At 67.5% G+C, this 54,383-nt stretch carries 54 protein-coding genes, 1 pseudogene and 2 riboswitches (2 of these 57 cut by a window edge); of the genes and pseudogenes, 25 read left to right on the forward strand and 30 right to left on the reverse strand.

The window, feature by feature from the left end; genetic code table 11:
• Positions 1-282: the start of an HDOD domain-containing protein gene (locus tag AC1VNX_RS13790; RefSeq protein WP_483157192.1), read on the reverse strand. Its footprint begins 549 nt before the window's first position; the window shows 282 of its 831 coding nt (coding positions 1-282); it begins with the start codon at positions 280-282; its stop codon lies off the left edge, out of view.
• A 253-nt stretch (positions 283-535) separates the two neighbouring features.
• Here AC1VNX_RS13790 and AC1VNX_RS13795 point away from each other — a divergent pair, with 253 nt between their 5' ends.
• From AC1VNX_RS13795 to AC1VNX_RS13815, 5 genes are all read left to right on the forward strand, one after another.
• On the forward strand, positions 536-1,033 hold the full coding sequence (locus AC1VNX_RS13795) for a DUF4188 domain-containing protein (protein ID WP_483157193.1): 498 nt from the start codon (positions 536-538) through the stop codon (positions 1,031-1,033).
• Positions 1,034-1,162: 129 nt separating this feature from the next.
• Positions 1,163-1,681: a hypothetical protein gene (locus AC1VNX_RS13800; RefSeq protein ID WP_483157194.1), complete on the forward strand. Its 519-nt coding sequence runs from the start codon at positions 1,163-1,165 to the stop codon at positions 1,679-1,681.
• Complete coding sequence (locus AC1VNX_RS13805) at positions 1,681-2,307, forward strand: hypothetical protein (protein WP_483157195.1); 627 nt, start codon at positions 1,681-1,683, stop codon at positions 2,305-2,307. Before AC1VNX_RS13800 ends, AC1VNX_RS13805 begins: the two co-directional genes overlap by 1 nt.
• Before the next feature lie 31 nt (positions 2,308-2,338).
• Entirely contained in the window at positions 2,339-2,743 is a 405-nt protein-coding gene (locus AC1VNX_RS13810; protein ID WP_483161951.1) for a RidA family protein, read from the forward strand.
• Positions 2,744-3,025: 282 nt separating this feature from the next.
• The gene (locus AC1VNX_RS13815; protein WP_483157196.1) at positions 3,026-4,042 is read left to right on the forward strand and encodes a patatin-like phospholipase family protein; all 1,017 of its coding nucleotides are present in this window, start codon (positions 3,026-3,028) and stop codon (positions 4,040-4,042) included.
• Positions 4,043-4,198: 156 nt separating this feature from the next.
• Here the strand turns inward: AC1VNX_RS13815 and AC1VNX_RS13820 are convergent, their stop codons facing one another.
• Positions 4,199-5,092, reverse strand: coding sequence for a LysR family transcriptional regulator (locus AC1VNX_RS13820; protein ID WP_483157197.1), 894 nt, complete (start codon positions 5,090-5,092; stop codon positions 4,199-4,201).
• 82 nt (positions 5,093-5,174) lie between these two features.
• Here AC1VNX_RS13820 and argC point away from each other — a divergent pair, with 82 nt between their 5' ends.
• Positions 5,175-6,101, forward strand: coding sequence for an N-acetyl-gamma-glutamyl-phosphate reductase (gene argC / locus AC1VNX_RS13825; protein WP_483157198.1), 927 nt, complete (start codon positions 5,175-5,177; stop codon positions 6,099-6,101).
• Between the two features lie 46 nt (positions 6,102-6,147).
• On the opposite strand, the gene AC1VNX_RS13830 is transcribed toward argC, so the two are convergent.
• Positions 6,148-6,726 carry a dihydrofolate reductase family protein gene (locus tag AC1VNX_RS13830; RefSeq protein ID WP_483157199.1) on the reverse strand — a complete coding sequence of 193 codons (579 nt, stop codon included), beginning with the start codon at positions 6,724-6,726 and terminating at the stop codon, positions 6,148-6,150.
• Between the two features lie 238 nt (positions 6,727-6,964).
• Here AC1VNX_RS13830 and AC1VNX_RS13835 point away from each other — a divergent pair, with 238 nt between their 5' ends.
• Entirely contained in the window at positions 6,965-8,020 is a 1,056-nt protein-coding gene (locus AC1VNX_RS13835) for a DMT family transporter (protein WP_483157200.1), read from the forward strand.
• A gap of 29 nt (positions 8,021-8,049) precedes the next feature.
• Here AC1VNX_RS13835 and AC1VNX_RS13840 read toward each other — a convergent pair whose 3' ends face one another.
• Positions 8,050-9,297 carry an MFS transporter gene (locus tag AC1VNX_RS13840; RefSeq protein ID WP_483157201.1) on the reverse strand — a complete coding sequence of 416 codons (1,248 nt, stop codon included), beginning with the start codon at positions 9,295-9,297 and terminating at the stop codon, positions 8,050-8,052.
• Between the two features lie 47 nt (positions 9,298-9,344).
• Positions 9,345-9,554, reverse strand: a pseudogene (locus tag AC1VNX_RS13845) (chromate efflux transporter); the annotation flags it as partial.
• Between the two features lie 445 nt (positions 9,555-9,999).
• Here AC1VNX_RS13845 and AC1VNX_RS13850 point away from each other — a divergent pair.
• Positions 10,000-10,359, forward strand: a complete 360-nt coding sequence (locus AC1VNX_RS13850; RefSeq protein ID WP_483157202.1) for a hypothetical protein — start codon at positions 10,000-10,002, stop codon at positions 10,357-10,359.
• 4 nt (positions 10,360-10,363) lie between these two features.
• Here the strand turns inward: AC1VNX_RS13850 and AC1VNX_RS13855 are convergent, their stop codons facing one another.
• Positions 10,364-10,786, reverse strand: coding sequence for a GFA family protein (locus AC1VNX_RS13855; protein WP_483157203.1), 423 nt, complete (start codon positions 10,784-10,786; stop codon positions 10,364-10,366).
• A 324-nt stretch (positions 10,787-11,110) separates the two neighbouring features.
• Between AC1VNX_RS13855 and AC1VNX_RS13860 the strand changes: the two genes are divergently transcribed.
• The 5 genes from AC1VNX_RS13860 to AC1VNX_RS13880 all read left to right on the forward strand — a co-directional run bounded on the left by AC1VNX_RS13860 (position 11,111) and on the right by AC1VNX_RS13880 (position 15,676).
• Positions 11,111-12,412, forward strand: coding sequence for a UDP-N-acetylglucosamine 1-carboxyvinyltransferase (locus AC1VNX_RS13860; protein ID WP_483157204.1), 1,302 nt, complete (start codon positions 11,111-11,113; stop codon positions 12,410-12,412).
• A gap of 92 nt (positions 12,413-12,504) precedes the next feature.
• A complete protein-coding gene (locus tag AC1VNX_RS13865) occupies positions 12,505-13,548 on the forward strand; it encodes an NAD(P)H-dependent flavin oxidoreductase (RefSeq protein WP_483157205.1) in 1,044 nt (347 codons plus the stop codon).
• Positions 13,549-13,582: 34 nt separating this feature from the next.
• On the forward strand, positions 13,583-14,260 hold the full coding sequence (locus AC1VNX_RS13870; protein WP_483157206.1) for an alpha/beta hydrolase: 678 nt from the start codon (positions 13,583-13,585) through the stop codon (positions 14,258-14,260).
• A gap of 125 nt (positions 14,261-14,385) precedes the next feature.
• Entirely contained in the window at positions 14,386-15,294 is a 909-nt protein-coding gene (locus tag AC1VNX_RS13875; RefSeq protein WP_483157207.1) for a DUF3014 domain-containing protein, read from the forward strand.
• 124 nt (positions 15,295-15,418) lie between these two features.
• On the forward strand, positions 15,419-15,676 hold the full coding sequence (locus AC1VNX_RS13880; RefSeq protein WP_483157208.1) for a hypothetical protein: 258 nt from the start codon (positions 15,419-15,421) through the stop codon (positions 15,674-15,676).
• Between the two features lie 29 nt (positions 15,677-15,705).
• Here the strand turns inward: AC1VNX_RS13880 and gcvP are convergent, their stop codons facing one another.
• The 7 genes from gcvP to AC1VNX_RS13915 form a co-directional block, all read right to left on the reverse strand.
• The gene (gene gcvP, locus AC1VNX_RS13885; protein WP_483157209.1) at positions 15,706-18,618 is read right to left on the reverse strand and encodes an aminomethyl-transferring glycine dehydrogenase; all 2,913 of its coding nucleotides are present in this window, start codon (positions 18,616-18,618) and stop codon (positions 15,706-15,708) included.
• A gap of 52 nt (positions 18,619-18,670) precedes the next feature.
• A complete protein-coding gene (gene gcvH, locus AC1VNX_RS13890; RefSeq protein ID WP_301511341.1) occupies positions 18,671-19,042 on the reverse strand; it encodes a glycine cleavage system protein GcvH in 372 nt (123 codons plus the stop codon).
• Positions 19,043-19,094: 52 nt separating this feature from the next.
• Positions 19,095-20,267, reverse strand: a complete 1,173-nt coding sequence (gene gcvT / locus AC1VNX_RS13895) for a glycine cleavage system aminomethyltransferase GcvT (protein ID WP_483157210.1) — start codon at positions 20,265-20,267, stop codon at positions 19,095-19,097.
• A gap of 45 nt (positions 20,268-20,312) precedes the next feature.
• A riboswitch (glycine riboswitch) is annotated at positions 20,313-20,422 on the reverse strand.
• Positions 20,423-20,434: 12 nt separating this feature from the next.
• A riboswitch (glycine riboswitch) is annotated at positions 20,435-20,532 on the reverse strand.
• A gap of 46 nt (positions 20,533-20,578) precedes the next feature.
• Positions 20,579-20,989: a YkvA family protein gene (locus AC1VNX_RS13900; protein ID WP_483157211.1), complete on the reverse strand. Its 411-nt coding sequence runs from the start codon at positions 20,987-20,989 to the stop codon at positions 20,579-20,581.
• Positions 20,990-21,033: 44 nt separating this feature from the next.
• Positions 21,034-21,591 (reverse strand): hypothetical protein, encoded by a 558-nt coding sequence (locus AC1VNX_RS13905; RefSeq protein ID WP_483157212.1) that lies wholly within the window; start codon positions 21,589-21,591, stop codon positions 21,034-21,036.
• Between the two features lie 102 nt (positions 21,592-21,693).
• On the reverse strand, positions 21,694-22,161 hold the full coding sequence (locus AC1VNX_RS13910) for a L,D-transpeptidase Cds6 family protein (protein WP_483157213.1): 468 nt from the start codon (positions 22,159-22,161) through the stop codon (positions 21,694-21,696).
• 81 nt (positions 22,162-22,242) lie between these two features.
• The gene (locus tag AC1VNX_RS13915; RefSeq protein ID WP_483157214.1) at positions 22,243-23,433 is read right to left on the reverse strand and encodes an MFS transporter; all 1,191 of its coding nucleotides are present in this window, start codon (positions 23,431-23,433) and stop codon (positions 22,243-22,245) included.
• Positions 23,434-23,531: 98 nt separating this feature from the next.
• Between AC1VNX_RS13915 and AC1VNX_RS13920 the strand changes: the two genes are divergently transcribed.
• Positions 23,532-24,323 carry an AraC family transcriptional regulator gene (locus AC1VNX_RS13920; protein WP_483157215.1) on the forward strand — a complete coding sequence of 264 codons (792 nt, stop codon included), beginning with the start codon at positions 23,532-23,534 and terminating at the stop codon, positions 24,321-24,323.
• Here AC1VNX_RS13920 and AC1VNX_RS13925 read toward each other — a convergent pair whose 3' ends face one another.
• From AC1VNX_RS13925 to denD, 4 genes are all read right to left on the reverse strand, one after another.
• Positions 24,324-25,601 (reverse strand): TRAP transporter large permease, encoded by a 1,278-nt coding sequence (locus tag AC1VNX_RS13925; protein WP_483157216.1) that lies wholly within the window; start codon positions 25,599-25,601, stop codon positions 24,324-24,326.
• A gap of 85 nt (positions 25,602-25,686) precedes the next feature.
• Positions 25,687-26,181 carry a TRAP transporter small permease gene (locus tag AC1VNX_RS13930; RefSeq protein WP_483157217.1) on the reverse strand — a complete coding sequence of 165 codons (495 nt, stop codon included), beginning with the start codon at positions 26,179-26,181 and terminating at the stop codon, positions 25,687-25,689.
• A complete protein-coding gene (locus AC1VNX_RS13935) occupies positions 26,178-27,146 on the reverse strand; it encodes a TRAP transporter substrate-binding protein (protein WP_483157218.1) in 969 nt (322 codons plus the stop codon). Before AC1VNX_RS13935 ends, AC1VNX_RS13930 begins: the two co-directional genes overlap by 4 nt.
• Before the next feature lie 50 nt (positions 27,147-27,196).
• Positions 27,197-28,216 carry a D-erythronate dehydrogenase gene (gene denD, locus AC1VNX_RS13940; protein ID WP_483157219.1) on the reverse strand — a complete coding sequence of 340 codons (1,020 nt, stop codon included), beginning with the start codon at positions 28,214-28,216 and terminating at the stop codon, positions 27,197-27,199.
• A gap of 152 nt (positions 28,217-28,368) precedes the next feature.
• Between denD and AC1VNX_RS13945 the strand changes: the two genes are divergently transcribed.
• Positions 28,369-29,424, forward strand: coding sequence for a hypothetical protein (locus AC1VNX_RS13945; protein WP_483157220.1), 1,056 nt, complete (start codon positions 28,369-28,371; stop codon positions 29,422-29,424).
• Positions 29,425-29,519: 95 nt separating this feature from the next.
• Here AC1VNX_RS13945 and AC1VNX_RS13950 read toward each other — a convergent pair whose 3' ends face one another.
• Entirely contained in the window at positions 29,520-31,217 is a 1,698-nt protein-coding gene (locus AC1VNX_RS13950; RefSeq protein WP_483157221.1) for an electron transfer flavoprotein-ubiquinone oxidoreductase, read from the reverse strand.
• Positions 31,218-31,381: 164 nt separating this feature from the next.
• On the opposite strand from AC1VNX_RS13950, the gene AC1VNX_RS13955 reads away from it, so the two are divergent.
• The 4 genes from AC1VNX_RS13955 to AC1VNX_RS13970 all read left to right on the forward strand — a co-directional run bounded on the left by AC1VNX_RS13955 (position 31,382) and on the right by AC1VNX_RS13970 (position 34,198).
• The gene (locus AC1VNX_RS13955; RefSeq protein WP_483157222.1) at positions 31,382-32,164 is read left to right on the forward strand and encodes an SDR family oxidoreductase; all 783 of its coding nucleotides are present in this window, start codon (positions 31,382-31,384) and stop codon (positions 32,162-32,164) included.
• A 77-nt stretch (positions 32,165-32,241) separates the two neighbouring features.
• Positions 32,242-33,075 carry a DMT family transporter gene (locus AC1VNX_RS13960; protein ID WP_483157223.1) on the forward strand — a complete coding sequence of 278 codons (834 nt, stop codon included), beginning with the start codon at positions 32,242-32,244 and terminating at the stop codon, positions 33,073-33,075.
• On the forward strand, positions 33,072-33,497 hold the full coding sequence (locus AC1VNX_RS13965; protein ID WP_483157224.1) for an acyl-CoA thioesterase: 426 nt from the start codon (positions 33,072-33,074) through the stop codon (positions 33,495-33,497). Before AC1VNX_RS13960 ends, AC1VNX_RS13965 begins: the two co-directional genes overlap by 4 nt.
• Positions 33,494-34,198 carry a M949_RS01915 family surface polysaccharide biosynthesis protein gene (locus tag AC1VNX_RS13970; RefSeq protein WP_483157225.1) on the forward strand — a complete coding sequence of 235 codons (705 nt, stop codon included), beginning with the start codon at positions 33,494-33,496 and terminating at the stop codon, positions 34,196-34,198. The genes AC1VNX_RS13965 and AC1VNX_RS13970 overlap by 4 nt, the downstream gene beginning before the upstream one ends.
• A gap of 19 nt (positions 34,199-34,217) precedes the next feature.
• Here AC1VNX_RS13970 and AC1VNX_RS13975 read toward each other — a convergent pair whose 3' ends face one another.
• Together AC1VNX_RS13975 and AC1VNX_RS13980 are read right to left on the reverse strand one after the other, a co-directional pair.
• The gene (locus AC1VNX_RS13975) at positions 34,218-35,573 is read right to left on the reverse strand and encodes a sensor histidine kinase (protein WP_483157226.1); all 1,356 of its coding nucleotides are present in this window, start codon (positions 35,571-35,573) and stop codon (positions 34,218-34,220) included.
• 58 nt (positions 35,574-35,631) lie between these two features.
• On the reverse strand, positions 35,632-36,306 hold the full coding sequence (locus AC1VNX_RS13980; RefSeq protein ID WP_483157227.1) for a response regulator transcription factor: 675 nt from the start codon (positions 36,304-36,306) through the stop codon (positions 35,632-35,634).
• Between the two features lie 141 nt (positions 36,307-36,447).
• Between AC1VNX_RS13980 and AC1VNX_RS13985 the strand changes: the two genes are divergently transcribed.
• From AC1VNX_RS13985 to AC1VNX_RS13995, 3 genes are read left to right on the forward strand one after another with little or no spacing between them, the layout of a single operon-like run.
• Positions 36,448-37,152, forward strand: a complete 705-nt coding sequence (locus tag AC1VNX_RS13985; RefSeq protein WP_483157228.1) for a phosphatase PAP2 family protein — start codon at positions 36,448-36,450, stop codon at positions 37,150-37,152.
• A complete protein-coding gene (locus AC1VNX_RS13990) occupies positions 37,139-37,735 on the forward strand; it encodes a phosphatase PAP2 family protein (protein WP_483157229.1) in 597 nt (198 codons plus the stop codon). Before AC1VNX_RS13985 ends, AC1VNX_RS13990 begins: the two co-directional genes overlap by 14 nt.
• 46 nt (positions 37,736-37,781) lie before the next feature.
• Entirely contained in the window at positions 37,782-39,533 is a 1,752-nt protein-coding gene (locus AC1VNX_RS13995; RefSeq protein ID WP_483157230.1) for a phosphoethanolamine transferase, read from the forward strand.
• Positions 39,534-39,557: 24 nt separating this feature from the next.
• Here AC1VNX_RS13995 and AC1VNX_RS14000 read toward each other — a convergent pair whose 3' ends face one another.
• The 5 genes from AC1VNX_RS14000 to eat all read right to left on the reverse strand — a co-directional run bounded on the left by AC1VNX_RS14000 (position 39,558) and on the right by eat (position 45,252).
• Positions 39,558-40,139: a peroxidase-related enzyme gene (locus AC1VNX_RS14000; RefSeq protein ID WP_301510947.1), complete on the reverse strand. Its 582-nt coding sequence runs from the start codon at positions 40,137-40,139 to the stop codon at positions 39,558-39,560.
• Between the two features lie 86 nt (positions 40,140-40,225).
• Positions 40,226-41,500, reverse strand: a complete 1,275-nt coding sequence (locus AC1VNX_RS14005) for an HAD family hydrolase (protein WP_483157231.1) — start codon at positions 41,498-41,500, stop codon at positions 40,226-40,228.
• Positions 41,501-41,622: 122 nt separating this feature from the next.
• Positions 41,623-42,411: an ethanolamine ammonia-lyase subunit EutC gene (gene eutC / locus AC1VNX_RS14010; RefSeq protein ID WP_483157232.1), complete on the reverse strand. Its 789-nt coding sequence runs from the start codon at positions 42,409-42,411 to the stop codon at positions 41,623-41,625.
• On the reverse strand, positions 42,408-43,802 hold the full coding sequence (locus AC1VNX_RS14015; protein ID WP_483157233.1) for an ethanolamine ammonia-lyase subunit EutB: 1,395 nt from the start codon (positions 43,800-43,802) through the stop codon (positions 42,408-42,410). Before AC1VNX_RS14015 ends, eutC begins: the two co-directional genes overlap by 4 nt.
• Before the next feature lie 25 nt (positions 43,803-43,827).
• Positions 43,828-45,252 carry an ethanolamine permease gene (gene eat / locus AC1VNX_RS14020; protein WP_483157234.1) on the reverse strand — a complete coding sequence of 475 codons (1,425 nt, stop codon included), beginning with the start codon at positions 45,250-45,252 and terminating at the stop codon, positions 43,828-43,830.
• Positions 45,253-45,425: 173 nt separating this feature from the next.
• Here eat and AC1VNX_RS14025 point away from each other — a divergent pair, with 173 nt between their 5' ends.
• Positions 45,426-45,794, forward strand: a complete 369-nt coding sequence (locus AC1VNX_RS14025; RefSeq protein ID WP_432726014.1) for an FKBP-type peptidyl-prolyl cis-trans isomerase — start codon at positions 45,426-45,428, stop codon at positions 45,792-45,794.
• 27 nt (positions 45,795-45,821) lie between these two features.
• Here AC1VNX_RS14025 and AC1VNX_RS14030 read toward each other — a convergent pair whose 3' ends face one another.
• The 3 genes from AC1VNX_RS14030 to AC1VNX_RS14040 all read right to left on the reverse strand — a co-directional run bounded on the left by AC1VNX_RS14030 (position 45,822) and on the right by AC1VNX_RS14040 (position 50,460).
• Positions 45,822-47,420: an OpgD/OpgG family glucan biosynthesis protein gene (locus AC1VNX_RS14030; protein WP_483157235.1), complete on the reverse strand. Its 1,599-nt coding sequence runs from the start codon at positions 47,418-47,420 to the stop codon at positions 45,822-45,824.
• Between the two features lie 191 nt (positions 47,421-47,611).
• A complete protein-coding gene (locus AC1VNX_RS14035; RefSeq protein WP_483157236.1) occupies positions 47,612-48,454 on the reverse strand; it encodes a class I SAM-dependent methyltransferase in 843 nt (280 codons plus the stop codon).
• Between the two features lie 125 nt (positions 48,455-48,579).
• A complete protein-coding gene (locus tag AC1VNX_RS14040) occupies positions 48,580-50,460 on the reverse strand; it encodes a sigma-54-dependent Fis family transcriptional regulator (protein ID WP_483157237.1) in 1,881 nt (626 codons plus the stop codon).
• Between the two features lie 214 nt (positions 50,461-50,674).
• On the opposite strand from AC1VNX_RS14040, the gene adh reads away from it, so the two are divergent.
• Positions 50,675-52,195 (forward strand): aldehyde dehydrogenase, encoded by a 1,521-nt coding sequence (adh, locus tag AC1VNX_RS14045; protein WP_483157238.1) that lies wholly within the window; start codon positions 50,675-50,677, stop codon positions 52,193-52,195.
• On the forward strand, positions 52,195-52,578 hold the full coding sequence (locus AC1VNX_RS14050) for a DUF779 domain-containing protein (RefSeq protein ID WP_483157239.1): 384 nt from the start codon (positions 52,195-52,197) through the stop codon (positions 52,576-52,578). Before adh ends, AC1VNX_RS14050 begins: the two co-directional genes overlap by 1 nt.
• Before the next feature lie 29 nt (positions 52,579-52,607).
• On the opposite strand, the gene AC1VNX_RS14055 is transcribed toward AC1VNX_RS14050, so the two are convergent.
• Both AC1VNX_RS14055 and AC1VNX_RS14060 read right to left on the reverse strand, forming a co-directional pair.
• Positions 52,608-53,819, reverse strand: coding sequence for a hypothetical protein (locus AC1VNX_RS14055; protein WP_483157240.1), 1,212 nt, complete (start codon positions 53,817-53,819; stop codon positions 52,608-52,610).
• A gap of 2 nt (positions 53,820-53,821) precedes the next feature.
• On the reverse strand, positions 53,822-54,383 hold the 3' portion of the coding sequence (locus AC1VNX_RS14060) for a LysR family transcriptional regulator (protein ID WP_483157241.1). The gene runs 359 nt beyond the window's last position; 562 of the gene's 921 nt are visible here — the last part of the coding sequence; its start codon lies beyond the right edge, outside the window — the gene reads right to left on this strand; its stop codon occupies positions 53,822-53,824.

Genomic DNA, 54,383 nt, shown 5'->3' on the forward strand with positions numbered 1-54,383 from the left:
GGAACCCGCCAGGCCCGAACTCACGACCACGGAGCGGATCGCGGAGAGCCCGAGCATCAGGATCGCGCCCTGTATCGAGGAAATCTTGCGCCGCAGCCCGAAGAGCGGCGAATTGATCATCTGCAGCACCTTGGCCGCCAGCACCTGGTCGAGTTCGATGCGATGCGCGACGGCCGAGAAGGACACGTCGTCGTCCCTCAGCATCTCCATCAGGTCGGAGACCACCCTCGGAACAGTGGGGAGCGACTCGTCATTGGCAAAGAGTTCGTCGAGTGTCTTCATGGCGCTGGGGAGGTGTTATGCCTTTGTATGCAATGGATTTTCTCCCGGCGCGCGCCTTGGCGGGGCCCCGGTTTGCGCCGATCCGTCATTTCTACGGATTCTGGTGGGGAGGGTTTACCCGGTGTGGGCGCATTTGGCACCGCGTACAGGCATTCCGTCGCATGGCGGTCGCCGCGGCGCGGGTGCGATGACATAGTCCGGCCGACTTCGCCGCAACCATCAACGAGCCAAGAGGACAAGAGGACGCCCCGCCATGATCAACAGAGAACGCCTGACCGCCAAGCTGGAAGGGGACTTCGTCGTGTTCCTCATCGGCATGCGCATCAACCAGCCGCTGAAGCTGCACAAATGGCTTCCCGTCGCAGCCGCCATGCCCCGCATGCTCAAGGAGCTCCAGCAGCAGCCGGAGCGCGGCCTGCTTCACGCCGAGCTGTGGTTCTCGCGCACGATCCTCGTGCTGCAGTACTGGCGCTCCATGGAGCAACTGCTGGCCTACGCCAAGGACAAGGAGGCCGAGCATCTCCCGGCATGGAGGGCGTTCAACAAGGCCATCGGCACTGACGGCTCCGTGGGCATCTGGCACGAGACCTATGCGGTGTCGCCCGGCACCTACGAGAACATCTACGTCAATATGCCGTCCTTCGGGCTCGGCGGGGCCGGAGCTCTTCAGAGCGTGGCGCAGGCCAATCGGTCGGCGGCTGCCCGGTTGAGGGCTACGAAGAGCGCCAGCGACGATCTGCACCTGCCTTGATGGCCCTCGGCAATGGCGCTGTGCCGGATTTAACGCGCAGGCGGGCAAGTTCCTGTGGCGCGGTAGCATGGTGCCAACCGCGGCAGACAATGCCCGCCTATGCCCAATTTCAGATTTCAGGAGAGCCTGATGGCTACCAATAACTCGGCCGCGATATTGGATTTGATAAGGGCAAACGCCCAAAAACTGCGCGCCGAGCAAGAAGAAGCCAATTCCGTCGATTGGTCTGCACGGCGGTCGTGGTGGCAGCAACAAATCCAGCAGCTCTACGAGCACCTCGATGAGGTCCTGCGTCCTCTGGCGGAGTCCGGGGATCTGCAAATCAGTCAGCGCCCCCAAACCATTCATGAGGAATCCCTGGGTCAATACGAAACGGAAACCCTGGAGCTTTCCATCGGGCGGCGCAGCGTCGTGCTGAAACCGATTGCCTCCGTGATCATCGGCGGAGTCGGCCGGATCGATCTTCAAGGTCCCGAAGGCACAGCAAGGCTGATCCTGGCGACTCCAGATGGACAGGACGATCGGGAATACAGGACCAATGCGAAGTGGCATGTCACAGCACCGAGCCGGCCCTTGCCGCTCGCGGAGATGGACGACAAGACCTTCCTCGAACTCTTTGCCCAACTCATAGGTATCCGGAGCGAGTAGTGCTCTTCTTCCCGAACAGACAGGGCTATCTGGAACCAGAGGCAATCTTCGAGTGGTATCAGATGTGCGCCGCGGCCATCGATTCGCATCGGGCGGCGTTTCTCAACTGGCTTTCAAACGGGGCGACCGGCGTTCCTCCGTCGCCGCTCCCGTCCGCACTGATCGGCGGCACACGTGAAGATGTCGTCGAGCATTTCGATCAGGTTGCCAAGGAGCTGGAGCTTTCGTCGGTTCTCTGGCTGGTGACCGCGTGCGAAGGGCGCCTGAGAGTCGATCTGCGGACACGATTGAAAGACCAGGACTTTCTGGCCACGCGTCTCCAGATCGCGAGAAATGGCCGGGCGCAAGAGTTCCTGGTTCCCCTGGAGGACGAGGGAATCTTCGATGCCTGGAAGGCCTTCATCCGAGGGCATGTCACCGGGCCGCTTCAAGACCAGGCAGTCAATGCGATGGGGTCCGTGAAGCCGCTCATCGATCTGCGGCACTGGCTGGCGCACGGCCGCTATTGGCAGACCAAGGTGTCGACCACTGCCCAGACGCCGGCGGCTGTCAGGAATGCAGTCACCCAGTTTTTCCGTTTGCTCGATCAATGCGCGACAAAGGCGGGTATCCGTGCGGTGGCGTGAAGGCTGACCAGGCGATGGCTGGGGCTATGAACTGCTCCTGCCCGCAACCGGCGCATGCAGCGCCATCAGCTCGCCGCCCGGCAGGTGCCGCTATTCGCCCGCAGTCCGCTCCAACGGCTTCCTGTTCGTGTCGGGGCAGGTCGGCAGCCGCGAGGACGGTTCGCCCGAGCCTGACCTCGAAGCGCAGGTGCGGCTCGCCTTCAAGAACCTGAACGCGGTGCTGGGCGCCGCCGGCTGCACCTTCGACGACGTGGTGGACGTCACCGTCTTCATCGTCGACCCGGAAACGAACTTCGAGAAGGCCTGGAAGATCGTGCCGGAGTTCTGGGGCGATGCGCCGCATCCCACGCTGACCGGCATCGGCGTGACCTGGCTCTATGGCTTCAAGTTCGAGATCAAGGTGATCGCGAAGCTGCCCGGCAACGGCGAGAGCTGAATCGCTCGCGAAACCGAGGAATGACGACTTTCTTTGTATGGAGACTGCTGTACAGCCCGATCGACCTGCTCCCCCAGAGGCCGAACCTCACTCGTTCAAGTGATGCATCGCCCCGCGAATTGACCCACATTCCGCCCTGAGATCCGTGACTATCGATCGTTCGGCGTGGGGAACGATCACTTCATCGCATCAGCAGTCCCCCGCATTGAAAGTCCCGGCGCCTTCGATGGAAAGAGGGCGCCTTGCGTCCATTCATCCATCCACTCGAGCAAGGAGCACAGCATGTCTTTCAAGATTCTCTGCTGCGACGGCGGCGGCATTCGTGGCGTCATCACGGCGTTGTTGATCCAGGACCTGGACAAGAGCTTCGGCATCGTCGCGGGCGCGAACGGCTTTGCCGGCACGTCCACCGGCGGGCTGATCTCGCTGGGGCTGGTGAATGGCGTGGCCATCGGCGACATCGTGAATGTCTACGAGAACGACGGCGCCACGATCTTCAAGCCCAATGGCTGGCTGCTGGACGCGCAGGTCAAGCAGCAGGACAGGGCCCCGGCGCGGTCGACCGAAGAGCTGCTGGGCAGCGGCCCGGGCATCTTCGAGTGCCAGTACGTCAACACCGGCCTGCAGCAGGTCGCGCAGCAACTGGTGGGCAGCGGAGCGCTGTCATCGGCGAGCCGCTTCGTAGCGGTCAACTCCGCGCGGCTGTGGGACCCGAGCCAGAACAGCTGGGAGCCCTGCACCATCTCCAACGGCCCGAGCAACGCCTATCGCGGCATCAGCATGGTGGACGCCGCGCTGGCCACCTCGGCCGCGCCGACCTACTTCCCGCCATACCAGGTGGGCAGCTACGGCTACTTCGCCGACGGCGGCACCTTTGCCAACAACCCTTCGATGACGGCGATGGTGGAGGCGATCTACCAGGGCTACGCGAGCGCTCCGTCCGACGTCCTGATGCTGTCGCTCGGCACCGGCGTGAACCCGGTTGGCATTTCGCCCGGCTCGGTGTCGAACCCGCTGGACTGGGGCGTCACCCACTGGCTGTGGCCCTTCAGCAATGGCACGGTGCCGGCGACGGCGCTGCTCAACCTGACGATGGATGCCACCGCCGAACTGGCGGCGATCCAGGCCGGCCAGCTGCTCGGCGGCAACTACATGCGCGGCAACGTGCCGCTGGCCCAGCCCTTCGGCCTGGATGACTACAAGAACGTCGGCCAGTTGGTGAGCGCGACGCAAAGCTACATCAAGACCTCGCCCGAGTGGGCGAATGTGCGCAACTGGGTCGAGGCGAACTGGACCTGAGTCTGAGCCTGAGCCTGAGCGGGGATGGCGGTGCGAGCCGATCCGTCTCCCCATCCATCGCATGCTCCCAATGCTCGTCGAGCATGCGGCGTCCACGCGCGGCGCAGACCTTGCGGGCGTCGGCCTCCTTGAACGTCGACGCATCGGGCAGTCAGCTCAGCCGCTGGCCGGACCCTTTTCAGGCAGCAAGGCGTCCATGACGAAACGCGTCGGTCCACTGGCGCCCCGGTCGCTGACCGCGAGGCCCAGCTGCCGCCACAGAGCCGGGCTGAGTGGACGCACGGCGATGCGAGGGTCGCGCGCGCTCTCGTGCGATTCCTCCGGCAGCAGCGCCGCTCCGTAGCCCGCGGCAACCAGTGTCCTGATCGCGTCGTTGTAGTTGAGTTCGATGCGCGGCCGGCAATGGACGCCAGCCGCGGAGAACCATTCCGCGGTAAGCCTGTAGAGGCGCGTGGAGGAGTCGTTCATGATCAACGGCTGCTGAGCCAGCCACTGCGGAGTCAGCCGCCTCGGTGCCTTCCAGTCCGCCGGCAGGAAGGCGACGACCGCCTCGCGCCGCAGGGGCGTGACATGGACGCCCCGCACGGGCGCCTGCGGCAGCGCCACGACCGCCAGATCCAGGCTGCCTGCTGCGAGCCGGGTCATGCTCTCGTTGGAGGTCAGCACCTGCACGTTCACGTCGATGCCGGGATGGTTGCGGGCGAGGCGTCCGAGCGCGGGCGGCAGCAGATGCGCGATGGCACCCGTCGAGGCGCCCACCCTCACGCGGCCTGTTTGGCCCGCGAGTTGGCGTCGAACGTCCTCCACTGCTTCGTCCGCGTCGGCCAGCAGCCTGCGGGCACGCGCAATGAAGCGCTCTCCCAAGGCGGTTGCTTGCGCGGGCCCCCGTCCCCGGACGAGCAGCTGGCCGCCCAGGCGCGACTCCAGTTCAGCGATCTGGACGGTGACCGTGGGGGCCGCCAGGTGAAGGGCGCGTGCGGCGTTGGCCAGGGAGCCGAGGTCGGCGATGGCGACAAGGGTGCGCAGATGGTCGAGGCTCAGTTCCCGCATGACGCCAATTTAACTTTTCTTAATCCTGGGTTCCATATATTTAGCTGGAGCCATCGAGGTCGGATGCCTACGATCGCGCTCCATGGACCTCAAAATCTTCATCGACGGCGATCAGGGCACCACCGGCCTTGACTTGCAGAACCGGCTCAGGGGTGGGGAATTCCGCGTCCGCACATTGCCGGCGAACCTGCGCAAGGACGCGGCCGCCCGAAGGGCCGCTCTCAACGAGTGCGACATCGCCATTCTTTGCCTGCCCGATGCAGCGGCGCGCGACGCGGTGGCGATGATCGAGAACCCTTCGGTGCGCGTGATCGACGCCAGCTCGGCTCACCGCACCAGCCCGGGCTGGGTCTACGGCCTGCCCGAACTCGATGCAGGGCAAGGCGAACGCATTGCCACGGCAGCGCGGGTTACGAATCCGGGCTGTTATCCCACCGCCGCGGTTGCCCTGCTGCGACCGTTGACGGATGCGGGCCTCCTGCCCGCCGACTATCCGCTTGCCATCCATGCCGTCTCGGGCTATTCCGGTCAGGGCAGGGCGGGGGCGGAAGCGCACGAGGCCGGGGCGGGAGCGCATTCGTTGAAGCTTTACGGTCTTGCACTCGAGCACAAGCACGTGGCGGAAATGGAGACCTACGCCGGCCTGACGCAGCGCCCCATCTTCGTGCCGGCCTATGGCAGCTATCGGCAGGGCATCGTGCTCACCGTCGGATTGCACGCGCGAATGCTTCCCTCCGATGTCTCGGGCGTGCGCATCCACGAATGCCTTGCGCAGCGATACCGCGACGCGGCGCACGTTCACGTGCTGCCGATGTCGTCCGCCGTGCCGATGACCGAGCTGGACCCGCAGGTCCACAACGGCTCGAACGATATGAGCCTGGCCGTTGCGTGCAATGAGCGCACGGGTCAGATCGTCCTGGGCGCGGTTCTGGACAACCTTGGCAAAGGCGCCGCGGGGGCGGCTGTGCAGAACCTGCGATTGATGGCAGCCGAGATGGAGACGGCGTAGCGAGCTGATATCGACGGCAACTGCCGAGGCCGCGCCGTCCAACTCGTTACGTGGCCTGCAGCGGCCCGGCGAGCTTATAGGTATTGATAAGGAGGCCGGACGGCGTCGTCTTGGTGCTGGCGAGTTCGAAGGAGCACCCCGGCGTCCCCTCGGCGAAGAGGCGCTTGCCCGTACCCACCAGCACCGGATAGACGATCAGCAGGACCTCGTCCGCAAGCCCATGCTCCAGCAGCGCCGACGTCAGCGTGGAGCTGCCCCACAGCACAAGGTTGGGGCCTGCCTGCGACTTGATGCGCCGCACGCCCTCGACCAGATCCGGCCCGACGCCTTCGAACGGCCCCCATGCGAGGCTCTCCGGGCGATGGGTGACGACGAACTTGGTCGCTGCATTCAAGCCATCCGCCATCGGACCGGCCGGCGCCTTCGGCCAATAGTCCGACCACATGTCGTACGTGCGCCGGCCCAGCAGCAGATCGAAGCGCCCGCCGTGCGCGGCGAGCACCTCGTCCCGGCCGGCGGGAGTCCGGTAAGGTGCCGTCCAGTCGGCATAGGGGAAGCCGTCTTCGCTGGAAGGCTGGATCACGCCGTCGAGCGACACGTGCTCCATGAGCTTGAGCTTTCTCATCCGGGTCTCCGTGTTTGATGGTTGGGGTTGGAGGGACTGCGGATGCTGAACTGCTCTTGGCCTTCGCGCAACTCCGCCGGGACGGCAGGCCGTCGCCGTGGCTTTCGGAGTGCGCCGAGAATGCGCCCACCAACCCCAGGAACATGAAACTCCCGGCATTCAGGAGTCTCTGCGCCGCTGAAGCTGGCCGATGGCCGCAAGCGGACAGCCACTCGCTTCACGGTGAACAAGGCCTCTCATGACGGCGACACACTTCTCCCTGCCCGCCGTACGCGGCGGATTGCTCGCGCTGCTTGCGGCGCTTCTCTTCGGCGTCAGCACGCCGCTTGTCCAGCATTTCGGCAAGGGACTGGGGGCATTCACCACCGCCGCGTTGCTGTATGCGGGCGCGGCCGCCGTCGGCATGGCCTCGCGTCAGCGGATAGAGCGGGAAGCCCGCGTGGTGCGAGGCGATGTTCCCCGGCTCCTGTCGATGGCCGCCTTCGGTGCGGTGCTCGGGCCCGTGGCATTGGCCTGGGGGCTGCAGCACACGAGCGGCACCAGCGCGTCGCTGATGCTGACGCTGGAAGCTCTCTTCACGGCGCTGCTGGCGCGGCTGCTGTACCGGGAGACGATGGACCGCCGCGTCTGGGCGGCGATGCTGCTCCTGCTCGTCGGCGGCGCGGCGCTGGTCCTGGACCAGGGGCGCAGCGGCGCCGCGCAGCTGTGGGGGATGCTCTCGGTGCTGCTTGCCACCGCCGCCTGGGGCGCGGACAACACGCTCTCGCGCGCGCTGGCGGAACGCGACCCGGGGCAGGTCGTGCTGGGCAAGGCGGCAATCGGGACGGTGGCGACGACCGTTCTCGCCTGGCTGCTCGGCGAGCCGTGGCCGGCGTGGAGCGTCGCGCTGGCGCTGTTCGCGATCGGCGCCAGCGGCTACGGGCTGAGCCTGCGCTTCTACCTGCTCGCTCAACGTGCCTTCGGTGCGGCGCGCACCGGCTCGGTCTTCGCCTTCGCGCCGTTCATCGGCGCAGCCTTCGCCATCGCACTGGGCGATCGAAGCGGAACATGGGTGATGGCCGCGGGCGGCGTCCTGATGATGCTGGGGGTGGCGCTGCACCTGGCGGAGTCGCACGGCCACGAACACGAGCACGAACGCCTGGAGCACGAGCACGCGCATCGCCATGACGACGGCCATCATGACCACACGCATGACGTGCTCCCGGTAGGAGCGCACAGCCACTCTCATGTGCATGAGCCGAGGCGCCATGCGCACCCTCACGTTCCCGACGTGCACCATCAGCACAGCCACTGAACCGCCGAACCGGCGCCGTCCGGCGGCGCCTACTCGCCGTGCAGCCGGTTCCGCCGCATGGCGCGCCAGAGCGTGAGGTCATAGACGATCTTCAGAAGCCCGCACGCGACGAGCGGCGACGAGATCCATCCGGCAGCGAACAGCGCGCCGCTGAGCGTCGGGCTGATGGCCGCGGCGAGGCTCCTCGGTACGGCTGTGAAGCTCGCAGCGGCATTGCGTTCGGCCGGCGTCACCACGGTCATCACATAGGCCGTTCGCGCGGGCACGTCCATCGAGGACAGCGAGCTGCGGATCATCAGCAGGCCCAGCGCGACCGGCAGGCTGGGCGCCAGCGCGGCAAGCACGAGGCAGACGTTGGCGGGCAGGTGCGTGAAGACCATGGTGTTGAGCAGGCCGACGCGCTGCGCAACCAAGGGCGCCGCCAGTTGCGATGCGGCGCTCAGCAGGCCCGTCCAGAAGAAGAACACGCCGGCCTGGGTCAGCGAGAAGCCGAACCGCTCCAGCAGCCAGAGCGACATCAGCGCGTTGACCGTGAGCCCGCCGGCGAACGCATCGACGCTGAAGAGCGCCGCCAATCGCATCACGACGGGGCGAGAGGGCCCCAGCGGCGCGGGCGCTACGGGCAGGCCGTCTGCGTTGCCGGCGCCTGCATGGGTGGGCAGGTTCCGATAAAGCCGGAAGACGGCCAGTCCGATCACGGCGTAGACCACGAACATCCCGCGCAGTGCGTCGAGCCGTGCGAAGCCGGTGTGCCGGACCAGCCAGTCGGGCACCGCCGCGGCCAGCGCTCCCAGGGCTGCGCACAGGGCACCGAGCAGGCTGTAGCGGGCGAACAGCGCGGTACGCGCATGGCCCTGCGCCGCACCGGCCAGCCGGGTGTGCTCCAGCGGAAGAAATACGCTGACGTCGCCCGAGCTGGGGTTGAGCGTGCCGATCACCGCGACGAGCAGCAACGGCCAGAACGAGGAAAGCCCCGCGAAGCCAAGGCCGGTGGCAGCCATCAGCAGGGCCGCGCCGCGAAGCAATCGCCCCGCAGCGAAACGGTATCCCCAGACGCCGACCGCCAGCGTTGCGAGCGCCGAGCCCAGCATCGTTGCCGTGCTGACGATGCCGACCTCCAGTGTTCCCAGCCCTAACGAAAGCAGATAGGCCGGCAGCAGCACGGCCATGTACCCGTCGGCGAAGGCGCGGAGTCCCCGGGCGACGAGCACGGGCAGGGCGCCGGGATCGGCCCCGGAGGGCAGCAGCCGCATCAGGCCGCAGCGTGGGCGAGGCATGGACGGCGTGCTCATCGGGTCGCCTCGGTCGAGGCCGGGGGGCGGATGTGCAAGAAGCTCTCCTCGCCGATCCGGCGCCGACGCTCGACCAACTCGACATGCAAGTTCGCGATCTGGCCAGCGGGGCCGCCGAAGCCGATGAAGCCGATGAAGCCGATGAAGCCGAGCTTCAGCCAGAAGCGGAAGGCTTCGGCAAAGGAGGCGGGCTCGGGGGGCGCGGAGAGCGCGGGTGACGTGTGAGGCAAGGCGGTGTCCACGGAAGTCTCCGTTGTGAGTCGCCAGCGCTTGGACGGGACACCGTCTTTCCTTGCAGATCGGGAGGCTGTTTTCCCGGGGAACGATCCTAGCAGGGCACGGGCACCTTGCCTTGGAACGTGCGCTGCGAACAATGTCTCTGCCCAAGGCAGCTCTGGATTCGGGCTCTTGACGCCCTTCGGCTACAACGCTTACATTGCCCCCGCCTCGTGATGAGCGAGGCCGGGTTTGACAGCCCGCCGACATCCTGCGACGAGAGCCGCAGCCACCGCACTGGTCTGCGGCTTTTTCGTTTGCGCCTAATTTTTAGGCGGCTCGAACGGGAGGGCTCGCGCCCTGCCGGTTTCCGCAAGGATGTCCCGGTCTGTCAACCCGTTCGAGCTGCCGCCCTCGTTTGACAGCGGGTGCGTCGGTTTCTGCAAATCGACATCCTTGGGAGGCCCACTCATGGCCAATGCTTCTTCAAACGACGCGGCAAGCGCCAGCGCTCGCTGCGCTTGCGCTCCTTATCGTCCCTCCGCCCAGTTCAAGCCCTTCGAGTGGGTCCAGGGTGACCGGCTCGGCGATTCGTCCCGGCAAGACCAGGCCGCATTCCTCAACGATGCACGCGACGTGGTGCAGGGCGCGCAGACGCTGGTGCAACTGCTCGGCTGGGACGAAGACCGGCGCGATGCCGCTTCGTCCGACGCAGACCCCGCGCCGCTCTTCGATGCCTGCCAGCGAAGCTCGCTGCAGCGGCTTCTGTCGGCGACGCTGGGGCTTCTTCATGCGCGGATCGAAAGCCAGTGCGAGGCGCTGACGGGGTAGGGCCTCAATTGCCCGGCGGCATCCGCTCGAATCTCGTCAGCGCCGGGTCCAGCATGTCCCATTCGTACCCCCGCACGGCATAAGTGACCGCCTGCGGCCTGAACCGGCCCGGGTCATCAAGACTCGCTGCATGCACGGTAATGACATCCGGCATCGCCGCATAGGTCATGTACACGGGCGAGCCGCAGGTGGGGCAGAACGCGCGGGTTTTCACGTTGCCGCTGTCGCCGACCATGTCCCACAGCGTGGCGCTGCCCGTCTGCTTCGCGCCGCCGCGCATGAAGCTCAGGTACGAGCCGTGGCCGGTGCCGCTCTTGTGCTGGCAGTCGAGGCACTGGCAGTGGTTCTGGAAGATCGGCTCGGACGGGATCTCGTAGCGGATCGCGCCGCAGGCGCAGCCGCCGGTGTAGGAGGGGGCGTGGCTCATTTCACTTTTCCTTCGGATGTTGGTTGTTTCTCCAGCGAATGGGGCTGGGTGCAGCCAATCTAGGGGAGCCGGTGCGGGGTGGGGGAGTAACAAGTTCGTCGCGAGTCGGTCCGCGAACGCATCGATGGGCGACCGATGGAATCCGAAAGTAATGCGAAAGAGTTGCCAATCTGGCGTCTTCTGCCTTGAGTTCTTACAACTCGGCCCCGTTCGTGCCGCTTTCCGACGGTAAAGTCCTGTCTCCCGTTTCGGACTATTTCCGAATCTTTTCCTGCCGCCTCCACTCCCGGTCGCTTTCCCGCCTTCTCGCGCGCTCTCTTCTCCATGTCCAACCTCATCGTGCACGGCGGTACGCCGCTGCGTGGCCGCATCACCCCTTCCGCCAACAAGAACGCAGTGCTGCCGGTGCTCTGCGCCACGCTTCTTACCTGGGAGCCGCTGCGCCTGCATGGCGTGCCCGACATCACCGATGTGCGCAAGATCCTGGACATCTTCCGCACCCTGGGCAGCGACGTGCGCATGGACCACGAAACGGGCACGCTGGAGCTGCACCACCGCGAGACGGCCTTCGACGCATCGCGCCACCGGCTGCCGGAGGAGATGCGCTCGTCGATCATGCTGGTGCCGCCGCTCTTGGCGCGCTTCGGCGTGGCGCGGCTGGAGGACAACGTCAAGGGCTGCACGCTGGGCGTGCGCGAGATCGATCCGCACGTGGAGGTGTTCCAGCGCTTCGGCGGCGAGGTGGAGCGCACCGAGGGCTCGCTGCTGGTGCGCAGCAAGGGCAGGCTGATGCCCACCGACCACTGGCTGGACTACGCCTCGGTCACGACCACCGAGAACTTCGTGCTGTGCGCCGCGGCCACCGACGGCGCCTCGACATTGACCAATGCAGCCTCGGAGCCGCACGTGCAGGAGTTCTGCCGCTTCATGTCGATGATCGGCGTGCGCATCGATGGCATTGGCACCTCGCGGCTCACGGTGCACGGCGGCGGCACGCTCAAGGGCGGCGAGTTCCGCTTCGATGAAGACTTTCACGAGATCACCACCTTCCTCGCCCTGGGCGCCATCACCGGCGGCGACGTGATCGTGCGCAACAGCGCGCCCGAGAACTTTCCGCTGCTCGACCGCACCTTCGCCAAGTTCGGCGTGCAGATCGAGCACAAGGAAGGCTGGTCGCGCGCGATCCGCAGCGGCCCGCTGAAGGTGCAGACGCCGTTCACGAGCAACGTGCTCACCAAGGTCGAGGCGGCGCCGTGGCCTTACTTTCCGGTGGACCTGCTGCCGATCTTCATCGCGCTGGGCGTGCGTGCCGAAGGCAACGCGATGTTCTGGAACAAGGTGTACGACGGCGCACTGGGCTGGACTGGCGAGCTCTCGAAGTTCGGCGCGCACGTGTTCTCGTCCGACCCGCACCGGCTCATCACCTTCGGCGGCAATCCGCTGACGCCGGCGGTGGTCGAGAGCCCGTACATCATCCGCGTGGCGATAGCGCTCTTCATGGTGGCGGCGAGCATCGAGGGCCGCTCCGAGATCCGCAATGCGGCGCCGATCCGCCGCGCGCATCCGCGCTTCGTGGAGAACCTGCGCAGCCTGGGCGTGCAGGTGGAGTGGACCAGCGAGGAGTGAGCTGAAGCGGGGCGATGACCCTGCCGCCGCGGCGACCTCCGGCTTGGCCGGAGAATGGCCGGCATTCGACAAAACAGAAGGAGCGCCCTCGAATGACCACGCTGCAACAACTCCTCGGAACGGATCTCCCGCTCATCCAGGCCCCGATGGCCGGCATACAAGGCAGCGCAATGGCCATCGCGGTCAGCAACGCCGGCGGCCTGGGCTCCCTGCCGGCAGCTATGCTGGGCACCGACGCCCTGCGCAGCGAGATCGCCGCGATCCGCGCGGGCACCGACAAGCCTTACAACGTCAACTTCTTCTGCCACACGCCGCCCGTGCCCAGCGCCGAGCGCGAGGCTGCCTGGCGTGCCGCGCTGGCACCGTATTACACCGAGTTCGGCATCGACGCAGCGAGCATTCCCACCGGCCCGGGGCGCAACCCCTTCAGCGCCGAAGTGGCTGGGGTGGTGGCCGAGTTCCGGCCTGCGGTGGTGAGCTTTCATTTCGGGCTGCCCTCCGAGGAGCTGATGGCGCAAGTGCACGGCTGGGGCGCGAAGGTGCTGGCTTCGGCCACCACGGTCGAGGAGGCGCAGTGGCTCGAGGCGCGCGGCGTGGATGCCGTCATCGCGCAAGGGCTCGAAGCCGGCGGGCATCGCGGCCATTTCCTGTCCCACGACCTGACGCGGCAACTCGGCACCTTCGCGCTGTTGCCGCAGCTGGTGCATGCCGTCAAGGTGCCGGTGATCGCGGCCGGCGGCATCGCGGATGCGGCCGGCGTGGCCGCCGCCATGGCGCTGGGCGCGGCGGGTGTGCAGATCGGCACGGCCTACATGCTGACGCCCGAGGCAACCACCAGTGCGATCCATCGCGAGGCGCTCAAGAGCAGGGCCGCGCGGCACACGGCGCTTACCAATCTCTTCACCGGCCGGCCGGCGCGCGGCATCGTGAACCGCGTGATGCGCGATCTAGGCCCCATCGGCGCGGCGGCGCCGGAGTTTCCGCTGGCCACTTCAGCCATCGCGCCGCTGCGTGCCAAGGCCGAGGCGCAGGGCAGTGGCGACTTCTCCCCGCTGTGGTCGGGGCAGAACGCGACCGGTTGCCGCGAGATCCCGGCAGCCGAGCTCACGCGCGAGCTGGCGCGAGGGTTCCGCTGAAGAAAAGAAAGAAGAAGGAAAGAGAACCAGAACCATGACCCAGCTTCACCTGCCCCTGAAATTCCTCGCGCACGGCGCGAAACCCGATGTGCGCGAGCCCTGGCTGCTGGTGCTGATGCACGGCGTCGGCAGCAACGAGCAGGACCTGTTCGGCCTGGCGCGGATGATGCCGCCGCAGTTCCACGTGCTGAGCCTGCGCGCTCCCTATGTGCTGTCGCCCGACGCCTATGCGTGGTTCGAGTTCCAGGTGCTGCCCAACGGCGAGCGCCGCATCGACGAGGAGCAGGAGCGCGAAAGCCGCTTTCTCGTCAGCGAGATGCTCGCCTCGGCCGCGCAGCAGCTGGGCGTGCCGCCGGAGCGCGTGATCGTCGGCGGGTTCAGCCAGGGCGGGATCATGGCGCTGTCGCTGCTGCTGACCAAGCCCGCGAGCGTGCGCGCCGCGATGGTGTGGCACAGCCGGCTGCTGTCTCAGGTGGTGCCGCACATCGCGCCGCCCGAGGCCTTCGAGGGCAAGGCGCTGTGGGTGAGCCATGGCAGCGCCGACAACGTGATTCCGCCGAGCGCGGCGCAGGCCACGCGCGATCTGGCGCGCACCTTGCCGCTGGCGCTGTCGGGCACGGACTTTCCGGGCGCGCACGAGATCCGTCCGGCCGAGCTGCAGGCCACGCTGGCGTGGTTGCAGGCACTCAGCGCGCAGACCGGCGCGGCATGAGCGGCTGAACTTGAGCGCGGTCGCCGCGTCACAGGGCGTTACGACGAGGCGGGCCGGCCATGACCCGATCTGGTGCACCATAGCCGCTCGCCTTCCTGACACTCCAGCACAAGGAACCCGCCCCTATGTCCGATAGCGACACCCGCGACGCCCCCGAGTTCAGACCCCGCCGCGAAACGCCCATGGGAACCATCGTCGTCGCGGTGCTCGTGCTGCTCGCGGCCGGGTTCTTCGGCTGGCGCTGGTACCAGCAACAGCAGCAGCCGCCCGAGACCACGCCGGTGGCCGCGGCGCCGAACGACGGAACGCCGCCCCCGCCGGCACCTGCGCCTGCACCTCAATCCCAGGAACCGCGAAACCCGATGGACGGGATCGCGGTGCCCGACGCGGGGCTCACGAACGCCACCGACACGGATACGCGCGTGATGAAGGCGCTCGTCGACCTGTTCGGCAGCAAGAACGTGGCCGACTTCCTGCAGTTCGACGGCATCGTGCGCCGCTTCGTGGCAACGGTGGACAACCTCGCGCGCGAGCAGGCGCCAGCGAGCGCGTGGCCGGTGCAGCAGACGAAGCAGCGCTTCATCACTTCGGGGCAGGGCGACAAGCAGGTCATCGCCGCCAACAATGCGGCGCGCTACAACCCCATGGTGCTGTTCGCCGAGTCGGTCGATCCGGCGAAGGCGGCCAAGGCCTATGCGCGGCTCTATCCGCTCTTCCAGCAGGCCTACGAAGAGTTGGGCTATCCGGGGCGCTACTTCAACGACAGGCTCGTCGCGGTGATCGACCACCTGCTGCAGGCGCCCGAACCCGCCGGCCCGGTGCAGGTGCGGCTGGTCGAGGTGAAGGGCGACATTCCCTCGCAGCGCCCGTGGGTGCGCTACGAATACGCCGATCCGCAACTGGAGGCCATGTCCTCGGGTCAGAAGATCATGGTGCGCATGGGGCTGGAGAACGAGCGCAAGCTGAAGGCCAGCATGCGCGCCTTCCGCGAGCAGATCGCCACGGGCGACGTGGCGAAGAAGAAGCAGCCCTGACTGACGGCGGCGCCGAGGTGGCCGTGGGCCTCCTCCGGCGCGCCGTGTAGGCGCGCACCGATTGCACGGGAGCCGGGTGTCGCCGAGGCTTGGGTTCCGAAACCAAGCTCCGGAGGACCACCGTATGAACCAGATGAGCGTCGACCTCTACCAGAGTGCCACCGATTCGGAGAAATTCCTCGCGCTTCCCGCGGGCACCGATCCTGACGAACTCATGGGCCCGATGACCTTCGACCGGGACTACGCGCAGATCAGGCGCTACCGCGAGGCATTCCAGTTCGATCCGTCGCAGGCCTATGCGGGCGTCAACGCCGCCAAGATCGCGGCGGACATCCTGACCGTGAAATGGGCGACCTACCGCCGCGAGCCTTCGTCATCGTAGAAGGACGCGGCTTCGCGGCTTCTGCTTGCTCAGGCCTCTTCGGCTTCCTCGCTGTACTCGCTCACCGGCACGCAGCTGCAGAACAGGTTGCGGTCGCCGTAGACGTTGTCGACGCGGCCGACCGGCGGCCAGTACTTGGCGCTCTTGAGCGCGGCCAGCGGGAAGGCGCCGAGTTCGCGCGAGTAGGGGTGGCTCCACTCGCTGCCCAGCAGGCTCGCGGCCGTGTGCGGCGCGTGCTTGAGCGGGTTGTCTTCCTTCGGCCAGACGCCTTCCTCGATGCGGCGGATTTCGCCGCGGATGGCGATCATCGCGTCGATGAAGCGGTCGAGCTCGGCCAGCGGCTCGCTCTCGGTGGGCTCCACCATCAGCGTGCCGGGCACGGGGAAGCTCAGCGTGGGCGCGTGGAAGCCGTAGTCGATCAGGCGCTTGGCCACGTCCTCGGCGGTGACGCCGCTGGTGTCCTTGAGCGGGCGCAGGTCGAGAATGCACTCGTGCGCGACGTGCCCGTTGGGGCTCGCGTACAGCGTGGGGTAGTGGTCCTTCAGGCGCGCGCTGATGTAGTTGGCGCTGAGGATGGCCGTCTCGGTCGCGGCCTGCAGGCCCTTGGCGCCCATCATGCGGCAGTACATCCAGCTGATCGGCAGCACGGCCGCATTGCCCAGCGGCGCGGCCGACACCGCGCCCACGCCGTTCGACGGCACGCCGGCCGTGGCATGGCCCGGCAGGTAGGGCACGAGGTCTTCGACGACGCAGACAGGGCCCACGCCCGGGCCGCCGCCGCCGTGCGGAATGCAGAAGGTCTTGTGCAGGTTCAGGTGGCTCACGTCGCCGCCGAACTCGCCCGGCGCGGCCACGCCGACCAGCGCATTCATGTTGGCGCCGTCGACGTACACGCGACCGCCATGTTCGTGCACCAGCTCGCAGAGCTCCTTCACGCGGGTCTCGAACACGCCGTGCGTGCTGGGGTAGGTGATCATCACCGCGGCCAGGTTGGCGCTGTGCTTCTCGCAGGCGCGCTTCAGGTCGTCCATATCGACGTTGCCCTGCGCGTCGCAGGCCGTCACCACCACCTGCAGGCCGACCATCTGCGCGCTCGCGGGGTTGGTGCCGTGCGCCGAAGACGGGATCAGGCAGATGTTGCGATGCCCCTGGCCCTTGGCCTCGTGGAAGGACTTGATGGCCAGCAGGCCGGCGTACTCGCCCTGCGAGCCGGCGTTGGGCTGCAGGCTGATGCCCGCGTAGCCGGTGGCCTCGCACAGCCAGGCGCGCAACTGGGCGTCGAGCTGGGCGTAGCCCTGTAGCTGGTCGGCCGGCGCGAAGGGGTGGATGTTGGCGAACTCGGGCCAGGTGATGGGGATCATCTCGCTGGTCGCGTTGAGCTTCATGGTGCAGCTGCCCAGCGGGATCATGCTGCGGTCGAGCGCCAGGTCTTTGTCGGACAGGCTGCGGATGTAGCGCAGCATCGCCGTCTCGCTCTTGTGGGTGTTGAACACCGGGTGCGTGAGGAAGGCGCTGCTGCGGCGCAGCTCTTCGGGAATCAGCGGCGTGGTGCTGCCCGAGAGATCGTCGAAGCGCGGCGCCTGCTTGCCGGCGGGCGCGAACAGGCCCCACAGGGTTTCGACATCGGCGCGCGTGCTGGTCTCGTCCAGCGAGATGCCCAGGTGCTGCTGCAGGCGCTGGCGCAGGTTGACGCCGGCGGCCTGCGCGCGCTCGATGATCGACTGCGTGTCTTCGCCGGTGCGGATGGTCAGCGAGTCGAAGGCGGTGGTGTTCACCGGCTCGCGGCCCATCTGCGCGAGGCCCTTGGCCAGCACGGCGGTGAGCGCGGCCACGCGCTGCGCGATGCGCGTGAGGCCGTCGGGCCCGTGGTACACGGCGTACATGCTGGCCACCACGGCCGGCAGCACCTGCGCGGTACAGATGTTGGAAGTGGCCTTCTCGCGGCGGATGTGCTGCTCGCGTGTCTGCAGCGCGAGGCGATACGCCGGCTGGCCGTGCGTGTCGACGCTCACGCCCACGAGGCGGCCCGGCAGCGAGCGCTTGAACTCGTCGCGGCAGGCCAGGTAGGCGGCGTGCGGGCCGCCGTTGCACAGCGGCATGCCGAAGCGCTGCGTGGTGCCGCAGACGATGTCCGCGCCCCATTCGCCGGGAGGCGCCAGCAGCGTCAGCGCCAGCAGGTCGGCCGCGACGATGAAGGCGGCGTCGCACTGGTGCGCGTGGCCCGCGAGCGGGCGCAGGTCGTGCACGTGGCCGGTGGTGGCGGGGTACTGCGCGAGCACGCCGAAGAAGGCGCCGCTCGCCATCAGGTGCGGCAGCGTTTCCGACACGGTGCTCACCTTGACCTCGATGCCCAGCGGCGCGGCGCGGGTCTTGATGACTTCGATGGTCTGCGGGTGGCAGTCGCCAGACACGAGGAACACGTTGCTCTTGCTCTTCACGCTGCGCTTGGCCAGCGTCATGGCCTCGGCGGCGGCCGTGGCTTCGTCGAGCATCGATGCGTTGGCGATGGCCATGCCCGTGAGGTCGCACACCATCGTCTGGAAGTTGAGCAGGGCTTCCATGCGGCCCTGCGAGATCTCGGCCTGGTAGGGCGTGTAGGCGGTGTACCAGGCGGGGTTCTCGAGGATGTTGCGCAGGATCACGCCCGGCGTGTGGTTGCCGTAGTAGCCCTGTCCGATGAAGTTGCGCAACACCTTGTTCTTCGACGCCATCGCCTTCAGCTCGGCCAGCGCGTCGGCCTCGGTGACCGGTGCGGGCAGGCGCATCGGCTTCGAGCGGCGGATGGCCGCCGGCACGATGCCGTCGATGAGCTCGGCGCGCGTTTCCGAGCCGATCGCCGGCAGCATGCGCGCCTCGTCCGCCGCATCGATGCCGATGTGGCGAGCGGGGAATTCCTCGGCGTTCTCTAGTTCTTGCAAAGAAGGAAGGGCGGGCGTCGGCATGGCGGTGAGGGCTCGGAGGGAAAAGACAAAAGTGCTGAAAGGAATCAGCGGATCAGGATTCGGCGGCGAACTTGTCGTACGAAGCAGCGTCCAGCAGCGCGTCGAGCTGCGCGGGGTCGCTCAGCTTGACCTTGAAGAACCAGCCGGCGGCCAGCGGGTCGCTGTTGGCGAGCGACGGGTCGGCGCGCAGCGCTTCATTCACTTCGGTGATCTCGCCCGACACGGGCATGAACACGTCGGCGGCGGCTTTCACCGATTCGACGACACCGGCGACATCGCCCTGCGCGAAGGTCTTGCCGACTTCGGGCAGGTCGACGAACACCACGTCGCCCAGCGCGTCCTGCGCATGCACGGTGATGCCGACGGTGGCCGCGTCGCCTTCGGCCGACACCCATTCGTGGTCCTTGGTGTACTTGATGCTCATGGTGGAAAAACTCCTCGTGGAAAAAATGAATCGGGGTGCAGAGCCTAGCCGGTCAGCCGCGGTAGTAGCGGGTGGGCACGAAGGGCATGGTCGACACTTCCATCGGCACTGGCTTGCCGCGCACGATGGCCTGCACGCGCGTGCCCGGCTCGGCGAAGGCGGTGGCCACGTAGCCCATGGCGACGCAGCGGTCGGCCGTGGGGCCGAGCAGGCCGCTGGTGACGGCGCCGATGTCGTGGCCCTCGAAGGACTGCAGCACCGTGCCGTCGCGCACCGGAATGCGTTCCAGCGCGACGAGGCCTACGCGCTTGCGCTTCAGGGTGTCGTGGTCGGTGTGGCCGGCCGCGCCGGCGGTGGAGGCGGCGAGCTGCGCGAGCACCTTCGCGGCACCCGGAAAACCGCCTTCGCGCGCGCCGCCCGCGCGGCGCACCTTCTGCATCGCCCAGTTGAGCGAGGCCTCGACGGGCGTGGTGGTGGTGTCGATGTCGTTGCCGTAGAGGCACAGGCCCGCTTCGAGCCGCAGCGAGTTGCGCGCGCCCAGGCCGACGGGCTTGACCTCTGGCTGGGCCAGCAGCAGCCGGGCGAGGGCTTCGGCGTCGGTGGCGGCCACCGAGATCTCGAAGCCGTCCTCGCCGGTGTAGCCGCTGCGGGTGACGAAGGCTGCAATGCCGCCGATCTGCACCGCGCCGCCGGTCATGAACACGAAGCGCTCGACGCCGGGCGAAAGCCGCGCCAGCGTGGCTGCGGCCTGCGGGCCCTGCAGCGCGAGCAGTGCGTTGTCGGGCAGGGGGCGCACCTCGCAGCGCGAGCCGATTTTCTGCTGGATGTGGGCAATGTCGGCCACTTTGCAGGCGCCGTTGACGATCACGAAGATCGAGCCGTTGCCCTCGTTGAAGAACATCAGGTCGTCGAGGATGCCGCCCTCGTCGTCCAGCAGCAGGCCATAGCGCTGCTTGCCGGCGGGCAGGTCGATCACGTCGACCGGCATCAGGGTCTCGAACGCGGCTGCGGCGTCGGGCCCGACCAGGCGAAGCTGGCCCATGTGGGAAATGTCGAACAGGCCGGCCGCGTCGCGCGTGTGCTTGTGTTCGGCCATCAGGCCGGCGGGGTACTGAACCGGCATCGAGTAGCCGGCGAAGGGCACCATGCGGGCGCCCAGCTCCAGGTGGAGGTCGTACAGCGGCGTCTTGAGAAGTTCGGTAGCGGATGCGGAGGAAGCGGCCACGGGGCACTCCAAAGGGGCAGTCGAAATCCATGACGCAAGCCATGGGCCACCCCTGCTGTCCGCTTTACCTGAGAGATTCGCCCCACGATCGGGGTTTGCTCCTTCGGTGGGCCGTCTGCTCTTTCGTGCGGCGGCCTCTCTCCAGCAAGGAAACGCCGGTTTTCACCGGCGCCTCGTCAGTCCTTTTGCCTGAGCGTTCGGGGGAAACTGACCCCCTGCGCCTTCGGCGGCCCCGGCATGCGGGGCTCTCTCCTGACCCCGGCAAGTGTAGTTGATCGAGCGGCCCGGCTGGCGGATTTGCCTGCCTGCGCTCAGCGCGCCCACAGATACCAGGCCCCCAGGCCGGCCGCGACCCACACGGCCACGACCAGCGCGGCGCCCCAGCGGCTGGTCGGCCTGGAACCCGAGCTTTGCATCCACGCATCGGCCCGCTGCCGGCATTCGGCGAGCACCGGCGCCGGAATCAGCCGGATCGTGAGCCAGATCAGCCCCGGCAGCAGCAGCACGTCGTCGACGTAGCCGAGCACCGGAACGAAGTCGGGAATGAGGTCGATGGGACTGAGCGCATAGGCCACGACGAATACGCCCAGCGCCTTGGCGTACCAGGGCGTGGCGGCATGCCGGCATGCGAACCAGAGCGTGACGCCGTCGCGCTTGAGGCGCCTGGCCCAGTTGCGAAGGCGTGAGGACAGTGTGGTGGCGGGAGACGAGGAGAGATTCACCCGGCGATGGTGTCACAGGCCGGATGCTGTTGCGACCAGATGCGTCAGTGCATCACCTCCGCCGGCGGCAGCAGCCGGTCGATGCGCTCGCGCAGCGACTCGGCGCGCTCCGCGCCGGCGGTCTTCTCGATCTCGGTGAGCATCAGCGCGGCGATGGTCAGCATCGCCTCGCGGTCGCGCGCTTCGCGCAGTGCGTCGCGCATCTGCAGCGCGAACTTCGGGTCGCGGCGCACGAACATGCGCTCGCAGATGTCGAAGAGGAACATGCGCGTGGTCGCCAGCGAACGCTTGCCGTCGAAGGTGTCGGCCGAGGTGGCGACCTGGATCGGCTCGATGGCGGGGATGGGCGAGGGCGCGGGCTGCGCGGGGGGCTCCGCCGGGGCGGCTGCGGCAGCCGCCGCCTTCGGGCTCTGCAGGTAGCCCTTCTCGATCAGCGTCTGGATCGCTCGTTCGGCTTCATCGCGGTTGGCGAAGAGGGGACTGAAGTCGGTCAGGGAGCGCCGGCCGTCGGCCATCAGCAGCAGGGCGCGTTCGCGCTGGGTGAGCGTGCGCTGTCCGCCCTGGAGTTCGTTGCGCGCCTTGTCGGTCTTGGTGGGAAACATGGCAGCCACAGCCTTGGGGAAACGAAGGCTGCAGCATGGTTGCAAGTGGTGACACCTTCGTGAACCGTTTGGCTTACAGGGCCATTGAGCGGGGCGCTTGCGTCAGCCGCCCGCGCCTTCCTTGCGGATGAGCCAGCGGCCTTCCACGCGCTGCAGCTCCAGGGTCTTGCGACTCTTCTCGCGCAGCTTGTCGGCGCTGTAGGTCTGCTGGAAGCTGGCGGTGGCCGCCTGTCCCTTGAGGCTGATGACGAGGCCGTCGATCTCCACGCTGATGGCGGCCTTCTCTTCGATGCGCGCGCGGCGATCGGCCTCCCAGGCCTTGCGGTCCTGGCCGCGCGGCGGCGTGAAGTCGCTCGCGTAGGCGGCGAGGTAGCGCGTCACGTCGCGTGCGGACCATGCTGCGGCCCAGGCGCGCACTGCGGCCTCGACTTCGCGGATGCCTGCTGCGGGATCGGCCGGCACGGTGGTCACAGCCGGTGTCGTCGGCGCTACCGACGTTGCCGGCCCGGCGGCGAAGGCGGCCGGAGCCAGTAGCGCGCTTCCCAGTACGCAGCTCAGGAATCGATTCATGGCGCAGTGTCCCTCCTTGTCGTTTCGCCGGCCCTCCGGCCCCGCGCTCGATTCTGGCAGCGAACATGCGCCAGGTCCTTTTCAGGCGGCAGCTCCTTCGGTCTCGGCCGGCATCGCCTGCATGGTGCGGTTGCGCAGCCGCAGCGCCAGCACCGCCGCCACGCACAGCACGCAGAGCACCGCTGTCAGCGTGACGCCGAGGCCGCGCGCGTCCGACAGCATGCCGAAGAACGGCGACACCAGCCCGCCCACCGACAGCGCCAGCCCCAGCGCGATGCCGCTGGCGGTGGCCGGGTTGCGCGGCAGGTAGTCCTGCGCCAGCGTTACCTGCGCGGCGAAGGGCAGGAACATGCACAGGCCGAAGAGCGCGGTGCAGGCCAGCGCCCAGTCGGCGTCCGGCGCGAGCACGATGCCCGCGAGCGAGGGCAGCGCGAGCAGGTAGCCGGCGCGGATCGTGCCCATGCGCCCGATGCGGTCACCCAGCCAGCCGCCGAGCAGCGTGCCCGCGGCACCCGCCGCAGTGAATGCGGTGAGCGCCGCCGCACCCTGGAAGGCCGAGCCGTGCAGGTCACGCGTGATGCGCAGCGACAGCATCGACATCACCGTGACGTACGGGATCGACCAGCCCACGATGGTCGCCACCAGCAGCCCGAAGGCGCGCCATTCGTTGTGCGGCTTCATCAGATGGTCGCCGGCCTTGCGGGCTGCCGCAGCGCTGCTGCCCGAGGCCGTGCCGCGCCATGCGTTCGCGGCGAACCACACCACGCCCATCGCCAGCGCCGGCACGCCCAGCAGGTAGCTGCGCGACAGGCTGCCGCCGCCCACGGCCGTGGCCGCCAGCACCGGCGCGAACGAGGCGCCGATGGTGCCGCCCACCGAGAACACGCTCATCGCCTTCTGCGAGCCGCCGCCGGCCGCGCGCGCCGCCACCGTTGCGGGCGGGTGGTAGGCCGCGATGCCCAGCCCGCACAGCGCCATCGCGATCCAGGTCGGCAGGTAGCTCTGGCTCAGGCCGGCCAGCACCACGCCCAACGCGGCCACCAGGAAGCCCGAGGGCATCAGCCAGCTGCGCGGGTGCCGGTCGGCGTACAGGCCGAACAGCGGCTGCACCACGCTCGACAGGCCGGTGGCCGCCAGCATCAGGCCGCTGACTGCCGTGTAGCTGTAGCCGCGCTCCAGCACCATGAAGGGCAGCAGGGCAGGCACGAGGCCTTGGTAGAGATCGTTGACGGCATGGGTGCCGGTGAGCAGCCCGAGTCGGCGCTTGTTCATGACGGATGCTTCTTTCGTTTTGCAGGAGGAGTGGAAAAAGCATCGTAGGAAGCCGTGAGAAGATGTTCTCGCTACGAATCCTCAAGCGTCGTCGAGAAATGGACAAAGAAGCTCAGGCAGCTATCAACCTCCGTCCGGAGCACGGCGAGTCGACCCCGCGCGCCGTCGCGGTGCTGGCGACCGACCCGGCGGGCGATGCCTTCATCCCTGCGCACACGCACCGGCGCGGGCAGCTCATCCACGCGATTTCGGGCGTGATGCTGGTGAGCGCCGCAGCCGGCAGCTGGGTGGTGCCGACCGGCCGCGGCGTGTGGGTGCCCGGCGGCATGGAGCACCGGATACAGATGGCGGGCGAAGTGCGCATGCGCACCGTGTTCGTCGAGCCCGGCACGCGTGCCGACCTGGGCGGCGAGTGCCGCGTGATCCACGTCGGCGCGCTGCTGCGGGAGCTGATCGTCACGGCCGTGTCGTTGCCGCTGGACTACGCGCCGGGCGGGCGCGACGAGCGGGTGATGGAGCTGATCCTCGACGAGATAGAAGCCGCGCCGGCGCTCTCCCTGCATGTGCCGATGCCGCGCCACGCCCGGCTGGCCGCGCTGTGCGAGGAACTCGTGCGCGACCCTGCTCTGCCCGCCACGCTGGACGACTGGGCGCTGCGCCTGCACATGAACAGCCGCACGCTCGCGCGCCTGTTCCAGCGCGAGACGGGCATGAACTTCGGCGCGTGGTGCCGGCAGGCGAGGCTGCTGCTGAGCCTGCCGCAACTGGCGGCCGGTGCGTCGATCCTGGAAGTGGCGCTGGCGCACGGCTACGAGAGCCCGAGCGCCTTCACCGCGATGTTCCGGCGCACGCTGGGCGTGCCGCCCAGCGTGTACCTGCGCCGCGACTGACTATCTGGCGTAGACCAGATCCCGCAGCGCCAGCGAGATCCATGGCACGTAGGTGATCACCATCAGGCACCCCAGGATCACCAGCACGAAAGGCACGAGGTGCTTCACGATGCGGTCCAGCGATATTCGCGCCACGGTACAGGCAGCGAACAGGTTCACGCCGAAGGGCGGGGTGATCATGCCGAGTGCGAGGTTCACCACCATGATCAGGCCGAAGTGCACCGGGTCGATGCCGAAGTGCACAGCCACCGGCGCCAGGATCGGCGCGAGCACGATGATCGCCGCGCTGGTCTCGATGAACATGCCGATCACGAACAGCGCCGCGTTTACGCCCAGCAGGAACATCGCCGGCGACTGCAGCACCTCCTGCAGCCAGCGGCCGATGGCGTCGGGCACGCCGGCACGGGTGATGAGGAACGCGAACAGGCCCGCGTTGGCGATGATGAACATGATCACCGCCGACGACACCACCGACTTGCGCAGGATCGCGTAGAGGTCGCCCAGCCTGATCTCGCGGTAGACCAGCATGCCCACCACCAGCGCGTAGAACACCGCCACCGCCGAGGCTTCGGTCGGCGTGAAGATGCCGCCGTAGATGCCGCCGAGGATGATCACGGGCATCAGCAGCGCCCAGCCGGCCTGCCACAGGGCCCGGCCGAAGGGCATGCGGCCCTCGCCGTCGTTCTTGCCCCAGCCCTTCCACTTGCAGTAGACCCACACGAACAGCATCAGCACCAGGCTGATCAGGATGCCCGGGCCGAAGCCCGCGATGAACAGCTCGCCGATGGACACTTCGGCGCTCACGCCGTACAGGATCATCGGGATCGACGGCGGGATGATCACGCCCAGCTCCGCGCTGGTGGCCTGCAGGGCCGCCGCGTACGAGGTGGGGTAGCCGTGCTTGATGAGCGCCGGGATCAGGATGGCGCCGATCGCGAAGGTGGTTGCCACCGACGAGCCCGACACCGCCGCGAAGATCATGCAGGTGAGCACGCAGGTCATCGGCAGGCCGCCCTGCACGCCGCCCACGATGCTCTTGGCGAACTCCACCAGCCGCCGCGAGATGCCGCCCGTCTCCATCAGGTTGCCGGCCAGGATGAAGAACGGGATGGCCGCCAGCGGAAACTTGTTGATCGAGTTGAACATCTCCTTCACGGAGATCAGCATGTTGGCGTTGGTCACCTGGATGCCCAGGATCGACGCCAGCCCGATGGACACCGCCACCGAAATCGACAGTGCGAAGCACAGCACCATCGTCGCGACCATCACGGTGCTCATGATGTAGCCCCCACGCTCGGCACTTCGTGTCCTCGCTGCCCCCCGAGGGGGCCGTTCGCTTGCTTGGGGCGGCCCGGCGCGGCGCTCATTGCGCGGTCTCCAGTTCGAGCCGCTTCGGATCGAGGAAATTACCGACGATGCCGAACAGGCAGAAGATCGACCCCACCGGCAAGGCGAGGTAGGACCACAGCATCGAGACGCTCTCCAGCCCCGCCATCGACTGCACGCGCCCGCGCATCGCATAGTCGAAGCCCCACCACAGCACCACCAGCATCAGGATCAGCGCGGCGAGGCTCACCACCGCGTCGAGCACGCGGCGCACGCGCGGCGGGCTCCAGCGGTAGAGAACGTCAACGCTCACCATCGCGCCCTGGCGGAACGCGGTCGGGATGCCGAGGAACACCATCCAGATGAGGCTCACGCGGATCAGGATCTCGCTCCACTCGGCCGGCTGCTCCAGCACGAAGCGGGTGATGATCTGGAACAGGCCCAGGCTCGACGCGACGACCAGCATCGCGCAGGCCATCAGCATCGACGCGCCGGTGGTCCAGCGCTCGATGCTCAGGAATTTTTCTTTCACTTGTAGTCGCGGATCTTGTCGAGATTGGCCTTGCCGAATTCCTTCTCGAACTGGGCATTGACCGGCGCGAGCGCGGCGACGAACTTGGCCTTGTCGACGTTGTCGATCACGGTCATGCCCTTGGCGCGCAGGTCGGCCACGCCCTTGGCGTCGTCCTCGTCCACGCGCGCGCGGTTGGCCTTGGTGCCTTCCTTGGCGGCGTCGAGGAAGGCCTGCTTGTCGGCCGCGCTGAGCTTGTCGAAGCTCGCCTTGTTCATCAGGAAGATGCAGGGCGAGTAGACGTGGCCCGTGAGCGACAGGTGCTTCTGCACCTGGTCGAACTTGGCCGAGATGATGACCGGCAGCGGGTTCTCCTGGCCATCGACCGTGCCCTGCTGCAGCGCGGTGAACACCTCGGGGAAGGCCATCGGCGTGGTGATGATGCCGAAGCCCTTGTAGGCGGCGATGTGCACCGGGTTTTCCATCGTGCGCATCTTCAGGCCCTTGAGGTCCTCAGGTGCCTTCACGTCGCGCTTGCTGTTGGTCATGTGGCGGAAGCCGTTCTCGGCCCATGCCAGCGCCTTGAAGCCCTTGGCGTCGAACTTGGTCAGCAGGTCCTGGCCGATCGGGCCGTCGAGCACCGCGCGTGCGTGGGCCTTGTCGCGGAACAGGAAGGGCACGTCGAGGATCTTCGTCTCGGGCACGAAGTTCGGCACCGGGCCGGTCGAGGAGAACGCGAGCTCCTGCGTGCCGAGTTGCACCGCCTCGATCGACTCGCGCTCGCCGCCGAGCGAGCCGTTGTAGAAGGTCTGGACCTTGTAGCGCCCGCCGGTGCGCTTCTCCACTTCCTTGGCGAAGGTGTCGATGGCAACGCCCTGGTGCGAGTTCTGCGCGGTCGAGATGCTGATCTTCATGGTCGTCTGCGCGAAGGCAGCCGAGCTCAGGGCGAGCGAAAGGCAAGCGGCGGCAATGGGGCCGAATTTCATGTTGTCTCCGGGGAGTTGGGTCAGGAACGCGTCAGGCGCGCTTGATCCGACTATGCCGTAACCGGAAGCTTCACGGCGTCGGGATTTTCACGGACGTACTCGCGGATGACCGCCTCGAAGCTGTCGTCCGCCGCCAGGCCCAGCGCCTTCGCGCGTGCCGTTTCGATGCGCCCGGGCCAAGTCTTCACGATGCGCATGATCGTCGGGTCCGGCGTGCGGTCGAGCAGGGAGGTGGCCGCCTTGCCGGCCACGCGCTCCAGCGCCGCGGCCATCTCGCCCACCGTGGTCGACAGTGAAGGCAGGTTCAGCGCGGTGCGCGGGCCCCATTGCGCATCGCTCGCCTCGGCGGCGCGGATGATGCCCTCGATGGTGCGAGCCGGTGAGGCGATGGCGACAGGCGTCTCGTCGGGCACCGGGCAGGCCGCGCGCAGGCCCGCCAGCGGCTCCCGGATCATTCCGCTGAAGAAGCCCGAGGCCGCGCCGTTGGGCTTGCCCGGCCGCACGCTCACGGTCATGAGCCGCACGCTGCGTCCGCGCACGAAGCCCTTGCGCGTGAAATCGGCTACCAGCTGTTCACCTATGAATTTCTGGATGCCGTAGCTGGTCTGCGGCGTGGGCAGCGTGTGGTCCTCGATCACCCTCGGCAAGGGCTGCTCGGGCGAGTCGCCGAACACCGCGAGCGAACTGGCGAACACCAGCACCGGCCTGGTGCCCAGCGCGCGGATCCGTTCGAGCAGCGCGTGCGTGGCGGCGAAGTTGCTGCGCATGCCGAGGTCGAAGTCGGCCTCGCATTCGCCGCTCACGGCCGCAGCCAGATGGAAGATGGCGTCGGCTTCGCGCCAGGGCGTGGCATCGGACTGCGCCGAGAGTTGCTCGTTCAGGTCGCCGGTGATGGCATTGATGCGGGCATCGGCCGCGAGGTCGGCCGGCGGGGCCGCGCGATCGACCAGCGTGATGCGCTCGATGGGGCTGGCGGGCGAGCCGGCCAGCGAAAGGCTGCCTTGCTTGAGCAGCGTGCGTGCGAGGCGCGCACCCAGAAAGCCTGCGCCGCCGGTGATGATGATCTGCATGGGTCTTGTCTCCTGTGAGCGCCGAGGATAAGCGTGCGGCGCATTCTGCGTGGCGGTTCGGGCACCGGCCGCTGCGCATGCGTATGGCATGCTCGGCCGAAAGGGCCGAGCGGCCTGCGCCGCGATCCGGTCCGGCAACGACAACCATGACGATGAAGCTCCCACCCGATTTCCTGGAAACGCTGCGGCAGCCGGTGCTCGGCGAAGCCGACCTCGACACACAGTCCTCGTTCTTCTCGCGCAAGGAGGTGGTGGATTTCTACATCTCGGCGACGAAGAGCCCGGACAAGAACGACGTGCTGCGACTGGCCGCCGACCAGCTGCCTGTTCTGCATCCCCACCGGGCCGCTCTGCTCGCACTGTTCTGCGGCGCGCTCGTGGAGGACGGGGCCGATCCGCATCTGCTCTTCGGCGCGGCGCTGGAGCTCATGGCCGGCCTGCTCGCCTCGCTCGAGCCCTTCTGCGCGACGCAGCCGATGGAGGACGACGATGACGCGGATTCCGACGAGCTTGCCGAATGGCAGGCCGCCAATGCCGCGCTCGGCGCGCTGTCGGCGCAGGAGCGTTTCGAGGTCGAGGCGCGGCAGGCCGCGGCTGCGCTGCTGGTGCTTCCGCTGATGACCATGCTCATGCGCGACGTGCGCAACCACCGCGCCCTGCTGGCCGACGGCGAACTGGTGGCGCGCATCGATGCGATGGCCGTCAACGATTCGCTGCCCATCGACGGGCTGCACTTCCTGCAGGGTGCCGCCGAGCTGACCTACGAAGACGAGCTGGTGGTGCTCCTTCCGGCCTCCGGCACCGGCATGCTGGTGAAGGCCCACGCCATCAACAACAACTTCCACGCGTTCTCGCTGCTGCAGAAGCTGATGCGCAAGCACGCCAAGGTACTCGGCATCCAGCCGCCCGAGGGCGAGGCGGGCGCGAACGCAAGCCGCGACACCGACTGCGCCGAATACCTGTGGCTGCAGGCCGACGCCTTCAGGAACGGAGAGCTGGTCGATCCCATGGCATGGTCCTGGGGCGAGGGGTCGCTGCGCGAGAACGCCCGCAGGCAGGACCGGCTGGTGCTCGTTGCGCTGGACACGCAGGACAAGCCCAGCCGCAGCTGGAATGGGTTCAACCGCGTGCTCCATTCGGAGCAGAAGTCGCGTGTGTCGCTCGTGCGCTTGCTCGCGCCCGAGGAGGTCGCTGCGTACCTCGCCTGAGGCAGGGGGGCCTTTCGGCCACGCCAAAGAAAAGGCCCTCCGAAGAGGGCCTGGAACGGGAACAAGCGTGAAAAATCGGGAAAGGGCCGGAGGCCTTACATCCCCACGTAGTTCGGCCCGCCACCGCCTTCCGGCGTGACCCACACGATGTTCTGTGTCGGGTCCTTGATGTCGCAGGTCTTGCAGTGCACGCAGTTCTGCGCGTTGATCTGCAGGCGCTGCTTGCCGTCGTCGGTGCCGACGAACTCGTACACGCCGGCCGGGCAATAGCGGCTTTCGGGGCCGGCGAACTTGGCGAGGTTGACGTTCACGGGCACCGTGGCGTCTTTCAGCGTCAGGTGGGCCGGCTGCTGCTCTTCATGGTTGGTGTTGCTGATGAACACGCTGGAGAGGCGGTCGAAGGTGAGCTTGCCGTCGGGCTTCGGGTAGACGATGGGCTTGCACTCCGCCGCGGGCTTCAGGTACTGGTGGTCGGGCTTGTTGCGGCGCAGCGTCCATGGGATGTGGCCCTTGAGCAGCCATTGCTCGACGCCGTTCATGAAGGTCGCGATGCCCAGGCCCTTCTTGAACCAGGCCTTGAAGTTGCGGGCCTTGTTCAGTTCGGCGTGCAGCCAGCTCTTCTCGAAGGCTGCCGGGTAGGCCGTGAGCTCGTCGTGCTGGCGGCCGGCCACGACCGCGTCGAAGGCTGCTTCGGCACACAGCATGCCGGTCTTGATGGCGGCGTGGCTGCCCTTGATGCGGCTCACGTTGAGGTAGCCGGCCTCGCAGCCGACCAGCGCGCCGCCCGGGAACACGGTCTTGGGCAGCGACATCAGGCCGCCGGCCGTGATGGCGCGCGCGCCGTAGCCGATGCGCTTGGCCGGCTTGATGCCCTTGGCCTCGTCGCCTTCCAGGTACCAGCGGATGTTGGGGTGCAGCTTCCAGCGCTGCATTTCCTCGAAGGGGCTCAGGTAGGGGTTGCTGTAGTCCAGTCCGGTGATGAAGCCCATCGTGACCTTGTTGTCCTCCATGTGATAGAGGAAGGCGCCGCCATAGGTGTCGCTCTTCATCGGCCAGCCGGCGGTGTGCAGCACGAAGCCGGGCTGGTGGCGCTTGGGGTCGATTTCCCAGACTTCCTTCACGCCCAGGCCGTAGGTCTGCGGGTCCTTGCCGGCGTCGAGCTTGTATTTGGCGATGAGCTGGCGGCCCAGGTGGCCGCGTGCGCCTTCGGCGAACACGGTGTACTTGCCCAGCAGCTCCATGCCGAGCTGGAAGTTCTCGGTGGGCTCGCCATCCTTGCCGACGCCCATGTTGCCGGTGGCCACGCCGCGCACCGAGCCGTCTTCGTTGTAGAGCACTTCGGCAGCAGGGAAGCCCGGGAAGATCTCCACGCCCAGGTTCTCGGCCTGCTGCGCCAGCCACTTGGTGAAGGCGCCCAGGCTGATGATGTAGTTGCCGTGGTTCTGGAAGCAGGCCGGCAAGAAGAGGTTGGGGGTGCGCAGGCCGGACTTCTCGCCCAGGAACACCATCGCGTCGTCGGTGACCGGCTGGTTCAGCGGGGCGCCGAGTTCCTTCCAGTCGGGCAGCAGCTCGTTGAGCGCGCGCGGGTCCATGATGGCGCCCGAGAGGATGTGCGCGCCGGGCTCCGAGCCCTTCTCGAGCACAACGACCGAAATCTCCTTCTCGTGCTGCGCGGCGAGCTGCTTGAGCCGGATCGCGGTCGACAGGCCGGCCGGGCCGCCGCCGACCACGACCACGTCGTATTCCATGGCTTCGCGAGGGCCGAACTGAGCGAGGATTTCGTCGTGGGTCATCTGGGTTGGATCGATAATGATTTTTCGAGACGCGGGGGCTTCCCGGGATTGCGGGGCATTTTATGCGGCGTCCAGGCAGGCCCCCTGTCGCGTCCAGGCATGCTCCCTACCGCTCGCGGGCGGGCTTTCCCGCGTCACCTGCGCGACTCCACAGGACCCAGTTCATGGCTTACAGCATCGATCTCTCCGGCCGCGTGGCCTTCGTCACCGGCGCCTCCAGCGGACTCGGTGCCCAGTTCGCGAAAACGCTGGCGCGTGCCGGCGCCGCCGTTGTGCTCGCCAGCCGCCGCGTCGAGAAGCTCAAGGAGCTGCGCGCGCGCATCGAAGGCGAGGGCGGCGATGCCCATGTGGTCGAGCTCGACGTGACCGACATCGGCAGCATCAAGGCGGCCGTGGCGCGAGCCGAGACCGAAGTGGGCCCCATCGACATCCTGGTCAACAACTCGGGCGTGAGCACCACGCAGCGCCTGCAGGACGTGACGCCCGACGACTACGACTACATCTTCGACACCAACGTGAAGGGCTGCTTCTTCGTGGCGCAGGAAGTCGGCAAGCGCATGCTGGCGCGCGCCAAGGGCACGGCGCCGGGCACCTACATCGGCGGGCGCATCATCAACATCGCGTCCGCCGCGGCGCTCAAGGTCATGCCGCAGATCGGCACCTACTGCATGAGCAAGGCGGCAGTGGTGCAGATGACCAAGGCCATGGCGCTCGAATGGGGCCGCTTCGGCATCAACGTGAACGCGCTGTGCCCGGGCTACATCACGACCGAGCTCAACGAGGAGCACTGGAGCACCGAGGGCGGCACCAAGCTGGTCAACATGCTGCCGCGCAAGCGCGTGGGCAAGCCCGAAGATCTCGACGGCCTGATCGTGCTGCTGGCCAGCGGCCAGAGCCACTTCGTGAACGGCGCCGTGATCGCGGCGGACGACGGGTTCGCGCTCTGAGCCCGCGGGCGTGGGTCGGCATCGCGGCCGGGCTCGCCGCGGGTGCGCTCTGGGGCCTGACCTTCGTGGCGCCGCGCATGGTGGGCCACTTCGGCATGGTCGACATCACTGCCGCGCGCTTCGCCATCTTCGGTGCAGTCTCGGCGCTGGCGGTGTTCGCGCGGCCGGCTGCAGTGCGCTGGCCCAACGGGCGGCAGGCATTGACGGCGCTGGGGCTCAGCGTGCTCGGCTTCAGCGGTTACTACCTGCTGCTGGCCTTCGGCATCCAGGCGGCGGGCACGGAGGTGCCGAGCCTCATCATCGGCACGATCCCCGTCTGGATGATGCTGCTGGGCCGCCCCGCGGGCCTGCGCGTGAGTGCGCTGCTGCCGGGGCTGCTGCTCACCGGCGCGGGCATCGCGCTGATGATCTACGGCGCATGGTCGGCACAGCACGGCGCGGGCGAGGCGACCGGCGCCCGCTTCGGCTGGGGCATCGCGCTGGCGCTGGCCGCCATGGCGAGCTGGACGGTGTACGGCCTGCTCAACGCCGCCTGGCTGCAGCGCCACACCGAACTGAACGCGACCGACTGGGCCAACTGGCTGGGCGTGGCGACCGGCCTCGGCGCTTTGCTGCTGTGGCTCATCGCGGGCAGCGACGTGGCCACGCTGAAGGCGCAGCCCGACGGCATGCTCTTCGTGTGGATCGCGCTGGCCAGTGGCTTCGGCTCGTCTTGGCTCGCGACCATTCTCTGGAACGTGGCCAGCCAGCGGCTGTCGGCCAGCCTCTGCGGGCAGCTGATCGTCAGCGAGACGCTGTTCGCGCTCCTCTATTCCTTCGTCTGGGACGGCCGCTGGCCGCAGGCCGCCGAATGGGCGGCGGCGGTGCTGTTCGTGCTGGGCATCCTCGCATCCATCAAGGCGCACCGATGAGAATCGAAATTCCCGAAAAGAAGAAGCTCGTGTACGAAACGTCCATTCCCATCCGCTGGGGTGACATGGACGCCATGGGCCACCTGAACAACGGCACCTACTTCCGCTACCTCGAAACCGCGCGCATCGACTGGATGCACTCCATCGGCTTCGAGCCGCAGCCCAACGGCGAGGGCATGGTGATCGTCAACGCCTTCTGCAACTTCTACCGGCAGATCGAATACCCGGGCAACGTGCTGCTCAAGATGTACGTGAGCGACCCGGGCCGCACCACCTTCGAGAGCTGGGCCACCATGGCCCGCGAGGAGGAGCCCGATGTGATCTGCGCGGCCGGCGGGGCGACCACGATCTGGGTCGACTTTCCCAGGCAGAAGGCGCTGACCTTGCCCGACTGGCTGCGTGTGCTGGTGAGCGGCGAATGAGAGGGGCGCCCCTGGCGATCGCCTTGCTCGTATCGCTCGCCACGGGCAGCCATGCCCAGACGCCAGCTGGCAAAAGCGGAAACGAGTGCGCGGCCGGCGCGCCGTACCTGAACGCCGAGGCACTGAGGAAGGCCGGATTCGAACTCCCGGTGTTCAGGCGCTACTGCTATTCGGACAAGGCGGGCAGCCACGTTCTGCTGCTCGGCGAGAAGCAGGACCTGCCATTCTCCGAGGAGAGGCTGTCTTCAACCATCCAGGCAGCGCTCTACAAGGTGGGCGCCGACGGCGGCAGCCTGACGCCCGAGTGGTCGATCCGCGACTTCGCCGGCAAGGAAGAGGCCGGCCTCAATTTCCGCTCGAAGCTCATCGAGCTCGCGGACATTGACGGCGACGGCCTGGTCGACCCCGTCCTCGTCTATCGCTTCTTCGAGCCCGACGGTGCCGATCGCATCGTCAACGACGACTTCGTCGGGCGCATCAAGATCGTCGCTTTCCATCAGGGCCGCAAGGCGACCATCCACGCCATCACCGGCAACCTGGACGGCGACCGCAAGACCACTGCCAACGCCAACTACTTCGCGCTTCCCAAGCCAGTGCAGCAGCACCTCGTGAAGAAGATGGCGGCGATGTATTCCGCAGGCCAGTTCGGATTCGACAACTCCTACGGCTTCGTGCCGAGGAAGGAAGGCGCCCGGCGCTGAGGTGCCATCAGCAGCCGGGTCAGGCCTGCTGAAGCACGATCCGCGCCTCGAAGCCCTGCGCCGCACCCGCCGGCGGCGAGGACAACTCCAGCTTCGCGCCATGCTTCTCGACGATGGTGCCCACGATCGAGATGCCCAGCCCGTAGCCTGCGCGGTCGAAGCTGTGGCGCACATGGCGCTCGCGCAGGGTGGCGAGCTGTTCGGGCGTAACGCCCTTGCCGGCGTCGCGCACAGCCAGCGTGGAGGGGCCCATCACTTCGATAACGACGCGGCCACTGCCTCCATAGCGCAGCGCGTTCTCGACCAGGTTGCGCAGCGCGATGGCGAGCGCATCCACGTCGCCGAGGGCCATTGGTACGTCGGCGTCCGGCACCTTGAGCGCCAGGCGTTCAATGTTCTGCGGGTCTTGCCAGAAGTCCTGCGCCACGGCGCCGGCGAGCTGAACCAGATCGACCCGCGTGCGCGCGAGCGAGGCGCCCGATTCCGCGCGCGAGAGCTGCAGCAGCTTTTCGGTGCGATGGCTCAGCGTGCGCAGCGCGTCGAGCGCGGCCTGCACGTCGTTGCGCTGCAGGTCGTGCTCCAGCGCGGTCTGCAGCCGCAGCCTTGCGGCGGCAAGCGGCGTGCGCAGCTCGTGCGCGGCATTGGCCGCCAGCGCGCGCTCCACGTCGAGCGAGTGCGACAGCCGCTCCAGCAGCCGGTTGACGTGATCGCCGACGGTGCGCAGCTCCTTCGGCAGGCCGGGCAGGGTGATCGGGCTCAGGTCCGCGCCGCTGCGCTTCTCGATCTCGCCGGCGAGGTTCTGAAGCACCTGCAGTTCGGTGCGCGCCACGTTGCGCAGCACCAGCGCGAGCAGCGGCAGTACCGCGCCGAGCGGAATGATCAGGCCGAAGAGGGTACGGTTGAGCGCGTGGCGGCGTTCGTCGAGCGGGTCGGCCACCTGGAAGAACAGGCCCAGCGTCGGATGGCGCACGGTGTAGATGCGCCAGGTCGGGTTGTTCGCGAAGCCGGCGGCCAGCGGCACGTCGAAGGTGTCGGCGGGTGTTTCAGCGGAGCGCAGCAGCACGTGCTCGTGCAGGTCGACGATCTGGTAGATCACCGCGTCTTCCGAGAAGAGCTGCTTGGGCGCGATCAGCGGTTCGCGCGGCTGTTCCTGGCCCGGGTGCTGCAGCTTCTCGAGCTCCTGCACCGCCATCGCGAACATGCGGTGCGAGACCTCGACGAGCTCGTTGTCGAAGTTGTGGTTGATTTCGCGGTCCACGTACCAGACCACGGCGAAGACGCACAGCAGCCACACGCCGCCGACCCACAGGATCAGCGTACGGGTCAGCCGACCGGCGAGCGAATCGCGGCCGGCCGCGAAGCTGGCCGAATTCAACGTGCAGCCTCCGCGCTTCGCACTGCGGCGCGAGCGCCTTCGGGCGGCCGGGCGGCGCTCATTCGTCCTCGTCCGTGGAGAACGACAGCCGGTAGCCAAGCCCGCGCAGCGTCTGGATGTGGCTGCGGCCGAGCTTGCGCCGCAGGCGGCTGATGAAGACTTCGAGCGTGTTGCTGTCGGCCTCGTCGCCGAAACCGTACAGCGCATCGGCGAGGTTCTCGCGCGTGTGGATGCGCTCGGGCCGGGTGGCCATCACGCGCAGCAGCGCCCATTCCTTCTGCGTGAGGGTGATCGGCGAGCCGCTCTTGCGCACCATGTCGTGGGCGAGGTCGATCTCCAGCGTGCCCAGCTGCAGCACTGGCGAACTGCTGGAACTGCGGCGGCGCTCGACCGCGCGCAGGCGCGCGAGCAGCTCGGCCGGGTCGTAGGGCTTGATGAGGTAGTCGTCGGCACCGGCATCCAGTCCGCGGATGCGGTCGGTCACCTGGTCGCGCGCGGTCAGCACGATGACGATGGGGCGTTCGGGCAGGGCGCGTATCTGGGGCAGCAGCGATAGGCCGTCTCCGTCGCCCAGGTGCAGGTCGAGCAGTACCGCCGCGTACTGCACCGAGAGAAGGGCGCCGCGTGCATCCGCCAGGCTCGGCGCCACGTCGACCACGAAGGCCTTGGCCAGAAGGTAGCTGCAGACGGCATCTGCCAGAGCACTGTCATCTTCGACCAGCAATATGCGCACGCATGTCTTTCCGAGAAAAATTGCAGTCTAGCGCCCCAGGGCTGAAGCAGGCTTTTCAGTCAGGTTCGGTTCATCTTGCTTCAGGCTCGGTTCATTCCGCAAACGTAGGCTCGCGGCTGTTTTTCAGTCCTGCCTTCGTCCATGACTCGTCCGCCTATTTTTCGTCTGGGGGTTTTCACCCTTGTCGCGCTGGCTGCGCTGATGGCATGGGACGCGACGGGTGGCGATCTGCTGCTGGCACGCATGGCGGGCTCCCACCTCGGGTTTCCCCTGCGCGAGAACCCTTTCATGGTCCACGTCATGCATGAGGGCGCGCGCAACCTCAGCTGGGCGCTGGTGATCCTGCTGTTCGCCGCGATCCGCTGGCCCTTCGGCGTGCTGCGCCGCCTCGATACCGGCTCCCGCGTGCAACTGGCCCTGACCGTGCTCGGCTCGGTGATCGCGGTCAGCATCATCAAGCACGCGAGCCACACCAGCTGCCCCTGGGACCTGCAGGAGTTCGGCGGCGTGGCGCGCTATGTGTCGCACTGGTCGTGGGGCGTGGGCGACGGCGGCCCCGGCGGCTGCTTCCCGGCCGGCCATGCCTCGGCGGCCTTCGCCTACGTGGGCGGGTATTTCGTGCTGCGGCGGGTATCGTCCCGGGCGGCGGCGATCTGGCTCTGGACGGCCGTGGCGGCTGGCCTCGTGCTGGGCGTGGCCCAGCAGCTGCGCGGCGCGCACTACATGAGCCACACCCTCTGGACCGCCTGGGTCTGCTGGACGGTGGGCTTCGCCATCGACGTGGCGGTCACGCGCTTCGGTTCGCGCGCACTGAGGACGGCGGTGCCCGCACATGCAGGGCCTTGATTTCGCCCTCTTCAGGCTGATCAACGCGAGCGCCACGGTGCCGCCGTGGAGCCTGCGCTTCGCCGAGTTCTGCTCCGACCTGCTGCCGGCCCTGCTGACGCTGACCATCGGCGTGTGCGCGCTCTTCAGCCGGCGCTGGTGCTATGCGCTGTTCACCGTGCTCCTGAGCGTACTGGCGGCATGGATCGTCGTGAGCGTGATCCGCACGCTGGCGCCGATTCCCCGGCCGGCCTTCTACGGCCTGGGCATCCAGTGGGTGCCGCAAGGTGTGCAGCCCGGCTTCCCGAGCATGCACGCGGCCGGCACCTTCGCCGCGGCCTTCGCGCTGTGGTGCCTGCCGTCGCGCGCGCCCATGCTGGCGGCGCTGGTCGTGGCGGCCCTGGTGGCGTGGAGCCGGGTGTACCTGGGGCTGCATTTCCCGTCCGACATCGTGGCGGCGACCATGCTGGGCGCACTGGTGGCTATCGTGGTGGAGCGCGGCGTCAGCCGGCCGCTGGGCCAGGCTGCATCGGGTGCTCTGGTGGCGCGGCGGCGCTCGGCGAGGTTGCGGCTGCGCAGGGCGACGAGTCTGAACACGGACTGAAGGGGCAATTCAGCCTCGCTTCAGGCGGACTCGTTACATTCGCCCGATGTCTGTTTCGCGAATTTCGCCTGCGCCCTTGCAGCAGGCGGGTACTCCTGAGTCAAAAACACCACAGTTGCCACCGTCCGGCGCCCCGTGGGCACGATTCGACCTCTGGTTGCAGCGGCCGCGCTCGGCCGCCATGGTCGTCCTCTGGCTCAGCCTTTACCTTGTACTGACTACCAACTGGCCGCTGTGGAACGAGTTGGCCCGAATCGGCGGCGCGCCCAGCAGTTACATGTCGACCGTCGTGTCGATGAGCCTGCTCACGCTGTGTGGCTCGGCGGCCATCCTGTCGTTCACGGCCTGGTCGCGCTGGATGAAGCCGCTGTGGCTTTTGGTAGTAATCCTGGCCGCGGTGGTGCAGCACTACATGCTCGAGTACCGCGTGGTCATGGACCCCACCATGATCGCCAACGCACTACAGACCGACCCGAACGAGGCGCGCGATCTGCTGAGCTGGCGCATGGCCTTCAACGTGGCGGTTGTTGTCCTGCCCGCGGCCTGGTTGATCTGGCGCGTGCGCGTCGCGCCGATGCGTTTTCTGCCGAAGCTCGGGCGCAACGTGGGGCTGCTGCTGCTGTCCGTCGCCGTGGCCGTGGGCACCGCAGTGGCCATGAACCGCGAACTGGCGCCGCTGATGCGCAACAACGTGCACCTGCGCTACATGATGAATCCGATCGCGTCCCTCTATTCGACGGGTTCGCTTTTCATCAAGCCGCTCTTCAAGCGCAGCGGGAAGCTGGTTTCCATCACAGCCGGAACGGCGCTGGGCGCAAGCTACGCCGCGCAGACCAAGCCGCCGCTCTTCGTGGTGGTGGTTGGCGAAACGGCCCGGGCCGACCACTTCGCCCTCAATGGCTACGCGCGCGACACCACGCCCGAGCTGGCCAAGCGCGGCGTGCTGAGCTATCGCGAGGTGCGCTCCTGCGGCACCAACACGCTGGCCTCGGTGCCGTGCATGTTCTCGCCGCTGGGCAAGGAAGGCTACGAGTCGCGCAAGGACGATTACGAAACCCTGGTCGACGTGCTGCAGGCCGCCGGCCTCGCCGTGTTCTGGCTCGACAACCAGGCCGGCTGCAAGGGCGTGTGCGAGCGCGTCCCGAACGCCTCGGCCTTCGCCGGGCTCGACGCCGCCACCAGGAAGGCGCTGTGCGACGGCGACGAATGCCTGGACGACGTGATGCTCAAGGGCCTGGACGAGCGCATCGCGGCGCTGCCGGCCGAGCGCCGCGCCAAGGGTGTGGTGCTGGTGATGCACCAGATGGGCAGCCACGGCCCGGCCTACTACAAGCGCTCGGCGCCCGACGTGAAGCGCTTCCTGCCCGAGTGCAAGACCAATGCGCTCGCCGACTGCGGCCATGCCGAGCTGATGAACGTGTACGACAACTCGATCGTGCAGACCGACCGCTTCCTCGGCCAGACCATCGACTGGCTCAAGGCGCAGTCGAAGCAGTACGACCCGGCGATGCTCTACATCAGCGACCACGGCGAATCGCTGGGCGAGTTCGGCCTGTTCCTGCATGGCGTGCCGTACAGCTTCGCACCCGACGCGCAGAAGCACGTGCCCATGGTCACCTGGTTCAGCGAAGGCATGACCGAGCGACGCAAGCTCTCGCGTTCATGCATGGAAGCGGGTCTCGACGCGCCGCTCACCCACGACAACCTGTACCACACGGTGCTGGGCGTGATGGACGTGACCACGCCGACCTACAAGCCGGCGCTGGACGCGCTGGCCTCCTGCCGTGCGAAGGGCTGAGGCAGCGATCCTGCTTCCTGCTTCTTACTTCTTCTCGCGGGGCACACGCCCCATGAGGAAGAACTCGTTGTTCGGCTGCATGCCGCTGAAGCTGGCCAGGCGGTTGCTCAGGCCGAAGAAGGCGGTGATGGCCGCGATGTCCCAGATGTCCTCGTCGTCGAAGCCGTGGGCGTGCAGCGGCGGGAAGTCGCTGTCGTCGATCTCGTGCGAGCGTTCGCAGACCTTCATCGCAAAGTCGAGCATCGCGCGCTGGCGCGGCGTGATGTCGGCCTTGCGATAGTTCACCGCCACCTGGTCGGCCACCAGCGGCTTCTTCTCGTAGATGCGCAGCAGCGCGCCGTGCGCCACCACGCAGTACAGGCACTTGTTGGCCGCGCTGGTGGTGGTGACGATCATCTCGCGGTCGCCCTTGGTGAGCGAGCCTTCCTCCTTGAGCATGAGCGCGTCGTGGTACGCGAAGAAGGCGCGCCATTCGGCGGGGCGGCGCGCGAGACCGAGGAACACGTTCGGCACGAAGCCGGCCTTTTCCTGCACCGCGAGGATCGCGGTGCGGATGTCCTCGGGCAGGTCTTTGAGTTCGGCGAGGGGGTAGCGCTCTGTGGCCATGTTGTCTCCGTTGCGGGTTGCCTTGATGGGGCCATCATAGGCAAGCTGCGCCGGAGACCGCGCAACCGCTCCCGCTCTCTCCCGTTCTATTGCTTGAGTGCCTTGCCTTGGGTGGCGCCCAGCGGGGTATGCAGTTGCGAACTCACCCACGAGCCGGTGTTGTCGTCGCGGCCCTGCAGCAGGTAGCGCGTGTCGGCCTTGCCGTAGTTCTGCACCGCCATGGCGGAGAACTTGCCGATGTCGGTCTTCGGGTCACGCAGGCGGTTGACGATCAGCACCTTCTTCGTGTCGGCGAAGTCGGCCATCATGTTCTGGTCGCCTTCGCTGTCGCCGGCCACGAAGCTCGGACCGTAGCCGTACTTGCTGACCAGGAAGCGCCGGATGTTCTTCGTCTTGCCCGGGCCCTGCGTCTGGTCGTAGCCGCGGCGGAATTCGGGCTGGATCACGCCGCTGGCGTCGCGCTCCAGCTCCATCGCCAGCACGCGCTCGGGCGGGTTGTTGTAGCCGAAGGCAGGGTTCGACGAGATCTCCTTGATGACGTCGACGAAGGAGGCCGAGCACACCCACACGTCGAAGCCCGCGTTGCGGAAGGCGGCGTACAGCTGCTGCATCTCCGGCTGCAGCCGCAGGCCGTTCTTCCAGCTCACCGAGACCACGCCCGCGCGGCCCGGCAGCGCGGCGGGCGAAGTCCACTTGACCTTGGCCACGGGCTCCTTGAGCTGCCATGCCACCGTGTCGGCCGTGAGCTTGCGCACCTGCGCCTCGGTCATGCCGGCGAAGAGGTAGGTGACCCACGGGTAGGCCGTGTCGTGGTCGAAGGTATCGCCGATGGCTTCGTAGAGGTAGCGCACCTTGGTGGTGAACGCACCGTAATGAGGGCTCAGCGCCACCACGGCGAGCGACTGGTCGCCCTTCAGGCCCTTGTAGTTCTGGTAGAGCCACGTATAGCTCGCGACGATGTCTGGCACCACCGCGTCGATGTTCACGGCCTGGCCGGCGGCGTTGTTGTATGCGGGCAGGAAGTTCTTCTTCGGGATGTTCTTTCGCAGAGCCGTTTCGAGCTGTGCGGGCGTGGCACCGAAGACCAGGTTCTCGAGCTGGTAGATGAGCGCGGCCTCCTCGATGTCGAGGAAGACGCTGGTGTTGTCCCAGTCGAACACCACGTACGGCGGCTTAGCCGCGTCGTAGCCCGGGCTTGCCTTGCCGAGGCCGGCGATCAGGCCCTCGATCTGCGCGCGGTTGAAGGCGTCCCAGTTGCCGGGCGCGATGGCGTTGCCCTTGCCGGCGGACGGCAGGCTGGCGCAACCCGTCGAAACGAGTGCTGCGGCCAGCGGCGTGAGAAGGAGGAGGCGACGTTGCATTGCTTTTTTTCCTTTTTGAGTAAGTGAATGCGGTGATGAATGAGGTGAACGAAAAAGAGGATGACGAGCGTACGAATCGCCCGTGACAGTTCTGGCCGCGCTGGCCGCGCTGGCCGCGCTGTTCAGCGTGGGAGCGGAGGCGCCCGGCGCTCTTCGTCGAGCATCGCGAGATCGCTCTCGTCCTTGAGACCCACGCCCGTCAGCCCCTTGCGCAGGGACTCCCGCATGAGCCATGCCAGCTTGAACGCGGCCGCCTCGCTCGACAGGCCCTCGGGCCGCACGTTCGAGATGCAGTTGCGCTCGGCGTCGTGCCGGCCACGCTTGGGCGTGTGGGTCAGGTAGATGCCCAGGCTGTCGGGCGAGCTGAGGCCCGGCCGCTCGCCGATCAGCATCACCGACAGCGCCGCGCCGAACAGTTCGCCCACCTCGTCGGCCAGCGCCACGCGCGCCTGCGTGGCGACCACCACCGGCGCGAAACGGGTGTCGGCCGGCAGGTGCGGGCGCAGCGCGGCCAGCAGAGGCACCGCGTGGCGGGCGACCGCGAGCGAGGAGAGCCCGTCGCCGATCACGACGCAGACGTCGCAGCCGTAGCGCCGCTCGGCGAGCAGGCGCGTGGCGTCGTCCTCGTTGAGCTGGCGGCCGAGATCGGGGCGGCGCAGGTATTCGGTGCGGTCCGCCGCGCGGCTGCGTGCGCGGGCCACCTCCCAGCGCTGCGCGGTGAGGGCGGCCGCGAGCGCGTCGACGTCGAGCGCGGCATGGATCGCGTCGCGCGCCATCGCGTGCGCCCAGCCGAAGCGCAGCGTTTCGTCCGTCGGCATGCCCGAGCCGGCGCGGCCCAGCGCCAGCCGCGCGGGCGTGGCCGAGCGCCATTGCGACCACGGGTTGGGAGTGACTGGCGATTCGTCGCTCATGGCGCCAGCGCGGAGAGCGCGCTCATGTCGGCCAGCAGCCGGTTGACGGAAGGCGGCGCCAATTTGCCCGCCGTGTTGGTGATCTGCATGCGCTGCAGCCATGCCTCGAACTCCGGCGCGCGCTTCAGGCCCAGCGTGTCGCGCAGGAACAGGGCGTCGTGGAAGGAGGTGCTCTGGTAGTTGAGCATCACGTCGTCCGCGCCCGGAATGCCCATGATGAAGTTGATGCCCGCCGTGCCCAGCAGCACGAGCAGGGTGTCCATGTCGTCCTGGTCGGCCTCGGCGTGGTTGGTGTAGCAGACGTCGCAGCCGATGGGCAGGCCCAGCAGCTTGCCGCAGAAGTGGTCTTCCAGACCCGCCCGGATGATCTGCTTGCCGTCGTACAGGTACTCCGGCCCGATGAAGCCCACCACCGTGTTGATGAGAAGCGGCCTGTAGCGCCGCGCCAGCGCGTAGGCGCGCGCCTCGCAGGTCTGCTGGTCGACGCCGAAGTTGGCGTTGGCCGACAGCGCGCTGCCCTGGCCGGTTTCGAAGTACATGACGTTGTCGCCCACGGTGCCGCGCTTGAGCGACTGCGCGGCGGCGTGGGCCTCGTCGAGCAGCTCGGGCGTCACGCCGAAGGAGAGGTTCGCCTTCTCGGTGCCCGCGATCGACTGGAACACCAGGTCCACCGGCGCGCCGGCTTCGGCCAGCTTGAGCGTGTTGGTCACGTGCGTGAGCACGCAGCTCTGCGTGGGAATCTCGAAGCGCTGGATCACCTCGTCGAGCATGTGCAGCAGGCGGCCCAGCACGGGCATGCTGTCGGAGGCCGGGTTGAGGCCGATCACCGCGTCGCCCGCGCCGTAGAGCAGGCCGTCGAGCGTGGAGGCGGCCACGCCGCGCAGGTCGTCGGTCGGGTGGTTGGGCTGCAGGCGCACCGAGAGATGGCCGGGCAGGCCGATGGTGTCGCGAAAGCGCGTGACCACGCTGCACTTCTTCGCGACCGACACCAGGTCCTGGTTGCGCATGAGCTTGGACACCGCCGCGACCATCTCCGGCGTGAGGCCGGGTGCCAGCGCCGTGAGCGTGGCGGTGGTGGCCGCGTCCGACAGCAGCCAGTTGCGGAAGTCGCCCACCGTGAGATGCGACACCGGCGCGAAGGCCTGCGCATCGTGGCTGTCGATGATGAGGCGCGTGATGTTGTCGCTCTCGTACGGAATCAGCGCTTCGGTGAGGAACTGTTTGAGCGGCGTGTCGGCCAGCACATGCCGCGCGGCCATGCGCTGCTGCGCGGTGGCCGCGCCGATGCCCGCGAGGTAATCGCCCGAACGCGCCGGGCTGGCGAAGGCCATGACCTGCCGCAGGTCTTCGAAGGTGAAGACCTGGCCGGCGATGGTGGTGCGGTAGAGCATCTTGGTCAGCGTGCTTTCTCGGCCTTCAGGCGCTGGTCGCCGAGGAAGACAGCATCTCGTCGGGCGCGGCGGCATCGCGCTGCCCCGAGGTCAGCAGGAAGTAGCCGTAGGCGGCAGCCATCAGCACGATGAACAGCAGCGTCAGCATGCCGTTGAACCACACCATCGCGCCCAGGCACACCACGCCGAGCCCGAGCGCGATGGCCGGGAACACCGGGTAGAAGGGGGCGCGGTAGGTGCGCAGCAGGTCGGGCTCGCTGCGGCGCAGCTTGAACAGCGCGGCCATCGAGATCAGGTACATCACGATGGCGCCCAGCACGGCCATGGTCACGATGTTGGCGGTGAGCGTCTGGCCGCCGAACTGCACCCACTCGTCGCTGAAGATGGCGATGACGCCGATCACGCCGCCGGCCAGCAGCGCGCGGTGCGGCGTGTCGAAGCGCGGGCTCAGTCCCGCGAAGTAGCGCGGCAGGTAGCCCGCGCGCGCCAGCGCGAAGATCTGCCGCGAGTAGCCCATGATGATCCCGTGGAAGGATGCGATCAGCCCGAAGAGGCCGATCCACACCAGCATGTGCAGCCAGCCGCTGTTGTCGCCCACCACGGCCTTCATGGCCTGCGGCAGCGGGTCGTTGATGTTGGCGAGCTTGCGCCAGTCGCCCACGCCGCCCGCGAAGATCATCACGCCGAAGGCCAGCACCACCAGCGTGACGATGCCCGTGGTGTAGGCGATGGGAATGGTGCGGTGCGGATCGCGCGCCTCCTCGGCCGCCATGGCTGCGCCTTCGATGGCGAGGAAGAACCAGATCGCGAACGGGATCGACGCGAAGATGCCCGCGATGGCCGCGCCGTTCAGTACGCTGCCGCCGGCCCAGCCATTGGCCACGAAGTTGGCCATGGTCCAGCCCGGCGTGACCACGCCCATGAACACCAGCAACTCGACGATGGCCAGCACCGTCACGAAGAGTTCGAAGGCCGCCGCGATGCCCACGCCGATCCAGTTGAGCCCGATGAAGATCACGTACGCGCCGAGCGCGAACCACTTCGGATTGACGCCCGGGAACTGCACGTTGAGGTACGCGCCGATGGCCAGCGCGATGGCCGGCGGCGCGAAGACGAATTCGATCAGCGTTGCGAAGCCCGCGACGAAGCCGCCGTTGGGGCCGAAGGCGCGCCGCGCGTAGGCAAAAGGACCGCCTGCGTGCGGGATGGCCGTCGAGAGCTCGGTGAAGCTGAAGATGAAGGTGGTGTACATGGTCGCCACCAGCACCGTGGCGACCAGGAAGCCGAGCGTGCCGGCCGTGTTCCAGCCGTAGCTCCAACCAAAGTACTCACCCGAGATGACGAGGCCCACCGCGATGCCCCAGAGCTGAACGGGGCCGAGCACTTTCTTCAGATGCCCCGTGCCCGTGTGGGCCGGCGTTGCGCCAGTGCTGGCTTCGGTGGAGTTCATTCGACTTCCTCTCTTCGTGAATGTTGACAGTGCACATTCGCCAAAGCAAGGGCTGTTCCAGCAGGGCCTCCTTGGAACGAGCGACTCGGCCGCTGGCCATAATCGGGGCCTCTCAACCTTCGAGGTGTTCTGTGAAGTCTCTTTTCTGTGCCGCTCTCGTGTCCGTCCTTGCAATGCCCGCCGCGTTCGCGCAGTCCGCGCCCGTGACCACGTCCAGCGGCCTGATCTACCAGTCGATCAAGGAAGGCACCGGCGCATCGCCCGCGGCCACCGACGTGGTCAAGGTGCACTACCGCGGCACCTTCCCCGACAGCGGCAAGGAATTCGACAGCTCCTACAAGCGCGGCGAGCCCACCGAGTTTCCGCTCAACGGCGTGATCCCGTGCTGGACCGAAGGCGTGCAGAAGATGAAGCCGGGCGGCAAGGCCAAGCTGACCTGCCCGCCGTCGATTGCTTATGGCTCGCGCGGCGCCGGCGGCGTGATCCCGCCGAACGCCACGCTCAACTTCGAAGTCGAGCTGATCTCCGTCACGAAGCGCTGAGGCTTCGGCCAGGAGGTCTGAAAGAACTCACCCTGGCTGGTACTGGTACAGCCAGGTCTCGGTGAGCGTCTGCTCGCCGTTCTTCAGGTACATGCGCATGTCGATCGGCTCGTTGCCCTCGGGCGTGAAGTCGAACTGCGCGCGCCAGTGGCCCGGCACGCCGTTGGGCACGGCTTCGGCGAAGACGTACGAGAACTTGCCGCGCGCGGCCGTCAGCACCACTTCCGGCTTCACGCCGAAGGGCACGGTGGTCAGCGGCTGGCCGATGAACTCCACCATGAACTTGCGCACGCCCTGCGGCCGCGGCTGCCCCGGCTGGCCGCCGCGGCCGATGCGGGTGGCCACGCAGCGCGCCAGCGGCGACGGGAAGGGCTCCTGGTCGGTCCAGTGCAGCCGGTACTGCAGGCTGTAGCTGGCGCCGGCCTTCGCGTCGGCCTTGGGCACCCAGAAGGCGACGATGTTGTCGTGGATCTCGTCGTCTGTCGGGATCTCGATGAGCTGCACCGAGCCCTCGCCCCAGTCGCCCAGCGGCTCGATCCACAGGCTCGGGCGCTTCTCGTAGTTCACTCCGTCCTGGTAGTGGTCGAAGGCGCGGTCGCGCTGCAGCAGGCCGAAGCCGCGCGGCCTGGTGTCGGCGAAGGCCGATGCGCGTGTCTGGGAGGGGTTGTTGAGCGGGCGCCAGATGCGCTCGCCAGCGCCGTTCCAGATCGCGAGGCCGTCGGAGTCGTGCACCTCGGGGCGCCAGTCGATGGCGGTGGGCTTGATGGTCTCCGAGTACCAGTACATCGAGGTGAGCGGCACCAGGCCCAGGCGGGCCACGTCGCGGCGCATGAAGATGCGCGCGTCGATGTCCATGATGACGGCCTTGGTGCGCTGCATCACGAACTTGAACACGCCCGTCACGCTCGGCCCTTCGAGCAGCGCGTAGACCGTCATCGAAGTCGTGTTGCTGGCGGCCGGTGTCTCGAAATAGAAGCGCGTGAAGTTCGGGAATTCCTCGGGCTTGTCGGGCACCGCCACGTCGAGCGCGATGCCGCGCGCCGACAGGCCGTACTGGTAGAGCTCGCCGATGGCGCGGAAGTACGAGGCGCCCAGGAAAGCGACCCAGTCGTTCTTCTGCCAGTCGAGCTTGCCCTGGTCGCCCAGGCGGCTTTCCTGCAGGCGGAAGCCCGCGAAGCCCGCGCCCGGCGGCAGCGAGCGCGCGGGGCTGTCGGGCGGCATCGAGAAGTACGAAGGGCTGTAGAGCACCTCGCGCGCGAAGGCATCGCCGTCGGTGTTCTCCAGCACGTTCATGCGCACCGGCGTCTGGAAGAAGCGACCGAGGTGGAAGAAGGTGACGGGGAATGCGCCCGGCCCGTCGCGGAAGAGGGCGTTGGCCGGATCGAACTTGATCTTGCCGTGCGCGTCGTAGTCGATGCGGTCGAGCACCTCGGGCGCCAGCGCCTTGGGGGCCGCATAAGGCCTGGCGGCCAGGGTCTTCGCCTGCGCGACCAGTGCGTCGAAGGAGAAGGGCGTGGGCTGGCTCAGTTGCAGGCCGTTGGCGGCCAGGGCCTCTTCGGGCAGTCCGAGGGCGGCGAGTGCGGCAGCGGCACTGCCGGCGGCAAGGAAGGATCGGCGATCAAGCATGTGGTTCTTGAGGGTTGCGAATCTCTTGGGGAAGAAAGGGAGAGGAAAAAAGAAGGTCAACTGCGGAAACGATATGGCATTTTCCGCGACCGTAAACACCCTCGAAGCATGGCCTTTTCCCGGCTCGCCCGGCGTCAGCCGATCCGCGCAGCCTGCGCCGGACAAAACCGGCAATTCGCAAAATTGTGCGTTTATGTATCCGCGCCGTCCGTCGCCTGCAGCGCGTAGAGCGCATAGAGCGGCACGCCGAGAAACAGCATGACCATCGGCGCGAACAGCGTGTAGGGCAGGCCGAAGCCTTCGAGTACCCGGTAGGTGCCTTCGAGGCTCAGGCGCGGATGGGGTTGCGTGAGCTCGCCCGTGCGGCGGATGCCCCATTTGAATTCCGCGCCGGTCACGCGCACCGACGGATGCTGCCTGCCGCGCCCCACCGCCAGCCAGCACATCGCGTCGAAGGCCAGCATCGAGCCCGCTGGAGCGCGCTCGCCGAAGGTGGCGAGCACCGCCTGCACTTGCGCAGGCTCCAGGTACATCAGCACGCCCTCGGTGAAAAGGAACACCGGTTGCGCGTTGCGCTTGTGTGGCAGGCCCAGCTGGTCCCACCAGTCGGGGGCGGTGAGGTCGAGCTCGCGCAGGTCATGGCGATCGGTAGGCTCTGGAAGCAGTGCTCGGCGCAGTTCGAGCACCTCGGGCAGGTCGGCGTCGGTCATGCGCGACTTGCCGTCGTCCAGCCACTGGAAGTAGTGGCTCAGGCCGCAGCCCATGTTCACCACCCGCGCCCCGGGGTGCTGCTTGAGGAAGTCCTGCGCCAGGCTGCGGAAGCGCCGGGTGCGCGAGAGGATGCCGTAGATGGTGGCCCGGTCTTCCGGCAGCGGGTCGCCCTCGTCGCGGATCTGTTCGAGGATGCCCGCGGCGTATGCATCGCGCACGGCCACCTGCGGGAACATCGCGTCGCCCGAGGCGCGCGCGGCCAGGGGAATCCGCAGGGTGGAAGGAACGGCGGAGAGGCGACGGACGGATTTGCGGGTGGTCATGAATGCTGGAGCAGCGCTTGGCGCAAAGTCTGGCCGCTGCGGCACACCGGGGCAAGTCAGTCTTTGGTTGCGGTCGGCGGCGCCCGCCGGGGCATCGACGCCGGCCCGAGCGGGCATCTTCGGCGTCAGTCGCCGGCAGGCTTGCCGCGCTGGCGCGCCAGATGCCGGTAGATCGTGCTGCGATGGATGCCCAGCCTGCGCGCGGCCTTCGCCACGTCGTGGTCGCAGGCCTTCAGCGCCTCGTCGAGGGCGTGGCGCGTCATGGCCTGCAGGGGCGCTGCCTGCGGCACGGCCGGCGCCGGAGCGTGCTCGGCAGGCGGCACATGATTGCCCAGCAGATGCGGCGGGAGCATGGCTGCCGTCACCGCATCGCCCGTATCGGCCAGCGCCACGATGGAGCGCAGCGTGCTGCGCAGTTCGCGCACATTGCCCGGCCAGCGGTATGCGGCCAAGGCCTCCAGCGCATCGGCCTCCAGCTGCAGATGCTTCGCCGCGCCGCCCGCTTCGAGGAACAGCCGCGAGATCAGCGCATGTCTGTCGTCGCGCTGCCTCAGCGCTGGCAGCGTGACGGTGAACCCGGCCACCCGGTACATCAGGTCGGCGCGGAAGCGGCCGGCTTCCACCAGCGATGGCAGATGACCGTGGGTGGCGCAGACCAGGTCGAAATCCACCGGCACGCCTTGACCACCGCCCAGCGGGGTTACTACGCGCTCTTCGAGCACGCGCAGCAGGCGTGTCTGCAGGGCCAGCGGTATTTCCGCGATCTCGTCGAGGAACAACACGCCGCCATGGGCCTCCCGGATGCGGCCCGCCATGCCCTTGCGCTTCGCGCCGGTGAAGGCGCCCTGCTCGTAGCCGAAGAGTTCGGATTCGATCAGCGTCTCGGGCAGCGAGGCGCAATCGACCGCGACGAAGGGGCCCGCGCTACGCCGGCTGGCGGCATGCAGCCGGCGCGAGAACACCTCCTTGCCGCTGCCGGTCTCGCCATTGACCAGCACGGAGACGCCTTCGTTCAGCACCCGCACTGCCTTGTGCAGCAGCGGTTGTACGTCGTCGGACTCGGTCGAGCCTTGGGTTTGCATGCTGCGCCGCTGGGTAGGGCGTGCGGTGCCCGGCGTGTTCGAACGCTCCATCACCGTCGCGATCTGACGCCCGCCCGGCAGCGTGAGCAGGCCGCGCCGGTGCTCCATGCGCGGCCAGTTCGTGCCGAGGAAGTCCTCGGCGTCGAGGTCGAGCAGGTCCTTCCAGGAGCGGCCGAAGAGTTCTAGCGCGACGCGGTTGGCCGCGACGATGCGGCCGCCCTCGATCACCATCAGCCCTTCGCGCGCGGTGCCGATCAGCGCCGGCCTTGCATGGAAGCGCAGCACATGGCCGCCGGCCTCGGCCAGCATCATGCGGTGCTCGACCTGCTGCGCCGCCATGCGCACCAGCCCAAGCGCGTGGGTGTTCACGCGCACCGTCTCGCCGGAGATGTCGAGCGCGCCGGCAAGTTCGCCGCGCCCGGTGAAGATCGGCGCGGCCGCGCAGCCCAGTCCGCCGTTCTGCGCCAGGTAGTGCTCGCCGCCCAGCACCATCAGCGCCTCGCGCTCGGCCAGCGCGGTGCCGATGGCGTTGGTGCCTCGGTTGTGCTCCGACCATTCCACGCCGGGCTGCAGCGCGATGCGCTGGGCCTTGGGCAGGAAATCGGCGCTGCCGATCTCCTCGAGGATCAGCCCGCTGGCGTCCGACAGGATCACCACGCAGCCGTTGCCTACCGCATGCTCGGCCAGGCCGTCGAGCTCGGGCTGCGCGCAGTTCAGCAGGTGCATGGCCTGCTCGCGCCGCTCGCTCAGCAGAGCCAGCGCCATCGGCTCGGGGTCGACGGCATGGTGGTCGACCGGGCGGCTGCGCTGCCAGGAGCGCGAGATGTGCGGCGCAATCCAGGGCGCGGGGTCGCGGCCTTGCCCGAAGAAGAGCTCCCGGGCCTGTGCCACTGCGATCGCTGGCAACTGCGCTTGTGCACTCATGCGTGTCTCCGATGGTGTTTTCGCCTTGTGCGACATCGTAGTCGCCATATTCGCCGGAACATGTCGCAGATTGCGAATGAAAACCCGCTGCCGCGCGCGTCTGCACGGTGGAAGTACTCAGGGATTGTCCCGATCCGGCCGGGTACGCGGCTTGCGCTCCAGCGTACGGCCGCCGCATGTCGCGGCGCCATCACCTGCACATGGAGACAACGTCATGGACATGCTCGAACCGGGCAAATTCGGTACCGCGGTGCCGTTCAAGAAGCGCTACGGCAATTACATCGGCGGCGAATGGGTCGCGCCGGTGGACAACCAGTATTTCGAGAACATCACGCCCGTCACCGGCAAGGTCTTCTGCGAGGTGCCGCGCTCCACCGCGGCCGACGTCGACCGCGCGCTGGACGCCGCCCACAAGGCCAAGACGGCCTGGGGCCGTACTTCGACCACCGAGCGTGCCAACATCCTGAACAGGATCGCCGACCGCATGCAGGAAAACCTGGCCGTGCTGGCGGCGGCGGAAACCTGGGACAACGGCAAGCCGATCCGCGAGACCACGGCGGCCGACCTGCCGCTGGCCATCGACCACTTCCGCTACTTCGCCTCGTGCATCCGCTCGCAGGAGGGCGGTATCAGCGAGATCGACCATGAAACCTTCGCGTACCACTTCCACGAGCCCATCGGCGTGGTGGGGCAGATCATTCCGTGGAACTTCCCGATCCTGATGGCCGTGTGGAAGCTGGCGCCCGCGCTGGCGGCCGGCAATTGCGTGGTGATCAAGCCGGCCGAGCAGACGCCGGTGTCGATCCTGGTGCTGATGGAGCTCATCGGCGACCTGCTGCCGCCGGGCGTGCTGAACGTGGTCAACGGCTTCGGCGTGGAGGCGGGCAAGCCGCTGGCGTCGAGCAACCGCATCGGCAAGATCGCCTTCACCGGCGAGACCACCACCGGCCGGCTGATCTCGCAGTACGCGAGCCAGAACCTGATTCCGGTCACGCTGGAGCTGGGCGGCAAGTCGCCCAACATCTTCTTCGCCGACGTGATGGACAAGGACGACGCCTTCTTCGACAAGGCGCTCGAAGGCTTCGCGATGTTCGCTCTGAACCAGGGCGAGGTCTGCACCTGCCCGTCGCGCGCGCTGATCCAGGAGTCGATCTACGACCGCTTCATGGAGCGTGCGCTCAAGCGCGTGGCGGCCATCAAGCAAGGCAGCCCGCTGGACATGGCCACGATGATCGGCGCGCAGGCCTCCAGCGAGCAGCTGGAGAAGATCCTGTCGTACCTCGACATCGGCAGGCAGGAAGGCGCGAAGGTGCTGATCGGCGGCGAACGCAACACGCTCGAAGGCGACCTGGCCAGCGGCTACTACGTGAAGCCGACCGTCTTCAGGGGCAACAACAAGATGCGCATCTTCCAGGAGGAGATCTTCGGCCCGGTGGTCTCGGTCACCACCTTCAAGGACGAGGAAGAGGCGCTGGCCATTGCCAACGACACCCTCTACGGCCTGGGCGCCGGCGTCTGGAGCCGCGACATGAACCGCGCCTTCCGCATGGGCCGCGGCATCCAGGCTGGCCGCGTGTGGACCAACTGCTACCACCAGTACCCGGCGCACGCGGCCTTCGGCGGCTACAAGCAGTCGGGCATCGGCCGCGAGAACCACAAGATGATGCTCGACCACTACCAGCAGACCAAGAACCTGCTGGTGAGCTACAGCGAGAACAAGCTGGGCTTCTTCTGATGGGCACCCCCGGCGAAGTCCTGCGCGTCACCGCGACCGATGCCGCGCTCGCGCTGATCGACAGGCTCGCCGCCAGGCACGGCCCGCTGATGTTCCATCAGTCGGGCGGCTGCTGCGACGGCAGCGCGCCCATGTGCTACGCCCAGGGCGAGTTCATCGTGGGCGACTACGACCGGCTGCTGGGACACATCGGCGGCATGCCGTTCTACATCAGCGGGCCGCAGTTCGAGTACTGGCAGCACACGCAGCTCATCATCGACGTGGTGCCGGGGCGTGGCGGGATGTTCTCGCTGGAGGGGCCGGAGGGCGTGCGGTTTCTGACGCGCTCGCGGCTGTTCACGGACGAGGAGTGGGCGATGCTGGAGGCCGGGGAATCGCGGTAGGACAGGAAGGGCAGGGGACGGACTGAGCCTCAGGCGGGAAACTCTTCCTCTACTCGCTCCTCGTCACGCCAGCTTTGCGGATCGGGCGTCCACCGGGCGTCCGGTTCCCGTTCCATCAGGATGCAGGCATAGGCGCCGAGGTCCATGTCGTAGACCTCTCTCGCGGCTTCAGCGCCGCCGTCCTCCCGTTTCGCGCTCGATGCGAATCGGGTGAAGAGCTCCCAGTTCTGCCCCATCTGCTCCACAAGGATGCGCGCGAGTTCATAGGAGAGCTGGTTGCCTTCATCTGTCCTGAAGAAGGAAGCGCCGGACCAGAATTCCTGGATTCTTGCTTCGTCCCAGAACCTCAGATGGCTGCGTCGCAGCTGTTCGCGCCCTCCGAGCGGAATGACTCCCGCGCCCGCGAGCTTTCTTTCGGTGTTGACGGCCAGCCCTTCGTCCAGCCACCTCGGCAGCTTCAGGTGCGAGAGCGCGCTGTGTGTCATCTCGTGGGCGATGACTGGCTCGATGGCTGCCAGGTCGGCGCGCTTGACAAGAAAGTGAGGGCAGCCCGCGTCGATGAACATGCCGCCGCTGAAGGCGAATTCGCCGCTGTCGGGGTAGTAGCCGGAGACGTAGTTGTAGTAGGCATCGTCATCGTCCATGACGACCAGGATGCTCTTGCCGTGCTCGGGGAAATGCGCGAGGCCGGCCAGGACGCGCTGGATGCGCTTGCGAGTGGATTCCACATAACCGGCCGTTGCCGTCGCAACGACGTCTTCCAGCGACGACAGAACATAGGCGTTGTTCGACTCGTACAGGTGGAAGTGCGGGCCCAGGGCGTCTCTCAGGTGAAGAAGCCACGCGCGCCCTCCTTGTTCGAGGGCCGCGCGCTGCAGGTCCGCATCATCCATCGAGGTCGCCCACGCATTCAGCTTCTGCCAGTCGAGAAAGGGCAGGCTGTTGTATCGCCCCATGTGCTCCAGCAGCGCAAATGCCGGGCCCTCGCGCAGAGCGATGCTTTCCGGCGCCGGGTCGGCTGAGAAGCCGATGGGCTTGGCTCCAGGATTGGACGGCGCTTGAGCTTGTTTCGGGATACCGATCCTGGCGAGCCATGCGCCGATGAACGGAATCAGCCAGACCAGCCACAGAATCAGGCCCTTGCGCCACACTGGTTCCGTACTCGCAAGAACGCGCATCGTGGTGTGCGCATTGAGTACGAGCAGCAATGCCCCAACACCGCAAAGCAGGAACTCCGACATCGTCACGACCCCGCGTGTTTCAGAAGTTGTCCAACAAGAAGCCGCGCTGCCGGTGCGAGTTCCGCGTCCGCTTTCGTCGCCATGAGCAGCCGCCGCGTGGCCCACGCATCCTTGAGTCGCACGACTTTCAGGTCGAGCGCCTCCACCTGTGCCTTGCAGGCTGCCAGCGGCACGACGCCGATGCCGAGGTTGGCCGCGATCATGTGGCACATCGCGTCGAAACTGCGCACCTGCACGCGCAGGCGCATCGGGATGCCCGCCTGCTCGGCCGCGCGCGAGGTCAACTCCAGCAGCGAGCTGCTGCGATTCAGCCCCACGAATTCATGCGCGAGGCAGCTCTTGAAGTCTGTCTGCTTCACGCGGCTTCGCGCCAGCGGATGCTGCTTTGCGCACAACACCACGAGCTCGTCAGTCTGGAAGGTCTGCACGTCGAGACCGTAGGCGGGCGTGTTCTCCGCGAACACGCCGACGTCGGCAAGCCCGTCGACCAGCGCGCGCACGATGTCTCCACTGAGCTGCTCCTCGACTTCGACGCGGATGTCGGGATGCTGCCCGAGAAAAGTC

The organism is Variovorax sp. TLI9-5A (assembly GCF_056867935.1).

Excerpts from the sequence above, each read along its gene's own strand:
- AC1VNX_RS13795 (WP_483157193.1), top strand. The coding sequence starts at position 536 with ATGATCAACAGAGAACGCCTGACCGCCAAGCTGGAAGGGGACTTCGTC.
- AC1VNX_RS13800 (WP_483157194.1), top strand. The coding sequence starts at position 1,163 with ATGGCTACCAATAACTCGGCCGCGATATTGGATTTGATAAGGGCAAAC.
- AC1VNX_RS13815 (WP_483157196.1), top strand. The coding sequence starts at position 3,026 with ATGTCTTTCAAGATTCTCTGCTGCGACGGCGGCGGCATTCGTGGCGTC.
- AC1VNX_RS13820 (WP_483157197.1), bottom strand. The coding sequence starts at position 5,092 with ATGCGGGAACTGAGCCTCGACCATCTGCGCACCCTTGTCGCCATCGCC.
- argC (WP_483157198.1), top strand. The coding sequence starts at position 5,175 with ATGGACCTCAAAATCTTCATCGACGGCGATCAGGGCACCACCGGCCTT.
- AC1VNX_RS13830 (WP_483157199.1), bottom strand. The coding sequence starts at position 6,726 with ATGAGAAAGCTCAAGCTCATGGAGCACGTGTCGCTCGACGGCGTGATC.
- AC1VNX_RS13835 (WP_483157200.1), top strand. The coding sequence starts at position 6,965 with ATGACGGCGACACACTTCTCCCTGCCCGCCGTACGCGGCGGATTGCTC.
- AC1VNX_RS13840 (WP_483157201.1), bottom strand. The coding sequence starts at position 9,297 with ATGCCTCGCCCACGCTGCGGCCTGATGCGGCTGCTGCCCTCCGGGGCC.
- AC1VNX_RS13850 (WP_483157202.1), top strand. The coding sequence starts at position 10,000 with ATGGCCAATGCTTCTTCAAACGACGCGGCAAGCGCCAGCGCTCGCTGC.
- AC1VNX_RS13855 (WP_483157203.1), bottom strand. The coding sequence starts at position 10,786 with ATGAGCCACGCCCCCTCCTACACCGGCGGCTGCGCCTGCGGCGCGATC.
- AC1VNX_RS13860 (WP_483157204.1), top strand. The coding sequence starts at position 11,111 with ATGTCCAACCTCATCGTGCACGGCGGTACGCCGCTGCGTGGCCGCATC.
- AC1VNX_RS13865 (WP_483157205.1), top strand. The coding sequence starts at position 12,505 with ATGACCACGCTGCAACAACTCCTCGGAACGGATCTCCCGCTCATCCAG.
- AC1VNX_RS13870 (WP_483157206.1), top strand. The coding sequence starts at position 13,583 with ATGACCCAGCTTCACCTGCCCCTGAAATTCCTCGCGCACGGCGCGAAA.
- AC1VNX_RS13875 (WP_483157207.1), top strand. The coding sequence starts at position 14,386 with ATGTCCGATAGCGACACCCGCGACGCCCCCGAGTTCAGACCCCGCCGC.
- AC1VNX_RS13880 (WP_483157208.1), top strand. The coding sequence starts at position 15,419 with ATGAACCAGATGAGCGTCGACCTCTACCAGAGTGCCACCGATTCGGAG.
- gcvP (WP_483157209.1), bottom strand. The coding sequence starts at position 18,618 with ATGCCGACGCCCGCCCTTCCTTCTTTGCAAGAACTAGAGAACGCCGAG.
- gcvH (WP_301511341.1), bottom strand. The coding sequence starts at position 19,042 with ATGAGCATCAAGTACACCAAGGACCACGAATGGGTGTCGGCCGAAGGC.
- AC1VNX_RS13905 (WP_483157212.1), bottom strand. The coding sequence starts at position 21,591 with ATGTTTCCCACCAAGACCGACAAGGCGCGCAACGAACTCCAGGGCGGA.
- AC1VNX_RS13910 (WP_483157213.1), bottom strand. The coding sequence starts at position 22,161 with ATGAATCGATTCCTGAGCTGCGTACTGGGAAGCGCGCTACTGGCTCCG.
- AC1VNX_RS13915 (WP_483157214.1), bottom strand. The coding sequence starts at position 23,433 with ATGAACAAGCGCCGACTCGGGCTGCTCACCGGCACCCATGCCGTCAAC.
- AC1VNX_RS13920 (WP_483157215.1), top strand. The coding sequence starts at position 23,532 with ATGGACAAAGAAGCTCAGGCAGCTATCAACCTCCGTCCGGAGCACGGC.
- AC1VNX_RS13925 (WP_483157216.1), bottom strand. The coding sequence starts at position 25,601 with ATGAGCACCGTGATGGTCGCGACGATGGTGCTGTGCTTCGCACTGTCG.
- AC1VNX_RS13935 (WP_483157218.1), bottom strand. The coding sequence starts at position 27,146 with ATGAAATTCGGCCCCATTGCCGCCGCTTGCCTTTCGCTCGCCCTGAGC.
- denD (WP_483157219.1), bottom strand. The coding sequence starts at position 28,216 with ATGCAGATCATCATCACCGGCGGCGCAGGCTTTCTGGGTGCGCGCCTC.
- AC1VNX_RS13945 (WP_483157220.1), top strand. The coding sequence starts at position 28,369 with ATGAAGCTCCCACCCGATTTCCTGGAAACGCTGCGGCAGCCGGTGCTC.
- AC1VNX_RS13950 (WP_483157221.1), bottom strand. The coding sequence starts at position 31,217 with ATGACCCACGACGAAATCCTCGCTCAGTTCGGCCCTCGCGAAGCCATG.
- AC1VNX_RS13955 (WP_483157222.1), top strand. The coding sequence starts at position 31,382 with ATGGCTTACAGCATCGATCTCTCCGGCCGCGTGGCCTTCGTCACCGGC.
- AC1VNX_RS13960 (WP_483157223.1), top strand. The coding sequence starts at position 32,242 with ATGGTGGGCCACTTCGGCATGGTCGACATCACTGCCGCGCGCTTCGCC.
- AC1VNX_RS13965 (WP_483157224.1), top strand. The coding sequence starts at position 33,072 with ATGAGAATCGAAATTCCCGAAAAGAAGAAGCTCGTGTACGAAACGTCC.
- AC1VNX_RS13970 (WP_483157225.1), top strand. The coding sequence starts at position 33,494 with ATGAGAGGGGCGCCCCTGGCGATCGCCTTGCTCGTATCGCTCGCCACG.
- AC1VNX_RS13985 (WP_483157228.1), top strand. The coding sequence starts at position 36,448 with ATGACTCGTCCGCCTATTTTTCGTCTGGGGGTTTTCACCCTTGTCGCG.
- AC1VNX_RS13990 (WP_483157229.1), top strand. The coding sequence starts at position 37,139 with ATGCAGGGCCTTGATTTCGCCCTCTTCAGGCTGATCAACGCGAGCGCC.
- AC1VNX_RS13995 (WP_483157230.1), top strand. The coding sequence starts at position 37,782 with ATGTCTGTTTCGCGAATTTCGCCTGCGCCCTTGCAGCAGGCGGGTACT.
- AC1VNX_RS14000 (WP_301510947.1), bottom strand. The coding sequence starts at position 40,139 with ATGGCCACAGAGCGCTACCCCCTCGCCGAACTCAAAGACCTGCCCGAG.
- AC1VNX_RS14005 (WP_483157231.1), bottom strand. The coding sequence starts at position 41,500 with ATGCAACGTCGCCTCCTCCTTCTCACGCCGCTGGCCGCAGCACTCGTT.
- eutC (WP_483157232.1), bottom strand. The coding sequence starts at position 42,411 with ATGAGCGACGAATCGCCAGTCACTCCCAACCCGTGGTCGCAATGGCGC.
- AC1VNX_RS14015 (WP_483157233.1), bottom strand. The coding sequence starts at position 43,802 with ATGCTCTACCGCACCACCATCGCCGGCCAGGTCTTCACCTTCGAAGAC.
- eat (WP_483157234.1), bottom strand. The coding sequence starts at position 45,252 with ATGAACTCCACCGAAGCCAGCACTGGCGCAACGCCGGCCCACACGGGC.
- AC1VNX_RS14025 (WP_432726014.1), top strand. The coding sequence starts at position 45,426 with ATGCCCGCCGCGTTCGCGCAGTCCGCGCCCGTGACCACGTCCAGCGGC.
- AC1VNX_RS14030 (WP_483157235.1), bottom strand. The coding sequence starts at position 47,420 with ATGCTTGATCGCCGATCCTTCCTTGCCGCCGGCAGTGCCGCTGCCGCA.
- AC1VNX_RS14035 (WP_483157236.1), bottom strand. The coding sequence starts at position 48,454 with ATGACCACCCGCAAATCCGTCCGTCGCCTCTCCGCCGTTCCTTCCACC.
- AC1VNX_RS14040 (WP_483157237.1), bottom strand. The coding sequence starts at position 50,460 with ATGAGTGCACAAGCGCAGTTGCCAGCGATCGCAGTGGCACAGGCCCGG.
- adh (WP_483157238.1), top strand. The coding sequence starts at position 50,675 with ATGGACATGCTCGAACCGGGCAAATTCGGTACCGCGGTGCCGTTCAAG.
- AC1VNX_RS14050 (WP_483157239.1), top strand. The coding sequence starts at position 52,195 with ATGGGCACCCCCGGCGAAGTCCTGCGCGTCACCGCGACCGATGCCGCG.
- AC1VNX_RS14055 (WP_483157240.1), bottom strand. The coding sequence starts at position 53,819 with ATGTCGGAGTTCCTGCTTTGCGGTGTTGGGGCATTGCTGCTCGTACTC.